The sequence below is a fragment of the Micromonospora psammae genome, from assembly GCF_036902725.1.
In the GTDB taxonomy this organism is placed as follows: domain Bacteria; phylum Actinomycetota; class Actinomycetes; order Mycobacteriales; family Micromonosporaceae; genus Micromonospora.
Window position 1 is genome coordinate 114,578 of sequence record NZ_JBAKHM010000009.1, and the last position, 56,130, is coordinate 170,707.

Consider the following 56,130-nt stretch of genomic DNA (forward strand, 5'->3'; position numbering starts at 1 on the left):
GTGAGCCGGGTCTGCGAGCCCCGCAGTCGCGAACGGAGGAGGCTCGGTGAGCGCGAGGAGTGAGCCGGGTCTGCGAGCCCCGCAGTCGCGAACGGAGGAGGCTCGGTGAGCGCGACAACGACCGTTCCCGCCGGGCCGCGGGCCCTGCCGCCCCTGGGCCGCACCCGCAAGTTGAAGCTGCCCCGGCAGGCCGAGCGGAGGCTGGCCAACGGGCTCACCGTGATCGCGGTACGCCGCCCGGCCGTGCCCCTGGTCGAGCTGCGGCTCTGGATGCCCTTCGGCCGTACCCAGCTGGCCCGCGGCGCGATGCTCGCGCAGACCGTGCTCTCCGGCACGGAGACGATGACGGCCGTGCAGATCGCCGCCGAGCTGCAGAAGGTCGGCGGCGGGCTGTCCGCCGGCGTCGACCCGGACCGGCTGATGCTCTCCGGTGCCGGGCTGGTCACCGGCCTCGACCGGATGCTGGAGATCCTGGCCGAGGTGCTGACCGGCGCCACGTACCCGAACAAGGACGTCGCCACCGAGCGGGACCGGCTGGTCGACCGGATCCAGGTGGCGCAGAGCCAGCCCGCCCACCTGGCCCGGACCGCCCTGCTCAAGCGGATCTACGGCCGGCACCCGTACGCGGAGCAGACCCCCGATCCCGACCAGGTCCGCGCGGTCCGCCCGCCCGCGCTGCGCAAGCTGCACGCCGACCGGGTGCACCCGGCCGAGGCGGTGCTGGTGCTGGTCGGCGACGTGCAGCCGGACCGCGCGCTGGACGCCGCCGAGCAGGCGCTGGCCGGTTGGCGCGGCGACACCCGCGGCGTCGACCTGCCGCCCGCGCCGCCGCTGGAACCGGGCCCGCTGCTGCTGGTCGACCGGCCCGGCTCGGTGCAGTCCTCGCTGCGCATCGCGCTGCCGGCGGTGCCGCGCACCCACCCCGACCATGCCGCGTTGCAGTTGGCCAACCTGGTCTTCGGCGGCTACTTCTCGTCCCGGTGGACGGAGAACATCCGCGAGGACAAGGGCTACACGTACGGCCCGCACTCGCTGGTCGAGCACTCGGTCGCCGGGTCGGTGCTGGTCGCCTCCGCCGAGGTCGCCACCGAGGTCACCGGCCCGGCGCTGCTGGAGACGACCTACGAGCTGGGCCGGCTGGCCTCGCTCCCGCCGAAGCCGGACGAGCTGGAGCAGGCCCGCCAGTACGCCCTCGGCACCCTCCAGCTCGGCATGTCGACCCAGGCCGGCCTCGCCTCCCTGACCAGCGCGTACGCCGGCAACGGGCTGCGCCTGGAGTTCCTCGCCGAGCACGCCGCCCGGTTGGCGAAGGCGACCGTGGACGACGTCGCCGAGGCGGGCGCCCGCTACCTGGCCCCGGCGAAGGCGGTCACCGTGGTGCTGGGTGACGCGGAGCGGATCGAGGGCCCGCTGTCGGCGCTGACCCCGGTCGACCGGGAGCCGGCGTGAGCGGCGAGCCCGCGCCGCCGCTGGCCCGCTCCACGCTCGACCGGGCGGCGCACCGGCGTACCGACCCGGAGTGGCTGGCGCAGGCCTGGCGGCGGGCCCGGGTGCTGGTGCTCGACTCGACCCGGGAGGGGCGGGCGCTGGTGCACACCGACACCAACCCGCCGAGGCTCGTGCTGCACGACCCGGCGGCGCTGACCGTCACCGCGGACGCGGTGCCGCTCTTCCTCGGGGTGGAGCCGGACGACGTGCCGGTCTTCGCCGTCGACGCCCCGCTGCCGGAGCTGCCGGGCACCCGGGCGGTCAACCTGCGCGAGGTGGGCCACCTGCTGGGCGACCGGGACGCGGGCATCTTCACCACCGCGCTGGCGCTGGTCAACTGGCACCTGGGGCACGAGTGGTCGCCGCGGACCGGGCACCGGACCGAGGTCGACGAGGGCGGCTGGTCGCGGGTGGACGCCGAGGGCCGGCGGTCCTGGCCGCGTACCGACCCGGCGATGATCGTGCTGGTGCACGACGGGGTGGACGGGCCGGAGGGCCGCTGCCTGCTCGGCAACAACGCCACCTGGCCCCGCACCCCGGGCGAGCGCCGCTTCTCGTGCCTCGCCGGCTACGTCGAGCCGGGCGAGTCGGCGGAGGCCGCCGTCCTGCGCGAGGTCCGCGAGGAGGTCGGGGTCGCGGTCGAGCGGATCGGGTACGCGGGCAGCCAGTCCTGGCCGTTCCCCGGCTCGCTGATGCTCGGCTTCCTGGCCGAGGCCGATCCGGGGGAGCCGGTGCACGTCGATCCGGCGGAGATCGCGTACGCCCGCTGGTTCACCCGTCGGGAGATCGGCGCGGTGCTGGCCGGCCGGGCGGTGGACGCCGGCGACGGCGCGCGGGTGATCCTGCCGCCGCCCTCCTCGATCGCGCTCTTTCTGATCCACCGCTGGCTCGACGGCCACTGCTGAACCGGCCGGACGCGGTCCCGGCCCGGGACCGTCGTTGCCGCGACGATCCCGGGCCGGGAACACGGACCGTCGTGGCGGATGGGGCGAGGAACTCGGCGGGGGAGCCGGTCCGACCACGGCGGACGTCGGTGGGGGTCAGGTGGCGGTGTCGACCCAGCTCTCCTGACGGGTCGGGGTGGGCTCGTCGAGCGGGAGCACCTTGACCCGCTGTCGCCCGGAGCGGACCGCGCCGACGGTGGCGAGCGCCCGGGCCAGCAGCAGCGCCGCCTCCCGGTCCTCGGCGTGCACGGTCTGTCGGCGGGCCTCGGGGGTGGTCGTCTCGTCGCGCAGCCGGCCACCGCCGGCCCAGGCGGCGGCGATGTCGGTGTCGGCGGCGGTGCGGATGTCGGTACGAACGATCAGGAAACGCATGGCTGTCTCCGGATGGGCCGCGACGGACGAGTACGCAGTGGAACTTCCACGTCACTGATTCGTCATGTTACGCCCGCCGGGGGTCTCAGCAAGTGAAACGCGGCCATCTGTCCGGTGCCCGACCGATCGGCCGATGCCTGCTCAGCACGGTCGGTGGTCGCGGACGACGAGGGGCCGCCGGCGTCGTGCCGACGGCCCCGTACGGTCAGCGGATCAGTTCAGGTCGAACTGTCCGTTCCTCGCCCCGGTGATGAACCCGAGCCAGCCGGCCCGGTTGAACAGCAGCACCGGACCGCTCGGGTCCTTGCTGTCCCGCAGCGCGACCGCGGCCGGGCCGGTGCCCAGGGGGGCCACCTCGACGCAGTTGGAGGTCTGGCTGCGGGTGCTCTTACGCCAGGGGGCGTCGGCGAGCTGCCGGGTGAGCACGGTGTTGTTGCGGATCTCGTTCATGGTTCTGCTCCTGCTCCTGGGGTTCGTTGGGGACGAGTGACCCGTGCCCGGCCCCGGCGGAGTTCAGGTGTGCATCACCGTTCCGTCAGGCGCCCGGAGTACCGGCTGCGCTGGACCGGCGCCGCTGCCGACCCCTGCGCCGCCGTGGACGAGGCCGCCGTCTCGGTCAGCCGTCCCGTCGCTTCGAAGAGCCAGGAGAGGGTGTCCGATGCGGAGAGCGCCGCCGAGCATAGCCACTCGAATGCCACTTTATAGCGATTCAGGGTGTTTGCCTCGGTTGACATGGCGTCGATGAAGCCACCTTCGATGGCCAGCGTCTCCGGGTCCTGCGGGTCGGCGAAGCGGTAGAGCGAGAACGCCGTCGGCGGCAGGTAGAAGTCGCCGATCCGGGCGTCGCGCAGCAGCAGGCGCAGCGTCACGTTGGGAAGCATGGCCAGCTCACAGAGCTGGACCAGTTGCTCGCGCAGCACCTCCGGCGGACCGGCCCGCCGGCCGAGCGCCGCCTCCTCCAGCACCGCGGTGTAGCGGGGCCCGTCGGCGCGGTCCAGCAGCGACTGCCGGGCCAGCCGCGCGCGTACCTCGGTCTCCGGGTCCTCGCCGGTGTCCGGCTCGCCGGCCTCGGTCGCCGCCCGGTTCGCCGAGACGATCCGCAGCCGCGCGTACCCGGGGGTCTGGAGCAGGCCCGGCACCAGCACCGGGTTGTACTCGCGGATCTCCGCGCAGCCCGCCTCCAGCTCCGCCCAGCCCAGCTGCTGCTGCGTCATCACCGGGTACGACTTGAGCCAGCCCCGCATGTCGCCGGCCTCGAGGGTGATGCCGAGCAGGTCCTCGCTCAGCTCCGGCTCGGCGCCGTAGAGCGCCAGCAGGAGGCGGACGTCGTCCGGGTCGGGGCGGCTGCGGCCGTTCTCCAGGCGGGACAGCTTGGAGGCCGAGGCCCAGCCGATCCGCTCGATCACCTGGTCGCCGGTGAGCCCCGCCGCCTCGCGCAGGCGGCGCAGTTCGGTGCCGAGCCTGCGACGACGCAGGATCGGGCTCGGTACGGCAGGAGGCACGGGTGTCCTCATTTCCGTCGACCGCCGCGGACGCGACGGTAACTGTATGAAATTCGCCCCCCACGGTCAGTATGGACGGCGCGACCGGCGTCGGAGGTTCCGGCGAGGGCGTGTCTGAAGACAAAAAGAGGACTGTGGAAAGTGTCAGCGGTCCGGACGACGATGTCCGGGTCGGCCGCACCTCCCCCAGACGCGCCCGGGAACCGGGCGCCACCCCCGCGGAGGGAACCCCCCATGCGCACCGTCCTGCGCCGCCCCGACTTCCGACTCCTCTTCGGCGCGCTGCTGGCCAGCATGGCCGCCGAGTCGGTCCTGCTGCTCGCCCTCGCCATCTGGGTCAAGGACCTGACCGGCTCCGACGGGCTGGCCGGCGCCACCATCTTCGCGATCATCGCGCCGATGACCCTGGCGCCGCTGGTCGGCTGGGTGGTCGACCGTTACCGCCGCCGGCCGTTCTTCGTCGCCGCCAACCTGGGCACCGCCATGCTGCTCACCCCGCTCTTCGCGGTCCGCGACCGGGGCGACGTGTGGATCATCTACGTGGTGGCGGCCCTCTACGGCCTGTCGTACCTGACGCTCAGCGCCACCCTCAGCGGCCTGATCCGCCAGCTGGTGCCGAGCGAGCTGCTCGCCGACGCCAACGGCGCGTTGCAGACCGTACGGCAGGGGTTGCGGCTGGGCGGGCCGCTCGCCGGGGCGGCCCTCTACGCGGCGGTCGGCGGCTGGCTGCTGGCGGCGCTGGCGATGACCGGGTTCGTCACCGCCGCCGTCGTGGTCGGGACGATGCGGGTGGCCGAGGCGACGCCACCGCCGGCCACCCTGCGCTGGCCCGCCGAGCTCGGCGCCGGCCTGCGCCACCTGGCCGCCGAGCCGGCGCTGCGCCGGGCGCTGCTCGGCTACGGGCTGGGTTCGCTGGTGATGGGCTTCAGCGAATCGCTGATCTTCGCCTACGTCGACCAGGGGCTGGGCCGCGACGCCGCGTTCGTCGGGGTGCTGGTCGCCGTCCAGGGCGTCGGCGGGCTGGTCGGCGGGCTGCTCTCACCCGCCGTGGTGCGCCGTACCGGTGAGCTGGGGGCGCTCGCCGCCGGGGTGACCTTCTTCGGGCCGGCGGCGCTCGCGCTGGCCTGGCCGGACCTGCGGCTCGGGGTGCTGGCGCTGCTGCTGGCCGGCGTCTCGCTCCCACTGACCCTGGTCGGGTTGACCACGCTGATCCAGCGGCGGACCCCGGCGGGGCTGCTCGGCCGGGTCACCGCGGCGTCGGAGGCGATGGTCAGCGCCCCGCAGGCGGCCTCCATCGGAGCCGGCGCGCTGCTGGTCAACGTGCTGGACTACCGGCTGCTCTTCGTGGTCGTCGGCGTGGTCACCACCGCCGCCGGGGCCTGGCTCTGGCACGGCCGCCGGCTCTCCCCGCCGCCCGTGCTGCCGCCCACCGCCCCGCCGCCGCTCGTCCCGGCGCCCCGCCGCCCGACGGAGCGCCTCACCCCCGGCCCCACCCGGTGACCCGCCAGACGGAAGAAGTGGCCGCCCCGGTGCGGGACGGCCACTTCTTCGACCCGGTACGGCGGGTCAGCCGGCGATCTCGGCCAGGTGCTGCTTGACCTGGGTGATGGAGGGGTTGGTCAGGGCGCTGCCGTCGGCGAAGCGGAGTGTCGGGACGGTCTGGTTGCCGCCGTTGACGCTCATCACGAAATCGGCGGCCTGCGGGTCCCGCTCGATGTCGACCACCTCGTAGCCGATGCCCTCGCGGTCCAGCTGCGACTTGAGCCGGTGGCAGTAGCCGCACCACGACGTGGAATACATCGTCAACATGGTCAGGTCCTCCAAGGTTCGCTGCGCCCGCCTCCGTTCAGGTCAGGCTAACCGCTGCAACATCACCGGGAGCTGAGATGATTCCTCGCTGTGGTGGTTCACTCAGCGGCCGAGCTCGTGCTCGCCGGGCTGGATCCGGAGCAGCGGTCGGCGGTGACCGCCCCGGCCGGCCCGGTCTGCATCCTCGCCGGCGCCGGCACCGGCAAGACCCGCGCGGTGACCTCCCGGATCGCCCACCGCGCGCTGTCCGGGGAGATCTCCCCCCGGCACGTGCTGGCGGTCACCTTCACCGCCCGGGCCGCCGCCGAGATGAGGGCCCGACTCACCGCGCTCGGGGTGGCCGGCGTGCAGGCCCGGACCTTCCACGCCGCCGCGCTGCGGCAGGTGCGCTACTTCGCGCCCCGGCTGCTGGCCGGCCGGGCCATGCCGGAGCTGCTGGACAGCAAGGTCCGGGTGGTCACCCTCGCCGCCGCCAAGGTGGGCCTGCGGACCGACCGGGCCGCCGCGCGGGACCTCGCCGGTGAGATCGAGTGGGCCAAGTCGTCGCTGGTCGAGCCGGGGGAGTACGTGGTCGCCGCGGCCAAGGCGCTGCGCGAGACGCCGCACGAGCCGGCGAAGGTGGCCGAGGTCTTCACCGCGTACGAGCGGCTCAAGCGCGCCAACGGGGTGATCGACTTCGAGGACATGCTGCGCGCCGCGGTCTGGGGCATCGAGGAGCATCGGGACGTCGCCGAGCAGGTCCGCGGCCAGTACCGGCACTTCGTCGTCGACGAGTACCAGGACGTCAACCCGTTGCAGCAGCGGCTGCTGGAGGCGTGGCTCGGCGGCCGGGACGACCTGACCGTGGTCGGTGACGCGAGCCAGACCATCTACTCGTTCACCGGGGCGACGTCGTCGTACCTGGTCGACTTCCCCCGCCGGTACCGGCACGCGACAGTGGTCCGGCTGGTCCGCGACTACCGCTCCACCCCGCAGGTGGTCGGCCTGGCCAACGCGGTGATCGCGCAGGCCCGGGGCGCCGAGGCCCGGCTGCGCCTGGAGCTGCACGGCCAGCGCCCACCGGGCCCCGAACCGGAGCTGCGGATCTTCACCGACGAGCCGGCCGAGGCCGCCGCGGTGGCGGCCCGCTGCCGGACCCTGGTCGACGGGGGCACCCCGGCGAAGCAGATCGCCGTGCTGTTCCGCACCAACGCGCAGTCCGAGGCGTACGAGAAGGCGCTGACCGAGGCCGGCGTGCCGTACGTGGTGCAGGGGGCGGAGCGGTTCTTCGAGCGGGTCGAGGTGCGCCAGGCGATGGTGGCGCTGCGGGCCGCGACCCGCTCGATCCCGGGGGAGACCCCGCTGCCGACCGCCGTGGTCGAGGCGCTCGCCGCGGTCGGCTGGGCCCCCGACGCCGCCCCGGCCGGCGGCGCTGCGCGCGAACGCTGGGAGGCGCTCGCCGCGCTGGTCCAGCTCGCCGAGGAGTACGCGGTCACGCCGGAGGTGGTGCCGATCGGCGAGGCCGCCGCGGTGGAGCGCCCGGTCACCCTGGCCGACTTCAACGAGGAGTTGGCCCGCCGCGCCGCCCAGCAGCACGTGCCCACGGTCGACGGGGTGACCCTGGCGTCGCTGCACTCGGCCAAGGGGCTGGAGTGGGACGCGGTCTTCCTGGTCGGGCTCTCCGAGGGCACCCTGCCCACCACGTACGCCCGGACCCCGGAGCAGGTGGAGGAGGAGCGCCGGCTGCTCTACGTGGGGATCACCCGGGCCCGGGAGTGGCTCTGGCTGTCGTACGCGACGGCCCGCTCGCCGGGCGGTCGGGCCCGGCGGCCGTCGCGGTTCCTGCCCCAGCTGGACCGCTCCGGCGGCGGCGAGCGGGCCGGTGGCGCCGTGCCCAAGCGCGGCGTCGAGCGGCGGCGCACCCAGGTGGTCTCCTGCCGGATCTGCGGCGCGACCCTGCTCGCCGGCCCGGACCGCAAGCTCGGCCGCTGCCCGACCTGTCCCTCCGACATCGACGAGGGCCTGTACGAGCGGCTGCGCGACTGGCGGGCCCGGGTCGCCGGCGCGCAGAAGGTACCGGCCTATGTGGTCTTCACCGACGCCACCCTGACCGCGCTGGCCGAGCGGCGTCCGGGGCGACCCGAGGAGCTCGTGGCGATCGCCGGGATCGGCCCCCGCAAACTCGGCCTGTACGGCGAGGCGGTGCTGGCGCTGGTGGACGGCGCGGCGGTGGACGACATCGCCCCCGAGAAAACTTTCGAAATCTCGTCGTTAAATCGTTTGCCCTCGCCCCCGGGCGAGGAATAGCCTCAGGACACACCTTGGGAGCGGCGCCATTCCGGCTGCTCACAAGGGGAGACCGATGTCGGCACGAGTGAACGTGAGGGAGGTGGCACCCCGTGAAGATCTTCATGTATGAGCGTCCGGCGGCGATGCCAGCTGCCCACGCTCCGCTGTCGGCTGTCCGGGTGGCCCTTGCCGCCACGCGACCGTCGGTTCCGCAGGTGCACCAGGTTCAGGCCGAGCTGAACCTGACCGTCGCGCCGGCCGGAGTCGAGGGGACCAGTGGCTTCGCGGGCATGGGCATCGGTGTCGCCAAGAAGCGCACGGATGTCCGCGGCGTTCCACCTCGAGGGAGACCGGTCTGAGACTCAGACCACCGGCTCACCTCGAGGCCGCGGAACCCGTTCACCGGGATCCGCGGCCTCAGTTTTTTGTCCACGCCGAAGTACGTCGGAATGCGATCCACGAGATCGAAGTGAGAGAGAGGTGACCGGGAGATGAGTCTGGCGTTGGCCCCACTCGACGTGAGTGTCGAGGTGGAGGCGAACCTGCCCTGCCGGAAGTTCGACCCCGACCTGTGGTTCTCCGACTCGCCCGCCGAGCTCGAGCTGGCCAAGTCGCTCTGCGGGGACTGCCCGCTGCGCGTCGAATGCCTCGCCGGCGCGGTGGAGCGGGCCGAGCCCTGGGGCGTCTGGGGCGGCGAGATCTTCGAGCGTGGCGCGGTCGTACCGCGCAAGCGGCCCCGTGGCCGTCCGCGCAAGGAGGACCTCGCCCGCGACGCGGCGCTCCGGGTCGAGGCCGAGGCGCGACTGGTGGCCAGTGGTGTGGCCCCCTCGCGCAACACGGTCCGGCTGGCGGCCTGACAACTACCCGATCCGCACCATCCACGCCCGGTGTCACCACCGGCTACCAGAAAGCCGAAGAAGATGCTGCACCTGCCGAACGGAACCGAGATGCAACTACTCCACGAAGCGTTGTCCCGGGCTCGAATGCGCCAGCCTCAGGCCGGTCGTACCACCACGAGCACTGAGGCAACCCGTTCCGCCCGTACCGTCGCGATGAAGAGCCGGGGCCAGTCGGCCCGCGACCTGGGCGTTCTCTAGTTCCCTACTGATCCGCGGGGGCGGTGACCGGACTCCGGTCACCGCCCCCGCGTCGTACGTGGTGGGGTCAGGCCACCGGCGCGAAGCCGGGCAGCCAGCGCTCCAGGATCCCCCGGTACGGCGCCTTCGCCTCCAACTGGCAGAGCACCCCGATCGAGCCGAGCGTCACCCGGTGGATCATCAGGTACGACGGGGGCAGGTTGAGCTGCCGGCTGAGCTGGTAGGTCGGCGACTTCGGGCTGGCCAGGCGGGCCGCCTCGGACCGCAGCCAGGCCCGGCTGAACCGGAATTCCTCGGCGGCGATCGGTTCCAGCATCGGCCGCAGGAAGTCGAGCACCGCCTGGGCGTCGATCGGCTCGGTGGAGCTGACGAACCCCTCCTCACGCAGGCCGTTCACCACCCTGTCCGCGTCACCGCGCAGCGCCAGCCCGGCGATCCGGCCGATCGGCTCCGGGGTGCCCTCCGGCATCCGGGCCACCGCGCCGAAGTCGATCACGCCAAGTCGGCCGTCCGGCAGCAGCCGGAAGTTGCCGGGGTGCGGGTCGGCGTGCAGCAGGCCGGCCCGGGGCGGCGCCGACAGGTGCAGGGTGGCCATCAACCGGCCCGCGGTGTCGCGCTGCTCCTCGGTGCCCTCGCGGATGATGTCGGCGAGCGGTATGCCCTCGATCCACTCGGTGACCAGCACCCGGGGCGAGCTGGAGAGCACGGCCGGGATGAAGATCTCCGGGTCGTCGGCGTATGCGGCGGCGAAGGCCCGCTGCGACTCGGCCTCCAGCTCGTAGTCCAGCTCCTCGGTGACCCGCTCCCGCAGCTCGACCAGGAGCGGCTTGACGTCGAGACCCGGCTGGATGGCCCGGAACATGCCGCCCAGCCGGGAGAGCTGCTTGAGGTCGGCGATCAGGGCGTCGCCGGCCCCCGGATACTGGATCTTGACGGCCGCGGTCCGCGCCTCGCCGGTCTCCGGATCCCGCCAGACCGCCTTGTGCACCTGCCCGATGCTCGCCGCGGCGGCCGGGGTGTCGTCGAACTCGACGAACCGGTCCCGCCAGTCCGGGCCGAGCTGTTCGGCCAGCACCCGGTGCACGGTCGCCGCGGGCAGTGGAGGCGCCGCCTCCTGCAGCTTGGTCAACGCCTGCCGGTACGGCGCGGCGATCTCGTCCGGCAGCGCCGCCTCGAAGACCGACAGCGCCTGCCCGAACTTCATCGCACCGCCCTTGAGCTGCCCGAGCACGCTGAAGAGCTGCTCGGCGGTGCGCTGTTGTATCTCGGCGGAGATGACGTCGGAGGCGAGCCCGGTGACGCGCTTACCCATGCCGAGGACGGTCCGGCCGGCGAAGCCGAGCGGCAGAGCGGCGAGCTTGGCGGTCCGGGACACGGCCCGGCGCGGGATGTCGGTCACCCGGCCATTGTTACCGACTCCGACCCCTCGCTGCTGCCACCGGAAGGAAGGGGCCCCGGTCGACGCCCGGCGTGGGTGGCACGGGGCGCGGTCGACGGTCGCCCGGCCCGGTCGCTCAGCGGCGCCGGCGGGAGCAGCCGCAGGACGGGTGCGGTGGCCACACCCGGCGCCGGAACCGACCGGCCGCGCCGATCTCCACCGCGCAGCCCACCGTCTCCGGGGTGGTCCCGTCGAGGTGGGCCAGCACCTCGCCGACCGCGTACCCGACCGCGGCGAGCAGGGTGGCCGTGCCGCAGGCCTGCTCGGTCGGCTCCGCCGCCAGTTGGGCGGCGAGCGTGGGCCAGCCCGGGTCCCGGTCGACCCGGTGCAGGTGCAGGCAGTACAGGCAGGGCCCGGCCGGCGGTCGGACCAGCGGCCCGATCACCGGCACCCCCTCCCGCAGGCCGAGCAGCAGGTGCGGCTGGCGACGCTGGGCGTACCCGGCGGCGAGGAGGGCGGCCGGACGATCCGTGCCGAGGTGGACGACCAGCTCGACCCGGGCGCGGGGGAGCGGTCGGGTCTGTGTGCCGGGGGCGGTGCGGCCGATCGCCGCCCGGACGGCGGCGGCGAGCGGACGCCCGACGTCGGCCGCCGCCAGCCCGGTCCCGACCAGGTCACCGGGGCGGACCGGGCCGGCCAGATCGGGCACCACGTGACCCACCCCGGCCTGGGCGAGGGCGACCGCGACCGGGCCGCCGAGCCGCCCGGGGCCGGTGACCACCACCCGGGCGGCGCGGCGCCGCCGCAGCACCTGGGCCGGGGTGCCCGGCAGCGTCGCGGAGGCGAGCGCGAGCGCCCCGGCCTCCGCGGCGAGCCGGGTCCGCGCCGGCCCGGCCAGGTCGCGGGGGAGCAGCGTGTGCGCGGGTACGACCAGCCCGGCGGCGTGGAGCGTGTCGAGCAGTCCGCGTGCGTCGTCCGGCCCGATCTCCGCGCTCACCGCGTCGGCCAGGACGCGACGTTCACTGCGGCTGCCGTCGAGCAGGTCGAGCAGGCGGACGGCGCGTGGGTCGGCCACCTCCAGCAGGACGGCGCGACCCGGGGCCAGGCCGAGTTGCAGGGTGTGCCGGTCCCGCCACAGCCGGCTGAGACCGGGCAGCAGGGTCGGACGGGTCAGCGGGGTGCGGGCGGCGAGGGCATCCGGCGGCGGGCTCATGTTGACGAATCGTGACCGTGTCGGTGCTGTCCGTCGATCGTTGTCCACAGGTGCGCAGGCCCGTATCCAGGGTTGTCCACAGGAATCCGCGCGTTGTCCACAACCGGCGGGTAGGTGTGTCGGGGAGGCGACAGCTCGCCGGGTCCGGGAACGAGCGGGGGGAGGGTGGCCGTCGGCCACCCTCCCCCGCGAACTCGTACCGTCAGACCTTGGCCTTGCCGAGGATGCGGTTCACTGTTGTGCCGCATACCGGACACTTGCCCTTGGCCATGTTCATCCCGGTCTTCGAGACCTCGATGTGCCCCTCGAAGTCCCGCTTCTCCTTGCACTTGACGCAGTAACCGTTGTAGGTCTGGGCCTGGTCGGCCACGGTAGCCTCCTCGTCTCGTCCGCCGGGACGTGTCGGCCCGGCGGGTCTCCCGGCGGCGGACCACCTGGGGCGCCCCGCGCTGGGTCTTTCGTCGCGGCCACCCACGTGACCGCTGGTTGGCGGACCCTACCCAGCTCTGGGTGAATCCATGTCAGCTGTGCATCGACACTGTGAGGAAGTCGACGTCGAGAGTGTGCATGCCGAATTAGGTGGGATAAGTGAGTTTGCCGGGGACACGCCGGTTGAAGAGGCTCGAAGGGCCTCGTTCGGGGGCTGCAGTCACCACTTTCCGCTGATCACCTACCGTGGTGAGGTACGCCGCAGATTTTTTCGGGACTCTCCACGCCCAACCATCACTTTCCGGGCGCGGGTCGACGTGTTGACTCTTGCGGACCCCTGGTCAGTACGCATTAGCTTTCCCTCGTGGCAGGAAACCACGGCTGCGCGGCCCACTGATGGCGGGGGTGCGGAAGCCGGTCGTCGAGGTACGGCGTAGTCAGCGCCGGCGGCGCACGGTGTCCGCCTACCGCGACGGAGAGCGCGTCGTGGTGCTCATCCCCGACCAGTTCTCCCGCGCCGAGGAGAGCGAGTGGGTCGACCGGATGCTGGCCCGGCTCGCCGCCCGGGAAGGCCGGTTGGCGCGCTCCGACACCGAACTGCTAGACCGGGCGCTCCGCCTGATCAACCTCTACCTCTCCGATCACGGCGGCGACGCCCTGCCGGCCAGCGTCCGCTGGGTCACCAACCAGAACGGCCGCTGGGGTTCCTGCACCCCGGCCGACCGCACCATCCGGATCTCCCACCGTCTCCAGGACATGCCCGAGTGGGTGCTCGACTACGTCCTGCTGCACGAGCTGGCACACCTCATCGTGCCCAGCCACAACGCCTGCTTCTGGGCTCTGGTCAACCGGTACGCCAAGACCGAGCGGGCCCGCGGCTACCTGGAGGGGGTGGCCGCCGCCTCCGGCGTCCCCCTGCCTGACTGACCCTTCCGCCCTCCGTCTCGTGCGTCGGGCACGCCGGGCGGGGACGAGATGGTCGCACTAGGGTCGGGACGTGACCCGACGAGTGCTGGTGGCACTGCTCGCCCCGGTGGCCTGGTCGCCGCCGGGCATCGACCTGTCGGCCTGGCGCGCCGCGCTGGCCGAGGACGTGGTGGACCTGCTCGCCACCCTGGCCGAGGTCGAGACCGCGGTGGCCGTGACCGCGGCGGACCGGTCGCTCGCCGAGGCGGTGGTCTGGCCCGGCACCGTGATCCACGAGGTGCCCGAGCCCACCGTCAACGCCGTCCTGGCCACCCTGACCGACCACGACCAGGCGGCCGTGGTCGCCGCCGACGCGCCGGACGTGCCCGGGCTGACCCTGGGCAAGCTGCTCCGGCCGTTGACCAGCCGACCGGTCGCGCTCGCCCCGGTCGAGGGAGGTGGACCCGGACTGCTCGGCGTGGCGTCGCGGCTGCCCGTACCCGGATGGTTGCCGCCACTGGACCTGGACACCGCACTCCCCGCGGACGTCCGCCGGGCGGCGCCGGCCCCGGCCGACGTGGCGGTCACCGCCGGCTGGCGTCGACTACGCGGGCCCGCCGACCTGGCCGCCCTGGATCCCGCCGTGGAGGGGTGGGAAGCCACCCGCGCCCTGCTCTCCGGACGCGCGGCCTGAGCGACTCCGCCTCCCGCCTGGCCCGCCGTCACCCGTGCCCGTCCCCGCGCTGCGCGGGTTCGCGCGGTTGCCGTTCCCGTGCTGTGTTGGTTCGCGTGCTGCGCGGGTTCGCGCGGCTGCCGTTCGCGTGCTGCGCGGGTTCGCGCGGCTGCCGTTTCCGGGCAGCGCCGGTTCGCGCGCTGCGTCTGTGCGGACTGCGCTCGCTTCCGCGCCACGCGGGATCCGGTCGGCTTGCCCTTTAGAGCTGATGACGTAAACGGTTCACCGGCCCGGACCGACCGCTGGGTGAGTCGTTAACGTCATCAGCTCTAAAGGACGGCAGACAACCGGCAACATCACCGCTGGGAAGGCCCTCGGCAGCCGTTGCCATCGCCGGCCGGCACGCAGCGCCGCAGCGCCACTGGTGCGGCCCGCAGACAACGCCGGAGCCCGCAGCGCCGGACGCGGGCCGCAGCCATCGCGGGACGGAGGTCGCGGAGATCGCTGGACGGGGCCCGCAAAGATCGCCGGGCGCGGCTCGCAGCTGCCATCGGCGGGGCTGGTAGCCGTCCGCGTCCGCAGATGCCACCGGCCAGGCCGTGGGTCTCCACGGTCCGGCCGGTGGCGTGCTCGTCAGGACTTGTCGGGGTCGTCCCCGGTGTCGTCCGGTCGCGGCTGCGAGCCGCCCGGGGCCTGCTCCTGCGGGCCGCCCGGCGCGGTGAAGTCGAAGCTGGCCAGCTCGTCGTCGAGGTCGAGCCGGGCGGTGGCGAAGGCCACCGGGTCGGCGAAGTCCTCGTCGGAGGGGAGCAGGTCGGGGTGGCCCCAGACCGCGTCCCGGCCGGTGATGCCCCGGTGCTCGGTCAGCGCCGCCCAGAGCGCCGACGCCTCGCGCAGCCGGCGGGGCCGCAGCTCCAATCCGACCAGGGCGGCGAAGGTCTGCTCGGCCGGGCCGCCGGCGGCCCGGCGCCGGCGGAAGGCCTCGCCGAGGCGGACCACGTTGGGCAGCCGCTCGCCGGCGGCGTTGTCCACCACGTGGCATACCCAGCCCTCGACCAGCGCGAGCGCCGTCTCCAGCCGGGCCAGCGACGCCTTCTGCGCCGGGGTGTCCTCGGGGGTGAAGATGCCCTCCAGGGCGATCGCCTGCATCGACTCGGGATCGGTCGGGTCGACCCGACCCATCGCCTCCTCGATCGCCTCCCGGTTGACCCGGATGCCCGAGGCGTAGTTCTCCACCGCGGTCAGCACGTGCCCGCGCAGCCACGGCACGTGCTCGAAGAGGCGCTGGTGGGCGGCCTCGCGCAGGGCGACGTAGAGGCGTACCTCGTCCTCGGGCAGCTCCAGGCCCTGGCCGTACGTCCGGATGTTGGCCGGGACGAGGGCGGCGGTGCCGGCCGGGCCCAGCGGCAGGCCGATGTCACCGGCGGAGAGGACCTCCGCGGCGAGCTGGCCGAGCGCCTGGCCGAGCTGGCCGCCGAAGAGCGCCCCGCCGAGCGTGGCGACCATCGACTGCATCGGGCCGAGCTGGGCGCGGGCCTCCGGGGGCACCAGGTCGCCCATCGCGCCGACCATCCGGCTGGCCACCGGGTCGCAGAGCTTGCGCCAGACGTCCAGCGTCTTGTAGATCCACTCGTTCCGGTTCCAGGCCACGGAGGTGCGGATCCCGGTCGGCCAGGCCGACATCGGCTCCAGCCAGAGGTCGGCCAGGCGCAGCGCCTCCTCCACCGCGTGCCGCTCGTACGGCGACGGCATCGGATCGCCGGTGGCGGCGAGCTGGCTGGCGGCGACCTGCCGGGCCAGGTCCCAGTTGACCGGCCCGCTGCCCGGCGCGGAGAGCAGGTGCTGCAACTGCGACATGAACTGCTGCATCTGCGCGGGATCGTTGGGGTCTGGTGGTTGCCCACCCGGGAGCGCGAAACCGAACGGAATATCAGGCACGACGTCTACGGTACGCGCGCCGCGCCCCAGGTCGCGGCCGCTGGCGTTGCGCTGAGGGCGAAGTCCGCGTCGGCCCGCCGCTGGCCGCCGTCCGGTCGGTCGGTCGGTACGCTCTGCCGCATGAGACGTCGTGGCGTGACCGTCCTCCTCGGTGCTCTGCTCACCACCCTGTTGAGCATCGGCGTGCTCGGCGCTCCGATCCCGTACGTGGTGCTCGGCCCGGGCCCGACCGTCAACACGCTCGGCACCTCCGACGGTAAGGAGGTCATCCAGGTCACCGGCCGCGCCACGTCGACCTCCGCCGGTCAGCTGCGGATGACCACGGTGGGTGTGCAACCCGAGGTGAAGTTGCGCGGCGCGATCGCGGGCTGGTTCTCCGCCGACGAGGCGGTGGTGCCGCGGGAGCTGGTCTACCCGCCCGGTGAGACCCGGGAGGAGGTGGAGAAGCGCAACGCCGAGGACTTCGAGAACTCGCAGTCCAGCGCCGAGACCGCCGCGCTGGTCGAGCTGGGGTACCCGGTCCAGGTGGTGGCGAAGGAGGTGGCCGCCGACGGCCCGGCCAACGGGGCGCTGAAGGCCGGCGACGTGATCACCGCGGTAGACGGGACCACGGTGACCACCGCCGCGAAGCTGGTCGAGCTGGTCCGGGCCAAGCCGGCCGGCACCGCGCTGAAGATCGGCTACACCCGCGACGGCGTGCCCGGCACGGCCACGGTCACCAGCCGGGAGCAGGACGGCAGGCCGCGCATCGGGCTGGTGCCCGAGCAGCGGCAGCCGCACCCGTTCACCCTGAAGATCGACCTGGGCAACATCGGCGGGCCCAGCGCCGGGCTGATGTTCGCCCTGGGCATCGTCGACAAGCTCGAACCGGCCGACCTGACCGGTGGGAAGATCATCGCCGGCACCGGCACCATCGACGACGAGGGGCGGGTGGGCCCGATCGGCGGCATCGCCCAGAAGCTGGTCGGGGCGAAGGAGGCCGGGGCGAAGTTCTTCCTGGTGCCGGCGGACAACTGCGCGGAGGCGGTCCGCAATCCGCAGCCCGACCTGCCGCTGCTCCGGGTCGGATCGCTGGACGAGGCGCTCACCGCGTTGGAGACGCTGCGGGCCGGGGGCCAGCCCACCCGCTGCTGACCAGGGGCCGCCGCAGGAGGCGCCCGGCGAATCCCCAGGCGATCGTGACGTGACCTTGACCCGACGTGTTCAGCAACACCCCGTACTCTGGGTGCCTGTCCGGAGCCGATCACATCGAGCGTGCGGAGCGAACAGTGGTCATGCGTAGCAGCCCCCTACCCCGGATGAGTCGACGCGGACGCGTCACCATCGGGGTGCTGGTCGGGGTGTTCGTCCTCTTCACCCTGCTGGGCTGGGGTGTCCAGGCCTGGACGGACTGGCTGTGGTTCGACGAGGTCCGTTACACCCAGGTCTTCACCAGCGTGCTGGTCACCCGACTGCTGCTCTTCCTCGCCGTCGGCCTCGGCATGGCCCTGTTCGTCGGCGGCAACCTGTGGCTGGCCTACCGGCTGCGGCCGACGCTGCGGCCGCACTCGCTGGAGCAGGCCACCCTGGAGCGGTACCGGATGCTGCTCAGCCCCCGGGTCGGCACCTGGTTCTCGGTCACGGCGGCGGTGATCGGGCTCTTCGCCGGCCTCTCCGCGCAGACCCGCTGGGACCAGTGGCTGCTCTTCCGCAACGGCGGCGACTTCGGGGTCAAGGACCCGGAGTTCGGCGTCGACATCGGCTTCTACGTCTTCCAGCTGCCCTTCTGGCGGTACCTGCTCGGCGTCGGCTTCACCGCGGTGGTGCTGGGCCTGCTCGGCGCCCTGGCGGTGCACTACATCTTCGGCGGCGTCCGGTTGCAGGGCGTCGGCGACCGGATGACCAACGCCGCGCGGGCCCACCTCAGCACGCTGGTCGCGGTCTTCGTCCTGCTCAAGGCCGTCGCGTACGTGCTGGACCGGCGGGCCATGCTGCTGGAGTACAACGAGGGCGCCAAGCTGTACGGCGCCGGCTACGCCGACGTGAACGCGCTGCTGCCGGCCAAGGAGATCCTGGCCTACATCTCGGTCGTGGTGGCGATCGCGATCATCGTGTTCTCCAACGCGGTGATGCGGAACCTGGTCTGGCCGGGCATCTCGCTGGCCCTGCTCGGTGTCTCCGCGGTGGCGATCGGCGGCATCTACCCCTGGGCGGTGCAGACCTTCGAGGTCAAGCCGAGCGCGCGGGACAAGGAGGCGCCGTACATCTCCCGCAGCATCGAGGCGACCCGCACCGCGTTCGGCCTGACCGGCACGAAGACCACCGGGTACGCGGCGAGCAACCTCACCCCACCGGCGAGCCTGGCCACGGACACCTCGGTGGTGCCCAACGTCCGGCTGCTCGACCCGCAGCTGGTCTCCGAGACGTACACCCAGCTCCAGCAGGTCCGGGGCTTCTACGACTTCGGGCCGAAGCTGGACATCGACCGGTACTCGGTGGCCAACAAGACGTCCGACTACGTGGTCGGCGTCCGCGAGGTCAACTACAACGAGCTGACCGAGCAGCAGAACAACTGGATCAACCGGCACACCGTCTACACCCACGGGTACGGGCTGGTCGCCGCCCCCGCCAACCAGGTCGTCTGCGGCGGTCAGCCGTACTTCGTCTCCGGCTTCCTCGGCGAGAAGGCGCAGGAGGCGTGCTCCTCGCAGGCCGAGCAGATCCCGGCCAGCCAGCCGCGGATCTACTACGGCGAGCGGATGGAGGAGGACGACTACGCGATCGTCGGGCAGCGCGACAAGAGCCGCAACGCCGAGTTCGACCGTCCCTCCCCGACCACCGGCGGCGAGCAGTACTACACCTACACCGGTGAGGGCGGTGTGGAGATCGGCTCGTTCACCCGCCGGCTGCTCTACGCGATCAAGGAGCAGGAGTCGAACTTCCTGCTCTCCGAGGCGGTCAACGAGAACTCCCGGCTGCTGTACGTGCGCAACCCGCGGGACCGGGTGGAGAAGGTCGCGCCGTTCCTCACCCTCGACGGCGACCCGTACCCGGCGGTGGTGGGCGGCCGGATCCAGTGGATCATCGACGCCTACACCACGGCGGCGACCTACCCGTACGCCGAGCGGATCAACCTGCAGACCGAGACCACCGACGAGCTGACCAACCGGGGCACCTTCCAGCTGGCCCGGGAGAACGTCAACTACATGCGCAACTCGGTGAAGGCGACCGTCGACGCGTACGACGGCACGGTCCGGCTCTACGAGTTCGACGAGACCGACGCGGTGCTCAAGGCGTGGAACAAGGCGTTCGGCGGCGACCTGGTGCTGCCGAAGAGCGCCATCCCGGCCGAGCTGACCGAGCACTTCCGCTACCCGGCCGACATGTTCAAGGTGCAGCGCAACCTGCTGACCAAGTTCCACGTCACCAACCCCGGCGACTTCTACTCCGGCCAGGACTTCTGGCAGGTGCCGAACGTGCCGGACGCGCCGGACAGCGGATCCAAGCAGCCGCCGTACTACCTGTTCACCCAGTTCCCGGGGCAGCAGTCGCCGCGCTTCCAGCTCACCTCGGCGGTCACCCCGAACGGGCGGCAGAACCTCGCCGCGCTGATCTCCGGGTCGTACGTCGACGGTCAGCCCCGGTTGGAGGTGCTGGAGCTGCCGGACCAGACCCGGATCTCCGGGCCGGTGCAGGTGCATCAGCAGATGACCAACAACGCCAACATCCGTCAGCAGCTCAACCTGCTCTCCTCCAACCAGGCGCAGGTGCAGTACGGCAACCTGTTGTCGTTGCCGTTCGCCGACGGGATGCTCTACGTGGAGCCGGTCTACGTCAAGAGCAACCAGCAGGACGCGTACCCGCTTCTGCAGAAGGTGCTCCTGTCGTACGGCGACGGTGGCTCCTACGTGGCGCTGGCCGATAACCTGACCGACGGGATCAAGCAGCTCGTCGACCAGGGCAAGCGGGCCGGTGCGCCGGGCACCCCGCCGCCCGGCGGCACCCCACCGGCGCCGCCGCCGCCCGGGAACAACCCGCCGCCGCTCACCGGTGAACTGGCCACCGCCGCGGAGCGGGTGCAGACGGCGATCGCCGAGGTCAAGGCCGCGCAGGCGTCCGGCGACTTCGAGCGGTACGGCCGGGCGCTGAAGGCGCTGGACGAGGCGATGGGCGCGTTCCAGCAGGCGCAGCGGGCCGCCACCCCGGGCGCCCCGGCGCCGAGCGGCAGCGCGTCGGCGTCCCCGGCACCCACGCCGAGCGGCTGAGCGCCGCAGGTTTTCCCGGCGGGGCCCGGGCCCGCGCGACCGACTTCGGTGCGCGGGTCGCGGGCCCTGTCGCTTTTCGGACTAGATGACCGCAACCTGCCGGTGCGCTCCACCGTCTCCTCTTCAGGTGGCTGCGACAGGCAGGGGTGGTGCCGGTATGAGGGACGCGGCGAGTTTCGACGAGTTCTACCGGAGCACGTCGGCGCGGACGCTCCGCTACGGCCACGCGGTGGCGGGTGACCACGGCGAGGCCCAGGACCTCGTGCAGGAGGCGTACGCCCGCGCCTGGCGGCAGTGGGGCCGGCTGGCCGCCCACCCCGCCCCGGAGGCCTGGCTGCGGCTGGTGGTCAGCCGACTGGCGACGGACCGGTTCCGTCGCCTGCGCGGCTGGCGGACGGCGGTCAGCCGCACCGGCCCACCCGAGGACGTACGGCCACCCGGCGAGGACACCGTCCTGCTGGTCGGCGCGCTGCGGCAGCTGTCGGTGAACCAGCGGCAGGCGCTGGCCCTGCACTACCTGTTCGACATGTCGGTGGAGGACATAGCCCGGGAGACCCGGGTGCCCACCGGCACCGTGAAGTCCTGGCTGTCCCGGGGCCGGTCGAGGCTGGCCGAGCTGCTGCCCGGGGTCCACGCCGAGGAGCTGGAGGCCAACGATGTCGCCTGAACTGACCAACTTCTACCGCTCGCTCGCCGACGACACGGACGGACGCGGCCTGGCCGCGCCGGAGCTGGTACGCCGGCGGGCCGACCGTCGGGCGTGGACCCGCGCCGCGACGGGTGCGCTGGCCGTGGCGGTCCTGGCCGCCGGAACCGCCGTCGGCGCCCAGCTCGTCCTCGCCGCCGACCGGCGTACCCCGGTGGGCCCCTCGGGAGACACCTCGCCCGCGCCGTCGGTGTCGCCCGCGCCGTCGTCGTCATCCCCGGTCCCGAGGCCGTCCCCGTCGACGCCCCCCGCGCCGCCCAGCTCCCCGTCGCGGGCGGTGACCTCCGCCCCGCAGTCGGGGGGCGCCCCGCCGACCGCGCGGACCCCGACCTCCGTCCCCGACCGGGCGTTCTTCGTCCTGGCCGCGGCGAACGACACCGGCATGACGCCGGCGTTCCTCGCCGGACCGGTGCTGCCGGAGCTCTGCGACGCCGACCCCGGCGCGTCCGGGATCGTCCAGCGGCGGGCCCGCACGCTGGCGTTCAAACTGGCCGACACCCCGCCGGGGTACGTCCCGGACGGCTCCTACCGGCACAGCGTCACCATCTACCGGGCCGGCCGGGCCGGCGACGCCCTGGCCGAGCTGCGGCGGGCGGTGCGCGACTGCCCGACCCAGCCGGCGTCCGGCGGCGGGGAGGGGCTGACGTCGACCCAGCGGCTGCTGCCGGACGCCGGCTACGGCGACGAGTCGGTGCTGTTCGAGCTGCGTCGTCCCGCCGCGGACCACGAGGGCGCCCCGGCGGTCGAGGAGGTGGTCCGGCTGGTCCGCGCGGTGCGGGTCGGGGACGTGGTGACGGTGCTCTGGGAGCAGGGCTGGGAGGGGACGTCCAGCCCGCGGTCCCAGGTCGACGCGGACAGCCGACGTGCGGTGGCGGCCGTCCGGGACTGGTGGAAGTGAGGAACCCGGGCCCGTTTTGCGGGCCCGGGGGTCCGTACGCTACGGTTGTCCCAGCGACGCGGGGTGGAGCAGCTCGGTAGCTCGCTGGGCTCATAACCCAGAGGTCGCAGGTTCAAATCCTGTCCCCGCTACCACGACGGCACGGCCCCGAGGATCTCATCCTCGGGGCCGTTTCCGTTTGCCAGCTTTCGGGGCGTCCCGGCCGTCGATCGGCGGCAACGGGCGGGCGGTGGGCTCCCCGACGTCGTTCGCAACGCCCCTGAGCTGCCCGAACGTCGGATCGGGGTACCCGCCTGAGCTCGGTGACGGTGGTGCGCTAAGCTTATGAAGCCGACGCGGGGTGGAGCAGCTCGGTAGCTCGCTGGGCTCATAACCCAGAGGTCGCAGGTTCAAATCCTGTCCCCGCTACTGCTTCACGAGAGGCCCCGGAGTTCATCTCCGGGGCCTCTCGCCGTTTCCGGGCACCGCCGGTCAGGAAAATCAGACCTTTGGGGCGGTCCGACGTGCCAGGGTTGCCCGCCTCGGTCAGGATGAGGGCATGTCTTCTTGGAGCAAGTGGTCGGGCCGCCTGGGCGCGGTCCTGGGTGCGGTCGTGTTGTCGGTCTTCGTGCCGGTGGCGGCGTGGGCCTCCACGGGTCCGGGTGAGCTGGTGGTGGAGGCGGCGCGCCGCCGCGGGCGCGGCGGCGGTGGTCTCCTCGGCCTGCTCTGCTGCCTGGTGGTGGTGGTGGCGATCGTCCTGCTGGTGCTCCGGCTGTTGCGCAACCGCCGCAACCGTCCGCCGCGCTGAGCCGACGCCGTGCCGTCCGTCCCCGGGACGGACGGCACGGCGCTCAGTTGGCCAGCACCGCCTGGGCCCGCGCCATGAACTTCGAGGTGGCGGCCCGGGCGCCGGACTTGCCGGACCGGATGCTCCGCGCCGCCTCGGCCAGCAGGGTGCGCACCTGGTCGTGCCCCTTCGGCGGCGGCGGCGGCGCCGTGCCGACCTGATCGTTGAGCAGCTGGGCGAGAGTGGCGACCCGCTTCTGGATCGGATCGTCGAGCGCCTCGACGACGGCCCGCCGCACGGGGAGCGACGGTGGCAGCCCACGTTCGGTGCCGAGGGTCTGTCCCGCCTCCACCGTGAGGGTGAGGAAGCTGATCACGTCGGCCACCACGTCCGCATGCCGGGTGCCCCGGAAGCCCGCCCAGTACATCGAGGCCCGGTCCCACTGCGCGGCCGGCGGGCCGGGAAAACCGGCCAGGGCCAGCTCGTCGCGGCTGTTGCGCTGTAGCTCCGGGAGCTGGTGCGACCAGGCGAACGAGGCGGCGGTGTGGCCGGTCACCACGAGCTGGCGGGCCGGGTCGCCGCGGTCCGCCCGGTCGACCAGGGCCGCTGCGGGGGTGGCCCGGTCGGCGCGGGCGCGCTGCCAGAGCTCGAACCAGTCGAGCAGGGCGATGGAGCTGAAACCGAGGTTGCGACCCTGGTAGAAGTCACCGCCCTGGGCCCGCAGCCAGAGCCACATGGCCCGGTGGTCCCCGGACGCGTCCATGGTGCCGGCGACCCGGCCGCCGCTGACCCGGGTCACCCGGGCCGCCCACTCGAGGTATTCGGTCCAGGGCGTGCCGGTGGTGGGCGCGGGCAGTTCGAGCCGGTCCAGCAGGTCCTTGTTGTAGACGACGACGGGATGGGTCTGCGCGGCGGGGACGGCCCAGGTGCGGCCGTCCACCCGGCCGTAGTCGGCCAGCCCCGGCGGCAGGCCGCGCAGGTCGAGGCGGCCGTTCGCGGCGTACCCGCTGAGGTCGAGGGTGACGCCGCGCTGCGCGTACTCGGCCAGCATGCTGTCGTCGACCTGGAACAGGTCGGGCACGTTACCGCCGGTGGCCTGGGTGGCCAGCCGGTCGTAGTAGCCGTCGAGCCCCTGCCAGGTGACCCGGAAGGTGACCCGGGGGTTGCGCGCCGAGTAGAGCCGGAGCGCCTTCTCGGTGGCCTCGGCCCGCCGGTTCCCACCCCACCAGAAGACCGAGAGCTCGACCGGCCCGTTCGCCCCCGGCGCGGCGGCTCCGTCGGTGCACCCGGTCAGTCCACCGGCGGCGAGTGCCGGCGCGGCCAGCAGCGCGCCGAGCAGCCGCCGCCGGGCGGGGTCGGCCGCGGACCGGAGCAGCGGTGGGCGGGCAACGGGCACGGGACGCTCCAGGAACGGGACGGGGGACGGCCGGACCATTCACGCAGGCTCCGCGCCCGGGTGTCAACGCCCACCGGCCGGCACCACCGCCGGGGTACGCGCCGGCGGGCGGTGGGACGCTCGGGTGGCCGGCACGGGCGTCTCCGCGCCGCGTGGTGTACTAGGCCGCGTGGAACTTCTGCACTCGGGCAAGGTACGGGACGTCTACGCCGACGGCGATGACCTGATCCTGGTCGCCTCCGACCGCATCTCCATCTACGACGTGGCGCTGCCGACGCCGATCCCGGACAAGGGTCGACTGCTCACCGCCCTGTCGCTGTGGTGGTTCGACCAGCTCGCCGACCTGGTGCCGAACCACGTCGTCTCGGCCACCGACGTGCCGGCCGAGTTCGCCGGGCGGGCCATCCGGTGCCGCCGGCTCGACATGGTGCCGGTCGAGTGCGTCGCCCGGGGCTACCTGACCGGCGGCGGGCTGACGGAGTACCAGCGCACCGGCGCGGTCTCCGGCGTGCCGCTGCCCCGCGGCCTGGTCGAGGCGTCGATCCTGCCCGAGCCGATCTTCACCCCGTCGACCAAGGCGCCGGTGGGGGAGCACGACGAGCCGATCACCTACGCCGAGGTGGTGGACAAGGTCGGCGCGGAGACCGCCGAGCGGCTCCGGCAGATCACCCTCGACGTCTACCGGCGCGGCGCCGAGCTCGCCGCCGACCGGGGCATCCTGGTCGCCGACACCAAGATCGAGCTGGGCTGGGCGCCGGACGGCACGCTGATGCTCGGCGACGAGCTGCTCACCTCCGACTCGTCCCGGTTCTGGCCCGCCGAGTCGTACCAGCCGGGGCGCGCGCAGTTCTCCTACGACAAGCAGTTCGTCCGGGACTGGGCGACGGGCGGCGGCTGGAACAAGCAGGCCCCCGCGCCGGAGGTGCCGGCCGAGGTGGTCGAGGCCACCCGGGCCCGCTACGTCGACGTCTACGAGAAGCTGACCGGCAACCGCTGGGAGTAGGCCCGGGGCCGTCAGTCCACCCAGTCGAGGGTGCGCTGCACGGCCTTGCGCCAGTTGCGCAGCTCCCGCTCCCGGTGCGCGGCATCCATCCGGGACTCCCACTGCGCGTCCGAGCTCCACTGCGCGCGCAGCGTCTCCAGGTCCGGCCAGAAGCCGACCGCCAGGCCGGCCGCGTAGGCCGCGCCGAGGCAGGTGGTCTCGGTGATCCGGGAACGGACCACCGGCACGTCGAGCACGTCGGCGAGGAACTGCATCAGCAGGCCGTTGGCGGTCATCCCGCCGTCCACCCGCAGCCGGCGCAGCGCCACGTCGGAGTCGGCGTTCATCGCGTCGACCACCTCGCGGGTCTGCCAGGCCGACGCCTCCAGCACCGCCCGCGCCAGGTGCCCCTTGGTGATGTAGCCGGTCAGCCCGGCGATGACGCCCCGGGCGTCGCTGCGCCAGTGCGGGGCGAAGAGCCCGGAGAAGGCCGGCACGACATAGCAGCCGCCGTTGTCGTCGACGGTCCCGGCCAGCTCCTCGACCTCCGGTGCGGTGGAGATCAGCCCGAGGTTGTCCCGCAGCCACTGGACCAGCGACCCGGTGACCGCGATCGCCCCCTCCAGCGCGTACGCGGCCGGCTGGCCGTCGATCCGGTAGGCCACGGTGGTGAGCAGGCCGTGCCGGGACGGCACCGGGCTGGCGCCCGTGTTCAGCAGCAGGAAGCTGCCGGTGCCGTAGGTGCACTTCGCCTCGCCCGGCTGGAAGCAGGTCTGCCCGAACAGGGCCGCCTGCTGGTCGCCGAGCGCGCTGGCCACCGGCACCCCGGCGAGCAGCCCGTCGGCGGTGCCGTAGACCTCGGCCGAGGAGCGGATCTCCGGCAGCATGGCGGCCGGCACCCTCATCACGTCCAGCAGCTCCGGGTCCCAGTCCAGGGTCTCCAGGTCCATCAGCATCGTCCGGCTGGCGTTGGTCACGTCGGTGACGTGCCGCCCGGTCAGCTTCCAGATCAGCCAGCTGTCCATCGTGCCGAAGAGCACCTCGCCCCGCTCGGCGCGCTCGCGCAGCCCCTCGACGTGGTCGAGCAGCCAGCGCAGCTTCGGGCCCGCGAAGTAGGTGGCCAGTGGCAGGCCGGTGCGCTTGCGCAGCCGCTCCTCGCCGTACGCCTCGTCGAGTTCGCGCAGCAGTGGCCCGGTGCGGGTGTCCTGCCAGACGATCGCGGGAGCCACCGGGCGGCCGGTGGCCCGGTCCCAGACCACGGTGGTCTCCCGCTGGTTGGTGATGCCGACCGCGGCCAGCCCGTCCGGGCCGGTGCCGGCGGCCTCCAACGCGTCCCGGACCACCCGCTGCACGTTGGTCCAGATCTCGTCCGCGTCGTGCTCCACCCAGCCGGGCTGCGGGAAGATCTGCCGGTGCTCGCGCTGTGCCACGGAGACGATCTCCCCGGCGCGGTCGAAGACGATGCACCGCGAGGAGGTGGTGCCCTGGTCGATGGCGGCGACGTACTCTCCGGTCATGGCGGCACCGTACCCGGCCGGGGCGCGGTCGGAGAACCGGCGCCGGACCGTACGATCTGGACCGTGCGTGACATCGCGGTGTTCAGCGGAACCGCCCATCCGGAGTTGGCCGCCGAGATCTGTGCGCACCTGGACGTGCCGTTGCGCCCGGTGCGGGTGTCCCGGTTCGCCAACGACTGCCTGGAGGTGCAGCTCCAGGCGAACTGCCGGGAGCGGGACGTCTTCCTGATCCAGCCGCTGGTGCCACCGACCCAGGAGAACCTGGTCGAGCTGCTGCTCATGATCGACGCCGCCCGGGGCGCCTCGGCCGCCCGGATCACCGTGGTGCTGCCGCACTACGCGTACGCCCGGTCGGACAAGAAGGACGCGCCGCGGATCTCCATCGGCGGCCGGCTCGTCGCCGACCTGCTCACCTCGGCCGGGGCGCACCGGGTGCTGGCGATGACCCTGCACTCGCCGCAGGTGCACGGCTTCTTCAACGTCCCCGTCGACCACCTGCACGCGCTGCGCGAACTGGCCACCCACTTCCGGGGCCACGACCTGCGTGACACCGTGGTGGTCTCGCCGGATCTCGGCAACGCCAAGGAGGCGGCGGCCTTCGCCCGGATGCTCGGCACCCCGGTGGCGGCCGGGGCGAAGCAGCGGTTCAGCGACGACCGGGTCCAGATCAGCACGGTGATCGGCGACGTCGCCGACCGGGACGTCATCGTGCTCGACGACGAGATCGCCAAGGGCAGCACGGTGATCGAGCTGATCGCCCACCTGCGCGAGCGGAAGGTCCGCTCGATCCGGCTGGCCTGCACGCACGGGCTCTTCTCCAGCGGCGCGCTGGACCGGCTCGGTGCCCAGGACGGGGTGCTGGAGATCGTCTGCACCAACACCGTGCCGATCCCGGCGGAGAAGCGGGTGCCGAAGCTGACGGTGCTCTCGGTGGCGCCCGCGCTGGCCGAGGCGATGCGGCGGATCCACAACGGCGAGTCGGTCAGCGCACTCTTCGGCTGAGAGAGCGTCGGGTAACCGTCCGCACCACGACACCGTCTGAATCGGGGCGCCTCGCCCCGTGCGGAGCCGGCCGGGCCCGGCGGCGGCGGAGCGCGGGTATCAGCCGGCGGTGCGCCCGATCGTCGCGGTCGCCGTGCTGATCCGTACCGTCGTGCCGGCCGCGCCGGTCTCGACCTCCATGGTGTCGCTCAGCTCCCGGGCCAGCCAGAGCCCCCAGCCGCCGGCGGTCTCCGGTGCCGGCCGGCTCCGGTCGTCCAGCCGGCGCGCGCTGATGCCCCGGCCGTGGTCGGCGACCTCGCAGACCACCGCGTCCCCACGTCGCCACAGCCGGAGCCAACCCCGGCCGCCGCCGTGCCGTACCGCGTTGGTGATCAGCTCGTTGACGGCCAGCACGAAGTCGTCGAGCCGCTGGCCGTCCAGGCCCGCCGAGTGCGCGCAGGAGGTGACCGAGTGTCGCAGCCCGGTCACCTGCGCCTGGTCGAAGGCCTCGGCGATGAGGAGGGAAGATCCGATGGGCACAACCGTACGCGGTGTCGGTGATTCTGCGCTCGTCATGGGCCCTGTCCCGGCGCCGGGTCTCGGAGTTTTTCGCGGCATTTCCACCGTACGTCAGGGTTCCCGTGAGCGCGACGGGCGGGCCGGCCGGGCGGTGCCGGCTGTGGCATCGTGACGGCCATGCCGTCGCCGCCGGGAGGGTTCGAGGTGCCGCTCTGGCGGTCCCTCGCCGTCTTCCGGTTCGCCTCCCTCGCGTACGTCTGCCTGCTGATGGTCCGCGACGCCGGCCGGTACGCGCACCCCGTCGCCGCCGGCGGCGTACTCCTGGCGATGCTGGCCTGGTCCGGGATGACGGCGGTCTGGTACGCCCGGCCGGAGAACCGGCGCTGGCCGCTGCTCCTGGCCGACCTCGGCGTGGTGCTCGCGATCCTCGCCGCCACCCCGTGGGTGGTCGGCCGTGCGGCGCTCGCCGCCGGGGTGCCGACCCTCGCCGTGGTCTGGCTGGCCGGACCGGTGCTGGCCTGGGCGGTCTCCGGCGGCCGGCGGCGCGGCGCGGTGGCCGCGCTGCTCCTCGGCGGCGCCGACCTGGCCACCCGGGGCCGGATCGGCCCCTCCTCGCTGACCGGGGTGATCCTGCTGCTGCTGGCCGGGGTGATCGTCGGGCACGTCGCGCGGCTCGCGGTCACGGCGGAGGAGCGGTTGCAGCGGGCGGTGGAGCTGGAGGCGGCGACCCGGGAGCGGGAACGGCTGGCCCGGGGCATCCACGACTCGGTGCTCCAGGTGCTGGCGCTGGTGCAGCGCCGCGGCGCCCACCTCGACGGGGAGGCCGGGGAGCTGGCCCGGCTCGCCGGGGAGCAGGAGGCCGCGCTGCGGGCGCTGATCGCCGGGGTGGAGTCGGCCCCCGCGCCGGATCCGGCCGGCGGCACCCTGGACCTGCGCGCCCTGCTCGGCCGGTACGCCTCGCCAGCCGTCCAGGTCTCCGCCCCGGCCACCCCGGTTCCCCTCCCGGCCGCCGTCGCCCGGGAGTTGGTCGCGGCCACCGCGGCGGCGCTGGACAACGTCGGACGGCACGCGGACGGTCGGGCCTGGGTGCTGGTGGAGGACGAGGGGGAGACGGTGACCGTGTCGGTACGGGACGCCGGTCCGGGGATTCCGGACGGCCGGCTGGCCGAGGCCGCCCGGCAGGGGCGGCTGGGCCTGGCCCAGTCCATCCGGGGTCGGATCACCGACCTCGGCGGCGAGGTGCGGATCGACTCCGCCCCGGGCGCCGGCACCGAGATCGAGATGGTCGTGCCGAGGCGGTCGCGGTGAGCGCGAGTTGTTCAGCGATCAGGGTGATGGTGGTCGACGACCATCCGATGTGGCGGGAGGGGGTGGCCCGGGACCTCACCGAGGCCGGCCACCAGGTCGTCGCGACCAGCGGGGAGGGGCGGCAGGCGGTCCGGGTGGCCGCCGCCGTCCGGCCCGACGTGGTGGTGCTCGACCTCCAGCTCCCCGACATCTCCGGGGTGGCGGTGGTCCAGGGGCTGCGCGCGGTGTTGCCGCAGGTACGGGTGCTGATGCTCTCGGCCAGCGGCGAGCAGCAGGACGTGCTGGACGCGGTGAAGGCCGGCGCCACCGGCTACCTGCTGAAGTCGGCGGCGCCGGCCGAGTTCCTGGACGCGGTCCGGCGCACCGCGGCCGGCGAGCCGGTCTTCACCCCGGGCCTGGCCGGGCTGGTCCTCGGGGAGTACCGCCGGCTCGCCGCCGCGCCGCGGGCCTCGGTCCGGGACGACGCGGCACCCCGGCTCACCGATCGGGAGACCGAGGTGCTGCGGTTGGTGGCCAAGGGGATGTCCTACAAGCAGATCGCCGAGCGGCTCGGGTTGTCCCACCGCACGGTGCAGAACCACGTCCAGAACACCCTGGGCAAGCTCCAGCTGCACAACCGGGTCGAGCTGACCCGCTACGCGATCGAGCGCGGCCTGGACGCCTGACCGGTCAGTGCGCGGCGGGCGGGCGGGTCTCGTGGATGGCGAGCTCCTCGGCGGTCGCGCCGCCGCCGGCCGAGCCCGCGTCGTACGCGACGCTGTCGCTCTCCTGGTCGGTGTGGGCGCCCTCGTCCGGCTCCACCAGCCGGCCGACCTGGTGGTCGGCGACGCTGCCGAGCTGGCCGTGGTCGTAGAGCGAGACCGGGGAGCGCGGGTCCGAGGTGGGGCCGGGGTTCATCACGTCGGCGTCGAGCTGGGCCTGGGCGGCCGCCTCGTCGCTGTCCGCCTCGGCGGCGATGTCCGGGTCGATCGGGCCGGCCAGCGGGTCGTCGGCGGGTCGCTCGTGCTGCTCGCGGCCGAGCTTGTAGTCCAGGGACTCGCCGTCGAGCTGCTCCTCGGCGGTGGTCCCGAACCTGTCCACCGCCACCGGCGTGCGGTCGCCGGGCAGCTGGGCCGGGTCCGGCCCGTCCGCCTCGCGGCCGGTGAGGACGTCGTCGTTGGCGGTCGAGTCGTCGTCGGCGGTGTCGGGCAGGCCCAGCGCCTCCGGGTCGGACACGGGGGTCGGGTACTCGTTGTCGCGCATGGCTGATCTCTACCCACTGTCCCGCCTGGGGTAACCGTCCGGCACCCCGGAGATCGGGCCGAAACGGGAGAAAATGGGGGTGACGGGGAGAAGTCAGCCCCGACGCGGGGCCTCGTCCTCGACGTCCAGCACGCACCAGACCACTTTGCCGTTCGGGACGGCGGTGCTGCCCCAGCGCCGGGTGACTGTGTCGATCAGCAGCAGACCCCGGCCGCCGGTCGAGGTCGGCGGCGCCAGCCCCGGGGACGCCGGCTGTCGGGGAGAGTGGTCGCGGACCGCCACGTGCAGCGAGCTGTCCCGCGGGGCGAGCCGCACGGTCATCGGGGTCAGCGCGTGCGCCACCACGTTGTTGACCATCTCGGTCACCGCGATGCACCCCGGCTCGGTCAGCTCCGGCACGCCCCACCGGGCACAGCCGTCCGCCACCATCGCCCGGGCCCGGCGGGCCGCGTCGACCGCGGGAGGCAGCTCCGCGTCGAGCACGGCGGCCATCGGCCGCCGGGCCAGCGTCGCGAGCGCCTCGTCCATGGTGGCGCAGCTGCCCAGCTCGGCCGCGGCGGCGCCGCCGACCGTCCCGGCCGGGTCGACCACCAGCACGTCGGCGGCGGGCCAGTCGACCACCGCGTGCCGCACGTCGGTCAGCAGCCGGCCGGCCGCGTCGCCGGTGGCGCGCAGCTCGGCGAGGTCGACCACGATCGGGCCGGGACGGTCGCAGAGCCGGGCCAGCAGGGCGTCGCGGACCCGGTCGACGGCCACCGGATCGAGCATTCCGCTCAACCGGACGGTCGCCGACGACTCGTCCGCCTCCACCCGGCAGCGGGTCTCCGCGGGCAGCATCCCGGTGCGGGGCCCACCCGCCGTCCGCTCCACGCCGCTCATCGCCGGTCCGTCCGGGACCGGCGGGTCATCGCGGCCACCGTTCCCACGGCGGTGCCGGCCGCGGCCAGCCCGAACGCCGCGGTCACCCGGACCAGCTGCCGGCGCCGGCCCTGCCAGCCGTCGTCCCGCTGGGCCTCCCCGTCCGCGTGGAAGACGTTCCCGCTGCTCTCCGCCGTGCCGGCCGGACCGAACTGGGTCCGGTGCACGTACCAGCCGAGGACCCGCTCGGCGAGCGCGGGGGCGAGCCGCCACTGCAGGCCGATCAGCCGGGCCGCGCCCCCGGCGTACGCCTCGCGGCGCGGCCGGCGCAGCAGCCGGACGATGGTCTCGGCCACCATCTCGGGCGGGTAGACCGGCGGCGGCGGGACCAGTTCCCGGCCGGTGTGGTTGCCGGCGTGCCGGAAGAACGGGGTGTCGATGGTGGCGGGCAGCACCGTGCAGATCGAGATGTTGCCCCGCCCGGTCACCCGCAGCTCCTGCCGGACCGTGTCGGCCAGCCCGCGGATGCCGTGCTTGGTGGCGTTGTACGCCGACTGGTAGGGCATCGCCACCTCGGCGAGCACGGAGGCGTTGTTGACCACCACCCCGCCCCCGGACGCGCCCAGCCAGGGCAGCGCGGCCCGGGTGCCGTGGGCGGTGCCGAGCAGGTTCACCTCGACCACCCGGCGGAACTCGGCCGTCGGGATCTCGTCGAAGAGGCCCACGGCGCTCACCGCGGCGTTGTTGACCCAGCCGTCGATCCGGCCGAACTCGGCCACCGCGCGGGCGGCCAGCTCCTCCACGGCGACCGGGTCCGTGACGTCGGTGGGTACGACCAGGGCCCGCCCGCCCAGCTCCCGGCACCGTCGGGCGACCTCGTCGAGGGCGGTCTCGGTGCGGGCGGCGAGGACCACGTCGGCGCCCCGGCGGGCGAGCGCGTACGCCGTGGCGGTGCCGATTCCGCTGGAGGCGCCGGTGATCACCACTGTGGCATCGGCGAGGCTACGGGTCAGTGGCATCCTTCGCCCGTACCCCGCAGCCCGGGGGCTCATGCCGCCCGGGGGTCACGGATCGGGCGCAACCGCCCCGGGCTGTGCTCCGGGCGCTTCCCGGAGGCGGGGCGCCCCGCTCGCCGACACCTGTGCCGAACGCTCCCGATCTGCCAGGTTTCGGCTCCCCGGGGCCGGGTTAATGGGACGCTCTGACGGAGGACCATCCCTTGCAAGTCTGCAGTTCGCATGGAGGTGCACCATGCGTGTCGGCCTCGTGTTCGCGCACGCCGGCCCGTCCAGGGACGCGGAGGGGCCGGTCGTCGGCACCCGCGACCACATCGCCCGGGTCGCCGCCGAACTCGCCGGCCGGGGCCATGACGTCCGGGTCTACGAGCGCCGCGACGATGCGACCCTGCCGCAGGTCGTCGAGGTCCAGGGGTACCGGATCGAGCGGGTGCCGGTCGGGCCCGACCGGCCCACCGCCACCGCGGAGCTGGTCCCGTACGTGTCGGAGTTCGGCCGCTGGCTCGCCGACCGCTGGGCGGGGGAGTGGACCCCGGAGGTGGTGCACGGGCACTACTGGATCGGCGGCCTGGCCGCCGCGCACGCGGTACGCGAGACGGACATCCCGGTCGTGCAGACCTTCCACTCGCTCGGCGTGGAGCAGCTGCGCCACCTGGGCCGGGAGTACGGCGGCCCGGGGGAGCGGATCCCGTTGGAGCGGGCGCTGACCCGGGCGGTGGACATCGCGGTGGCCCAGTGCAACGACGAGGTGGACGAGCTGACCCGGATGGGCCTGCAACGCACCTCGGTGGCGATGGTCCCCGCGGGCGTGGACATCGAGCAGTTCCACCCCGACGGCGAGGCGGCCCCCCGTGACCAGCGGGCCCGCATCCTCTCCGTCGGTGGCCTCTCCGCCGGGCACGGCCAGGAGGACCTGATCCGGGCGTTGCGGCTGGTGGGTGACGCGGAGCTGGTCATCGCCGGCGGTCCGCCGGCCGAGCAGCTCGCCAACCACGCGGAGGCGCGACGGCTGCGCGAGCTGGCCGAGCGGACCGGGGTGGCCGAACAGGTGAAGCTGGTCGGCGCGGTCCCGCACGACCAGATGGCCACCTGGTACCGCTCGGCCGACGTGGTCGCCTGCACCCCGCGCTACTCGTCCGCCGGCCGGGTGTCGCTGGAGGCGATGGCCTGCGGCGTCCCCGTCGTCGGCTACGCCATGGGCGGGATCGCCGACGCGGTGGTCGACGAGGTCACCGGCCGGCTGGTGCCGCCCGGGGACGTCCGCACGCTGGGCGTGACGCTGCGCCGGCTGCTCGCCGACAACGCTGGGCGGTTCGCGTACGGGCACGCGGCGGTGGACCGGGTCCGGTGCAGCTACACCTGGGAACGGACGGCCGGGGCGCTGGAGCGGCTCTACGAGCGGGTGGTGGGCCGCCGCAAGCCGGTCGAGGCGGCCTGACCGGACGCCGTACCGGCCCGGGGCGGGGGCTCAGGGCCGGGGCGGCGGCTCAGGGCCGGGGGGCGGCGCCGACCATGGCCCGGCGGCGCTCCCGGTCCCGGGCGGCGTGGTGGTGCTGTGGTTCGGCGTACCGGGTCAGGCCGATCACCGCCGCCAGGGTGACCAGGAAACCGACCGCGGCCAGCCACTCCCGGCCCGGCCAGATCTTGTCGTTGAGCAGCAGCAGACCGATGATCGCGGCGGGTACCGCACCGGCGGCGTCCATCGCGGCGACCGCCGCCGTGGTGGACCCCCGCTGCATGGCCAGCCCGAGCAGCAGCTGCCCGACCAGGGAGTGCGCGATCAGCAGGTAGAGCAGCGGATCCTGGAGGAACGCCTCCGCCGACGAGGCGGAGGCCAGCGGCCGGGCGGCCACCGCGGCGGCGGAGAAGGCCAGGCCGGCCAGGGAGCCCAGCGCCACCGAGCCGGGTGGCCCGTGCAGGCGCACCGCGAAGAAGCCGAGCACCCCGATGCCGCCGAGCGTCACGGCCAGGGCGACCATGCCGGCCGTGCCGAGCGGCTTCGAGGGGGCCGGCTGGGCGGAGAGCACCAGCGCGGTGATCCCGCCGAAGAGGAGCACCAGCAGCGCCACCTCGGCGGCCGGCAGCCGCCACTTCAGCACCGCCACGCCGAGGACCGCGGTGACGCCCAGCCCGGCGGCGACGCTCGCCTGCACCAGGAACAGCGGCAGGTCCCGGCGGGCCAGGAAGGCCAGCACGAAACCGGCCACCTGGCAGAGCAGCCCGATCAGGTAGGTGCGGTGGCTGGCCAGTCGCAGCAGCAGCCCCGGGTCGAAGGTGTGGTGGACGGTCGTCCGGGCGGCGGCGACCGACTGCAGCATGTTGGCGAAGCCGTACGCGACGATCATCGCCGCGAGGAAGCACCAACCAGAGGACACCACCTGGCGAGGATAGAGGGTGTCGTGGGTTCAGCGCTCGGTCGGCCGACCCAGCCGGGTGAGGACGTCGGCGTGCAGGAGGCCGTTGCTGGCGATCGCGCTGGTCTCCGCGGAGGCGTCGTCACCAGGGGCCGGACGGCCGTCCAGAGTGGTCAGAAGGCCGCCGGCCTCGGTGACGACGGGCACCAGCGCGGCGATGTCCCAGAGCGACAACTCCGGCTCCACCATGACGTCCAGTGCCCCCTCGGCGAGCAGCATGTAGCCGTAGAAGTCGCCGTACGCCCGGCTGCGCCAGGTGTCCCGCATCAGTTGCAGCATCGCGTCGAGCCGGCCCGCCTCCTCCCACCCGGTCAACGAGGAGTAGCAGAAGCTGGCGTCGGCGAGATCCCGCACCGCCGACACCCGCAGCGGCGTGCCGGAGGTGGCGTCCGGTCCGGCGTACGCCCCCTCGCCGACGGCGGCCCACCAGCGGCGGCCGAGCGCCGGTGCGGAGACCAGCCCGACCACCGGCCGGTCGTACTCCAGCAGGGCGATCAGGGTCGCCCAGACCGGCACGCCCCGGACGAAGTTCTTGGTGCCGTCGATCGGGTCGACCACCCAGCGCCGGCCGCCCGGACCGGCGGCCGGCTGCTCGCCGTACTCCTCGCCGAGCAGGCCGTCGTCCGGCCGCCGCTCGGCCAGCAGCGCGCGGATCTCCCGCTCGACGGCGGTGTCGGCGTCGGAGACGGGGGTGAGGTCCGGTTTGGCCTCCACCCGCAGGTCGAGGGCGCGGAACCGGGCCGTCGAGATGGCGTCCGCGGCGTCGGCGAGCTGGTGGGCGAGGGCGATGTCGTCGGCGTACCCGGTCATGCCACAGACCGTAGCCGCGCGCGCCGGATCACGATCCGCCGGGCGGGCCGTCGCCGGCCGGCCCGGCGGGTCAGGAGCCGGCGAGCGGATCGCCGGGATTGCGCTGGTCGGCCTCGCCGCGCGAGTCGCCCTCGCCGGACCGGGAGGCCAGCAACCGACGGTACGACGCCAGCCGGCGCTGGTCGGCCTTGCCGGCGGCCACCCAGGCGTCCAGCGCGCACTCCGCCTCGTCGGCCGTGTGCGGGCAGTTCGGCGGGCAGTCCACCGTCCCCTCGACCAGGTCGGGGAAGCCGTGCAGGAGGCTGTCCGCCGAGACGTGCGCCAGCCCGAAGCTGCGCACCCCCGGGGTGTCCACGATCCAGCCAGCGGCGCCCTGGGCGCCGCGCTCCGGGGGCAGCCGCAGCGCCACCGCGCTGGTGGAGGTGTGCCGGCCCCGGCCGATGGCGCTGACCACGCCGACCGCCCGGGCCGCGTCCGGGACCAGGCGGTTGACCAGCGTCGACTTGCCCACCCCGGAGTGCCCGACCATGACCGAGACCCGGCCGGCGAGCAGCGCGCGCAGCGCGGCGAGGTCGGAGTCCGGCCGGACCAGCACGTACGGCAGCTCCAGCTCGGCGTAGTAGCCGAGCACCTGTTCGGGGCCGGCCAGGTCGGCCTTGGTGAGGCAGAGCAGCGGCTCGATGCCGGCGTCGTACGCGGCCACCAGGCAGCGGTCGATGAACCCGGTCCGCGGCGGCGGGTCGGCCAGCGCGCTGACGATCACCAGCTGGTCGGCGTTGGCGACGACCACCCGTTCCAGGCGCCCCTCGGCGGTGGTCTCGTCGTCGTCGGCCGTGCGCCGCAGCACCGAGGTCCGTTCGGCGATCCGGACGATCCGGGCCAGCGCGCCGGCGCTGCCCGAGGTGTCCCCGACCAGGCCGACCCGGTCACCCACCACCACCGACTTGCGGCCCAGCTCCCGGGCCCGCATCGCGGTGATCGTGGCGACATCCCCGGTGTCGGGGAGCACGCAGGTGTAGCGGCCCCGGTCGACGGCGATGACGAACCCGTCGACGGCGTCGGCGTGCCGGGGGCGGGTACGGGTGCGTGGACGCGAGGACTTCCCGGGCCGGACCCGTACGTCGTCCTCGTCGTACTCCCGCCGTCTGGTCGCCAGGACCGCCCCCTTCGCCGTCAGTTCTTGCCGGTCACCATTGCCGACCATAGCGCCGGGAACTCCGGCATGGTCTTGGAGGTGCAGGTCACATCGTCCACCTCGATGCCCGGGACGGCCAGGCCGGCCACCGCGGCGGCGTGCGCCATCCGGTGGTCGGCGTACGTCCGGAAGGTCCCGCCGCGCAGCGGGCGGGGGCGGATCTCCAGCCCGTCGGCGGACTCGGTGAGGTCCGCGCCGAGCGCGGTGAACTCGCGGGCCAGCGCGGCGATCCGGTCGGTCTCGTGCCCCCGGATGTGGGCCACCCCGGTGAACCGGGACGGCGAGTCGGCCAGCATCGCCAGCGCGGTCAGCGCCGGGGTCAGCTCGCTGACGTCGGAGAGGTCGGCCTCCAGTCCGCGTACCGTGCCGGTGCCGCGGACGGTGAGCCCGGCGGTGCCGAGGCTCACCTCGCCGCCCATCCGTTGCAGCAGCGAGCGGAGCTGCTCGACCGGCTGCGCGCTGCTGCGCGGCCAGCCCTGCAACGTCACCTCGCCGCCGGTGACCAGCGCGGCGGCGAAGAAGGGGACCGCGCCGGAGAGGTCCGGTTCGATCTCCCAGCCGCGGCCGCTGAGCGGGCCGGGCTCGACCGACCAGACGTCGGGCGAGCTGTCGTCGACCGCCGCCCCGGCAGCCCGCAGCATCTGCACGGTCATCCGCAGGTGCGGCGCGGAGGGCACCGGCGGGCCCTCGTGCCGGACCACCACGCCCCGGTCGAAGCGGGCCCCGGCGAGCAGCAGGCCGGAGACGAGCTGGCTGGAGGCGGAGGCGTCGATCACCACCTCACCGCCGGTCACCCGGCCGGCGCCGAGCACGGCCAGCGGCAGGCTGCCGGTGGCCGGGGCGTCGATCCGTACGCCGAGCGAGCGCAGCGCGCCGATCAGCGGGCCGAGCGGGCGGACCCGGGCGTGCGGGTCGCCGTCGAAGGTGACCCGCCCCTCGGCCAGGCCGGCGACCGGCGGCACGAAACGCATCACCGTGCCGGCCAGGCCGACGTCGACGTGCGCCGGGCCGGCCAGCCGGTGCGGCCGGACCAGCCAGCGCTCGTCGTCGGCGACCGAGACGTGGGCGCCCATCGCGCGCAGCCCGCCCGCCATCAGTTCGGTGTCCCGGGCGCGCAGCGGCCCGTGCAGCGTGGACGGGCCGCTGGCCAGCGCGCTGAGCACGAGGGCCCGGGCGGTCATCGACTTGGAGCCGGGCAGGCGCAGTGTCGCGCCGACCGGGTCGCTGGCGGTCGGAGCGGTCCACGGCTGCGGCGGCCGGGTCGCGGTCGGATTCCCCACGGTCACATTCTGCCAAGTCCGCGGGCCGACCGGGCCGGCCGTCGGGTCGACTCCCGGTTGGCGGGACAGCCGGACACCCCGCCGGCGGGTTAGCGTGGGCGCCATGTGCGGGAGGTACGCGACGACCCGGAGCGCGGGCGACCTGGGAGCGCTCTTCGAGTCGTACGACGAGACCGACGGCCGGCTCGGTCCCGACCACAACGTCGCGCCGACCGACCCGGTGCCGCTGGTCCGGGTGCTCCCGGAGGGTGGGCGCGCGCTGTCGGTGGGGCGCTGGGGGCTGGTGCCGCACTGGTCCCGCTCGGCCGCCGGCGCGGCCCGCATGATCAACGCCCGGGCCGAGACGGTCGCCACCAGCCGGGCCTACGCCGACCCGTTCGCCCGCCGCCGCTGCCTGGTGCCGGCCGACGGCTGGTACGAGTGGGTGCGGCGCCCGGACGGCGGGAAGCAGCCGTACTACATGACCCCGCGGGACGGCTCGGTGCTGGCCTTCGCCGGCATCTGGTCGCGGTGGGAGTCGCTGCTCACCTTCAGCGTGCTCACCACCGCGGCGGTGGGGGAGTTGGCGGAGGTGCACGACCGGATGCCGCTGCTGCTGCCGCGCGAGCGCTGGGAGCGGTGGCTGCTCGCCCCGGCCGACGACCCGGCGACGCTGCTCGCCCCGCCGCCCGCCGAATGGCTCGGCGGGCTGGAGATCCGGCCGGTCGGCCCGGCGGTCGGCGACGTCCGCAACGACGGTCCGGAGCTGACCGCCCGGGTGCCGTTGCCCGAGGAGCGCGCCGAGGAGGAAATGACGCTCTTCTGAACCTGATTTGCGACATTGTCGCGCACGAATTGCCAGAGTTCCGGGCGAAACGTCGCTCGGACCTTCAGTCATCTTTGTGCGTAGCCCCTTGTCCCCCTCGCCGTCGGTGCGATAGAACACAGCGCTGGCACTGGGAGCGTCTTCGCGCGGTGCGAACGATGCCCGTCGATCTTGCCAGTCCCACGGGGGAGGTGGGTGTGATGACCCGGGCGCGTATGCCCCGTCCGCATGAGGTGGCCGCCGCACGACGAGATCCGCGACTGCTGCGGGCGTTGCGGGAACGTCGACAGGACGAGGCCTGGCGGACCAGAGGAACCTGTCAGAGTGTGGATCCGGAGACGTTCTTTCCGGCGCCCAACGAACCGGCCGACGCGGCCGTCGCGCTCTGCCGCAGCTGCGACGTCCAGGGCTCGTGCCTGGCCTGGGCGCTGGAGGTGGGTGACTGCCACGGCGTCTGGGGTGCCACCACGCCGCGCGAGCGGCGGGCCATGCTGGTCGCCTGGCGCAGCGAGGTGCAGCCGGATCCGGACGCCGCCGACGACGCCGGTCCGCCGGTGCGGGACCGCCTGCTCACCCTGGTGCCGCTGAGCTGACCGCCCGACCGGGTGCCGCCTCGCCGCCCGTCGTCGAGCCGGCCCGTCCGGTCCCGCGGTCCCTCGACTGGGCCGGCCCGTCCGGACCGGTGACGTGGGCCGGCCTGGTCGGCGCCGGCGCCCTGCCGCGCGCCGGCTGCGTCGTCGCACATCCGGCCGGGGCGCACGGGACGCAGAATGGACCCGTGCCGCACCGCGACGAGATCGACACCCCCCGGGGCCCGGCGCGGGTCGACACCGACCTGCCGGCCGGTCCACCGACCGCCCTGCTCGTGCTCGGGCACGGGGCGGGCGGCGACGTCGACGCCCCGGACCTGCTCGCGGTCCGCGACGCCGTGCTCGGCTCGGGGGTGGCGGTGGCCCGGGTGACCCAGCCGTACCGGGTCGCCGGGCGGCGGGCGCCGGCCCCGGCCGGCCACCTCGACGAGGCGTGGACGGCCGTGCTGGCGGTGCTGCGCGCCCGGCACCTGGAGCTGCCGTTGCTGGTCGGCGGCCGGTCCAGCGGTGCCCGGGTGGCCTGCCGGACCGCTGCCGCCGTGGGTGCCGTCGGGGTGGTCGCGTTGGCCTTCCCGCTGCACCCGCCGGGTCGCCCGGAGCGGTCCCGCGCGGAGGAGCTGCGCACCGGGCTGCCGACGCTGGTGGTCAACGGCGACCGGGACCCGTTCGGGGTGCCCGCCGCCGGCAGCGGGGTCCGGGTGGTGGTCCGCCCGGGGGAGCGCCACGACCTGCGCGGGGACCCGGCCGGGACGGCCGACGCGGTGCTCGGCTGGCTGCGCGAGCTGGGCCTGACGTCCCGCTGACCGTCCCCGTGCCGCCGGGTCGCCGCGCCCGTCCCCGTGTCGCCGCGCCCGTCCCCGTGTCGCCGAGCCCGTCCCCGTGCCGTCGTGTCGCCGAGCCCGTCCCCGTGCCGTCGTGTCGCCGCGCCCGTCCGCGCCGTGACGGTCGGTCCCCCGTGCCGCCGTCTCCGCGTCCGTGCCGTCTCCGCGCTCGCGTCGCCGCCTCCGCGCTCGCGTCGGCGTAACCCCTCAAGATCGTGCTCGATCCTGGAAGTAGTGGCCTCGCCGAAGGTCGGACGCCACTACTTCCAGGATCCAGCGTGATCATGCATGCATGCATGACTGGCTGCCGCCGCCGTCCGCTGCCGTCCGCCGCCGCGCGGGTGCGTGCCCGGCCGCACCTCGCGGGGGCCGTTTCCGGCCGCCGGGGCTCCTCGTTGCTCCGGATGGTGCCGGCTGCCCGGTTCGGGCGGTCGGGGCCATCCTCCCAGGCCCTTCCTGGTCCCAGCGTCGGCTTCGCCGGGGCCGGGACCAGGAACGGGGCGGTCGGGTGGAATGTCCCGCCCGTGCGGCGGCGTTGCACCCCCCGGACGACGAATCTGGCGAGGGGGGTGACCGGTGCCGACCGAGACACGGAGCCGGGAGCGGGACGAACGGGGAGCGCGGCAGCTCAGACAGCTGCTGGGCGGACCGGACTGGCCCGTGACGGTGGGCGGTCCGGCTGTGGTGAGCACCAGCACACCCGGCGGAACTGAATCTGCGGGACGATCGGCCCGCGTATCCTCGGCGGGAAAGCATCCGACGCGAGGGGATGTGCGGTTGACCACCGAAAAGACGGACGAGCGCAGGGCCCGCTTCGAGCGGGACGCGATGCCCTTCGTCGATCAGCTCTACGCTGCCGGGCTGCGCATGACGCGCAACCCGGCGGATGCCGAGGACCTGGTCCAGGAGACGTACCTGAAGGCGTACGCCGCCTTCCACCAGTTCGAGCAGGGCACCAACCTGAAGGCCTGGCTCTACCGGATCCTGACCAACACCTACATCAACTCCTACCGCAAGCGGCAGCGCCAGCCGATCCAGGCGCCCACCGACGAGATCACCGACTGGCAGCTCGCCGAGGCCGAGTCGCACACCTCCAGCGGGTTGCGGTCGGCCGAGACCGAGGCGCTGGACCGGCTCCCGGACAGCGACGTCAAGGAGGCCCTCCAGCAGTTGCCGGAGGAGTTCCGCCTGGCGGTGTACCTCACCGATGTCGAGGGCTTCTCCTACAAGGAGGTCGCCGACATCATGGGCACGCCCATCGGGACGGTGATGTCGCGGCTGCACCGCGGCCGACGTAATCTGCGCAAGCTGCTCGAGCGCTACGCGGCGGAGCGTGGTTTCAGCTCCGCCCAGTCCTCGAAGGGCTCGACCGCCGCTGCCGGCCGGGAGGTGTGACGTGAGCTGTGGGAAGCCGCACGAGACGGACTGCCGCGAGATCCTCGCGGAGGTCTACCTCTACCTGGATCTCGAGTGCGCCGAGGAGCGGCGCGGCCTGATCCGTCACCACCTCGACGAGTGCGGGCCCTGCCTGCGCGAGTACGGCATCGAGCAGGAGGTGAAGGCGCTCGTGGCCCGCTGCTGCGGCAACGAGACCGCCCCCGACCAGCTGCGCGAGCGGCTGCGGGTCCGGCTCACCGAGCTGGTGGTCTTCGAGGTCAGCGAGTCGCGCGAACTCGCCGACTGAGCGGCGACGACGAAGCGCTGAGCACAGCCGACGAAACGGTGGGCCGGGTCGACTCGACCCGGGCCACCGGTGTGTCCGGCCCGTGGGCCGGCGCTGCTGGTCACCGCGGCGGGCGGCCGCCGCGCAGGATCAGGAGGTGGGGCGCTTGCCGTGGTTCGCGCCGCTCTTCTTCCGGGCCTTCTTCTTCCGGGCCTTCTTCGCCATGCTGACCTCCTCGTGATGGGTCGGATCCCTGCGCACGACCCTCGGCGCCGGTGCACGCACCGGTCCTCCCGGCGCCAGGGTCCGACCCGCTGATGCTAGTGCCGCCGCCACCCGCCGTGGTCGGCCGGGGCGGGCCGGGCCGCGTGGCGTCCACTGTCGCCGACGTGGCACGCGGCCGCTCCCCGCCCACCGGGTGCCGCCGCATGATTGGATACGTCGGCAGACAATCGCGAGAGGGAGGGCCGGAACATGGCCGAGGAGATCCGCGCCGAGATGGTGGCCAACGTCTGGAAGGTCGTCGCGTCGGCCGGGGACACCGTGTCCGAGGGGGACACCCTGGTGATCCTCGAGTCGATGAAGATGGAGATCCCGGTCGTGGCCGAGTCCGACGGTGTCGTCACGCAGCTCGCGGTCAACGAGGGCGACGTCGTGCAGGACGGTGACCTGATCGCGGTGATCGGTTGATCGGCCCGCTGGTCCGTCCGGCGACCCCGGCGGACTTCGCCGCGGTCGCCCGGCTGACGGTCGCCGCGTACGAGGCGGACGGGCAGCTCAAGGGCGAGAACGGGTACGCCGACGTGCTCGCCGACGTGGCCGTTCGGGCCGAGCACGGCGAGGTGCTGGTGGCCGCCGACGAGGTGACCGGTGAGGTGCTCGGGTCGGTGACCTTCGTGCTGCCCGGCACCCGCTACGCCGAGCTCGCCGGCCCCGGCGAGGCCGAGTTCCGGATGCTGGCCGTCGACCCGGCCGCCCAGGGTCGCGGCGCCGGGGCGGCCCTGGCCCGGGCCTGCGTCGAGCGGGCCGCCGCGCGCGGCTGCTCGGCGGTGGTGATCTGCGTACGCAGCGGCTTCGCCGGCGCGGCGCACCGACTCTACGAACGGCTCGGTTTCGTCCGCGCCCCCGAGAAGGACTTCTCGCCCCTGCCCGGGGTGGACCTGCTGGGTCTGCGCCTGGCGCTGACCGCCCGGCCCTGACCGGTCAGTCCTGACCGGCGCGGGGAGTCTGCCCGCCGATCCCGGTGAGCAGTTCGTCGGCGACGTCGAGGGCGATCTTCTTGCGCTCGGCGTCGGTGATGTGCGGCGTGCGTACGGCGAACCAGCTGCTGTGCACGGCGAAGAGCGACAGCGCGGCCCGGAGCTGGGCGGCCGGGGAGTCGTCGCCCTGGCAGAGCTCGTCGGCCAGGCGCAGCATCCGTTCGCGCATCTGCTGCCCGGCGGGAAGGCTCTTCAGCACCGTCTGGTTCTGCTCGAAGAACCGCATCACCGAGGGCTGCTCACTGGCGAACATCGCGTCGGCGTACCGGCCGATCAGGGCCTGCCGGGTGGCCCGGCCGGCCGGTTGCGACCGCGACCACTCGATCAGCTCGTCCATCCGGCGCAGCCGGTCCTCGACGAAGCTGTTGACGATCTCGTCCTTGCTCTTGAAGTGGTAGTAGAGCGCGGCCTTGGTCACGTTCAACCGCTCGGCGATCTCCCGCAGCGAGGTCTTCTCGTACCCCTGCTCGGTGAAGAGTTCCAGCGCGACGGCCTGAATGCGTTGCCGCGTGCCGCCTGTGCTCTCCCTCACCCGCACCACCCAACTCGCTTGACGGTCTCTCGTCCACCAACTTACCGTGCGGCTAGTAAGCTAACTGGCCGGGCGGCAAGTAAGTGCGTCACTTCTCGGGGGGGAGCCTACCCATGAGTCAGGAAAGCCAGACGGCGGCGAGACCCAATGTCCGGGTCGTGCTGTTCGGCCTGATGATCGCGATGATGCTCGCGATGCTCGACAACATGATCGTCAGCACCGCGCTGCCGCGGATCGTCGGCGAGTTCGGCGGCGTGGACCACTTCACCTGGGTGGTCACCGCGTACGTGCTGGGCACCACGGTCTCCACCCCGATCTGGGGCAAGCTGGGCGACCTCTACGGCCGCAAGGCGGTCTTCCTGACCTCGGTGGTCGTCTTCCTGATCGGCTCGGCGCTCTGCGGCATGGCCGGCTCGGACATGCTCGGCGGCCCCGACAACGGCATGATCGAGCTGATCGCCTTCCGCGCCGTGCAGGGCCTCGGCGCCGGCGGCCTGATGGTCGGCGTGATGGCGATCATCGGTGACCTGGTGCCGCCCCGCGAGCGGGGCCGCTACCAGGGCATGATCGCCGGCATCATGGCCATCGCCATGGTGGCCGGGCCGCTGGTCGGCGGCTTCATCACCGACCACCTCTCGTGGCGCTGGGCGTTCTACGTCAACCTGCCGCTCGGCGGCGTCGCCCTGGTCCTGCTGATCGCCACCATGCACCTGCCCAAGTACCGGACCGAGCACCGGATCGACTGGCTGGGCGCGGCGCTGCTCTCCGTCGGCATCACCGCGATCGTGCTGGTCACCACGTGGGGTGGCAACGAGTACGACTGGGCCTCGCCGCAGATCCTCGGCCTCTCGGCGCTGGCTCTGCTCGCCCTGGTCGTCTTCGGCTTCGTCGAGCGGCGGGCCGCCGAGCCGATCCTGCCCCTCGGGCTCTTCGCCAACCGCAACTTCGCCCTGATCTCCGTGATCGGCTTCCTGCTCGGCTTCGCCATGTTCGGCGCGATGAACTTCCTGCCGCTCTACCAGCAGACCGTGCAGGGCGCCTCGGCCACCAACAGCGGCCTGCTCCTGCTCCCGCTGATGTTCGGCATGCTGGTGGTCTCGCTGGTGGTGGGCCGGGCGATCACGAAGACCGGCCGGTACCGGCTGTTCCCGATCGTCGGCGGGGTGGTGATGGCCGCCGGCCTGGCCCTGCTGACCCGGCTGGACGTCGACACCAGCAAGCTCGAGTCCTCGCTCTACATGATCGTGCTCGGGGTCGGCATGGGCTTCCTCATGCAGACCACGATGCTGATCGCGCAGAACAGCGTCGAGCAGAAGGACCTCGGCGCGGCCAGCGGCGCGGCCACCTTCTTCCGCTCCATCGGCGGCTCGTTCGGCATCTCGCTCTTCGGCGCGATCTTCGCCAACCGGCTCGCCGACTCCGCCGCCGGCAGCGCGTTCAGCGGCGGGGTCGGCGAGGGAGGCGGGATGGACCTGGAGCAGCTCAAGGGGTTGCCGGCGCAGCTGCGCGAGTCGGTCCTGGGCGGCCTCTCCGACGCCATCTCGCACGTCTTCTTCTGGGCGGTGCTCTTCACCGTCGCCGTGCCCGTGCTCGCCTGGTTCGTCAAGGAGGTGCCGCTGCGCTCGGCCAACGACGCCCCGCCCGCGGACGCCACCGGCGAGGAGCAGGCCGAGGTCGCTCTCGGCCGGGCCCCGGTGGCCTGACTCCCGCCGGTCCGTCGCGGCCGCGTCGTCCCCTGCCCGGGTACGCCGCGGCCGCGCCGCGTTGCCGGCCCGGGTACACCACCGGCCGCGCCGCCGCCCGGCCCGGTAGGTCCCGGCCGAGCCGCGTCTCCGGCCGATGATCGACACTGTTTGCGGCGTGTCGGGGTGTCCAGCGCCGTAGACCCCCCGACACGCCGCAAACGGTGTGATCTTGGGCCTCCCCGCGCCGTCGACACCGCGGCCTGCCGCGAACCACGTCGACCTGGGGAGTCCTGCGGCGGTGCCGGGGGTGGAGGTCGGGCGGAATCAGGGGCGGCGGAACGGGGCGGTCAGGCGGCGCCAGAGGCGGGTCAGAATGCCCCGCCGGTGCGGGCCGACGGCGCCATCGCCGATCAGCCGGTGGGCGAGGGCGGTGGTGGTCGGGTCCAGGGCCGGCGTGGCGAGCGCCAGGTGCGCCAGGGAGACGGCGATCGGCACCGGTCGCACCCGGGCCACGGTCGCCACGTCACCGAGCCGCTCGGCCACCACGCGGGCCACGTCGGGGCGTACCTCGGGGTGGACCCAGGCGGCCGTGACCAGGGCGAAGAGGGCGGCTTCGGTGATCCAGTCCTCCACGCCCCAGACCAGCTCCACCAGCACCCGGCGCCGGGTCGAGTCCGGCCACGGCTCGTCGGTGCGGTGGTGCAGCAGCCCCAGGCAGGCCCAGACCTGCACGCAGCGCACCCAGAGCGAGGGGTCCTGCCCGGCCAGCACCCGGCCGAGCGCGGTGGCCGGCGCCTCGGGCGGGTGCACCAGCAGGCCCAGCAGGTCGGTCAGCTCCAGGGTGGCCAGCCCCACCGCCGCGTCGTACGCGGCCGGCGGGTGCGGCCAGGCCGGGTGGGCGAGCTGGCTGACCCGGTCCGCCGCCGCGGTGGACGGGACCGGCAGGGTGGGCGCGGCGACCGTGCCGTCGTACCGCCACAGCGGGCAGGCGTCGGCCCGGCGCGGCTCCCGCGGGTCCGGGTCGGCGACCCCGGTGACCTCGACCGCGAGGCCGGGCACCGCCGCCGTGACCGTCCGCATCGCGCTCGGCGGTTCCAGCGCCGCCAGGCGTACGGCCCCGCCCGGCGGGCCGTCGGCGGCGAGGGCCCGGCGCAGCGCGTCGACCATCGCGCCGGCCGCCGGCGTCACCTGGCCGAGCCAGGGCCGGGCGCGGCAGCACTCGGCGAGGTCGCCGTGCTCGTGGGTGTCGTCGGGGTTGTCGCGGACGAAGTCGGCCAGGGCGATCAGGTGGGCCACGTCGCCGTCGCGCAGGAAGCGCAGCCGGTGGGCGGTGTGCACCGCGCAGTCGAAGCCGGGGTCCCGGGCCAGCGCCCGGTCGATCCACCCGATGGCCTGGTCGAGGCGGCCGGTGTCGGCCAGGGTGCCGGCGATGTCCGCGTAGACCGCCAGGTCGTCGGGATCGTGCCCGACGGCCCGTTCCAGCGCCGCCAGGGCGTCGCGGGTCCGGCCGGCGCTGCGGTACGCGTACCCGAGCCACACCTCGCCGAGTTTGGACGGCTGCGCGCGTACCCCCCGGCTGGCCCAGGTGACGGCGAGGGTGACCTCGCCGATCCGCCGGGCCAACGCGGACGCCGCGCCCAGCAGCAGGGCTTGGTCGGGATGCGCGTCGACCGCGTGCCGGGCGAGCGTCAGGTACGGCCGCAGCGGCGCCCGGGTGGCCCGGGGCGCCGGGTCCGGCACCGCCGCGCAGATCTGCATCAGGATCCGGGCGGCGCGGTCCGGGTCGAGCCGTTCGACCAGCTCGGGCGCGGTCACCCAGGGCACGCCGGCCCAGTCCACACCCGGCGCGTGGCCGGTGGCGGCGACCAGCAGGTCGAGCCCCTCGGCCGGGCGTCCGGCGGCGGCGAGCAGATGGGCGCGGGCCACCACGGCGCCGACGAAGGCGTGGTGGCCCAGCGGGAAGAGGTCGAGGTCGCCGCCGGAGGCGGCGGCGATCCGGGCGAGGATCTCGTGCACCTCGGGCAGGGTCGGCGCCTGGACCAGGGCGGCGGTCAGGTGGTCGGCCGCGCCCCGCAGGTCGCCCTCGTCCAACGCGAGCCGGGCGAGGGCGAGTTCCTCCGCCGTGGACAGCGCGGGTTCGTCACGTCCCTCCGTCACGTCGGCCTCTCGCTCTCGGGTGGGTTGCCGGGGGGCAAGCCTAGGGGATGTCGCGTCGATCTGGTGATCCACTGCTCGTTGTTGTTCGGAAGATTGCTCTCATCTGATCATGCGTGCAAGACTGAGCATGAAACGCGCGGCTAACGCGCAGGGAGGAGCTTTCCGTGACGCGTCCAGGGGCCGGCATGGCCGCCGACATCGAGGAGCAGCCGGCCGGATACGCCCGGTTGCTCTCCGCCGAGCAGGCCGACGCGATCGCCCGGGTGGCGGCGGTCATCGCCCGGCGGCGCCCACGACACGTCGTGTTCACCGCCCGGGGCACCTCCGACCACGCCGCCCTCTACGGCGCGTACCTCACCGAGATCCGTCTCGGCCTGCCCGCCGGGCTCGCCTCGCCGAGCGCGGTCACCATCTACGGGGCCCGGCCCGACCTCTCCGAGGCGCTGGTGATCGGGGTCAGCCAGAGCGGCGGCTCACCCGACCTGACCGAGGTGCTGCGCGCGGCCCGCGCCTCCGGCGCGCTCACCCTGGCGGTGACCAACAACCCCGACTCGGCGCTCGCCGACGCGGCCGAGCTGAGCGTCGACATCGCCGCCGGCCACGAGCGGGCGGTCGCCGCCACCAAGACGTACACCGCCGAGCTGCTCGCCCTGCTGATGCTGGTGGAGGGGGTCCGGGCCGGCGACGGGGCGCTGCCGGCGCAGGAGCGGGCGGCGCTGGACGCCCTGCCCGCGCTGGCCGAGCAGACCCTGGCCGACGACACTCCCGCCCAGCTCGCCCCGCGCTACCGGTTCGCCGGCCAGCTCGTCGCCACCGGCCGGGGGTACGCCTACCCGACCGCCCGGGAGGCGGCGCTGAAGCTGATGGAGACCTCGTACCTGCCGGCGCTCGCCTTCTCCGGCGCCGACCTGCTGCACGGACCCCTCGCGATGACCGACCCCGACGTGCCGGTGCTGGCCGTGGTCGGTTCCGGCCCCGGCGGCCGATCCATGGGAGAGGTGCTGCCCCGGCTCGGTGAGCGCCGGGCTGACGTGGTGGTGGTCGGCTCCGCCGAGGTGGAGGGCGCGACCCGGATCGCCGTCCCCGAGGTCGACGAGCGGTACGCCCCGCTGCTGGACATCCTGCCGCTGCAGCGCCTCGCGCTGGCGCTGGCGCTGGCCCGCGGCGAGGACCCCGATGCGCCGCGCGGGCTGAAGAAGGTCACCGCGACGATGTGAGCCCGGCGTGGCAGGCTGAACGGCGTGTCCACGCTGCGCGACCTTGCCGAGGAGCACACCCAGCTCCGTCCGGGCGACATCGACCACCTGCACCGGATCGCCGGGGACTGGCAGCTGCTGTCGGACCTCTCCTTCGCCGACCTGCTGCTCTGGGTGCCGGTGGACGGCGACGGGACGTTCCTCTGCGTGGCCCAGGTCCGCCCGACCACCGCGCCCACCGCGTACCTGGACGACCAGGTGGGCCGAATCGTCGGCGGGCCGGAGGTGGCGCACCTGGAGGTCGCCCACCGGCAGGGCCGGATCTGGCGGGAGGGCGACCCGGTCTGGTACGGCGACGTGCCGGCCCGGCACGAGGCGATCCCGGTCCGGCTGCGCTCCGCCGACGGTGAGACCGACGAGGTCGTCGCCGTGGTGGGCCGGGACACCAACCTCTCCACCGCCCGTACGCCCAGCCAGCTGGAGCTGAACTACCTCACCACCGCCGACGACCTCGCCCAGATGATCGCGGACGGCACCTTCCCGCCGCCCCGGCATCCGGGGGAGACCACCTCCGCGCCCCGGGTCGGCGACGGCCTCGTCCGGCTGGACGCCAACGGCAAGGTCACCTACGCCAGCCCCAACGCGCAGTCGGCGTACCGGCGGCTGGGCTACGCCTCCCACCTGGTCGGGGAGGACCTGGCCAAGCTGCACCGCCGGCTCGCCGGCGACCCGCTGGAGGGCACCGACGCCGCCAACGGCATCCTCGCCGCGCTGCGCGGCGAGGCGCCGCCCCGGCGGGAGATCGACGCCCGGGGCGCGACGATGCTGACCCGGGCGCTGCCGTTGATGCCCGCCGGCGTGCCGATCGGCGCCCTGGTCCTGGTCCGCGACATCACCGAGGTACGCCGCCGCGACCGCGCCCTGATCACCAAGGACGCCACCATCCGGGAGATCCACCACCGGGTGAAGAACAACCTCCAGACCGTCGCGGCGCTGCTGCGCCTCCAGGCCCGCCGGGTGTCCATGCCGGAGGCCCGGGTCGCCCTGGAGGAGTCGGTGCGCCGGGTCGCCTCGATCGCCCTGGTCCACGAGACGCTCTCCATGTCCAGCGACGAGGCGGTCGAGTTCGACGGCATCGTCGACCGGGTGGCCAGCGCGGCGACCGAGGTCGCGGCGACCGAGGTGTCGGTCGGCATGCGGCGCCGGGGCAGCTTCGGGGTGCTGCCGGCCGAGATCGCCACCTCGCTGGTGATGGTCCTCAACGAACTGCTGCTCAACGCCGTCGAGCACGGCTTCCCGCCGGTGGGCGAGGACGGCGCCGGCCCCGGCGCGGACGGGGCGGCCGAGGTGGTCGTCTCGGCGCACCGGTTCCGCAAGCAGTTGCACGTCTCGGTGACCGACAACGGACGGGGCCTGCCCGCCGAGTTCGACGCCGAGCGCGGCGGCCGGTTGGGCCTGCAGATCGTCCGGGCGCTCGTCACGGGGGAGCTGCGCGGCACCATCGAGCTGCGGGACGGGGCCACCGGCGGCACCGAGGCGGTGCTGGTCGTGCCACTGGCGAAGGCCTGATCCGGTACTTCGCCCGTCCGCTCTCCGGTCCGATCAGTACTGGCCGTTCAGCTCATTGTGACGAGACCGGCCGGCTGTTCGATGCCCGATGTGGCTTTTGCTGCTTTTCGACGGATTGACACCATGAAAGCGGCTGAATAGTTTTCTGCATCAACCCCAAGCAGACACGGTCGGATCACCGTGCCCGGCTCCCTGGACGCGGTTGGCGACGACTCGCCCGCTCTGCCGGGACGAGCCTGCTGCTTGGCGAGCGGGGGGAGACGGGGCGATGACCTCACCACCGATGGTCGAGCCGGCGACCGTGCCGGAGCCGACCGCGGAGTTCCGGGTACCGAGTCAGCTGTCGAAGTGGACGCCGCGGCGGGCCGGTGCGACGCCGTCGACCCGCCCCGCGTACGCCCCGGTGCCGCTGCCGCCGACCGACGAGGAACTGGTCTCCTACCGCCGACGGCGGATGGCGGCGCTGATGGTGCCGTCCCTGGTCAGCTTCGGCTGCCTGATCACCAGCCAGCTGCTCTTCGTCCGGCTGACCCCGTGGCTGTGGCTGCTCGCCCCGCTGCTCTTCTTCACCGTCGTCTACTACGTCATCTCGCTCTGCGTGAACCTCTTCACGCCCGGCTTCGACATGGAGCGCCACCAGGAGCTGGTACGCAACTGGCGGCCGGCGCGCTACCCGACCGTGGACGTCTTCCTGCCGGTCTGCGGCGAGCCGCCGCACGTGCTGCGCAACACCTGGGAGCACGTACGGGCGATGGGCCGGCACTACCGCGGCGAAGTCACCGTCTACGTGCTCGACGACTCGCCCAACGAGGCGATGGAGCGGATGGCGCTCGCCTTCGGCTTCGTCTACCAGCGCCGACCCAACCGGGGCTGGTTCAAGAAGGCCGGCAACATGCGGTACGCCTTCGAGCGCACCATGAGCGACTTCATCCTGGTCCTCGACGCCGACTTCGTCCCGCGCAAGGACATGCTCGACCAGATGCTGCCCTGGTTCGACGCCGAGCCGAAGGCCGGCATCGTGCAGTCGCCGCAGTACTTCCGGGTCCACATGGGGCAGACCTGGGTCGAGCGGGGCGCCGGCGCGGTGCAGGAGCTGTTCTACCGGTCGGTGCAGGTCTCCCGGCAGGCGCACGACTCGGCGATCTGCGTCGGCAGCTGCGCGATCTACCGACGGGACGCGCTCTTCTCGATCGGTGGGTCCACCCTGATCGAGCACTCCGAGGACGTGCACACCGGCTTCGACCTGCGGATGCAGGGCTGGAACCTGCGCTACATCCCGGTCGTGCTGGCCGCCGGCCTCTGCCCGGCCGACGTCGACTCGTTCTTCACCCAGCAGTACCGCTGGTGCGCCGGCTCGATGAGCCTGCTCGGCTCGAAGAAGTTCTGGTCGACCAAGCTGCGTTGGCGGGCCCGGCTGAGCTACATCTCCGGCTTCTGCTACTACCTGCACACCGGGTTGTTCACCTTCGTCGCGCCGATCATCCCGGTGCTGATGCTGACCGCGTTCGCGGACCAGATCGCGCTGGCGAACTACCTGCTCATCGTGCCCAGCGTCATCTACAACATGATCATCTTCCCGTTCTGGCACAAGAACCGCTACGGGCTGGAGAGCTGGACGGTCAAGATGATCTACGGCTGGGCGCACGCCTACGCCATCATCGACATCATCCGCGGCCGGCGGATGGGCTGGCAGCCCACCGGCGGCACCGCGAAGAAGAGCAAGACCAAGCGGCTCTGGACCGGAATGCGGTACTGGACCGCCGGCAGCGGCGTGGTCTGGGCCGGGATCGCCGCCTGGCGGATGGTGACCGACCCGGAACCGCTGATCTTCCTGCCCGCTTTCCTCAGCGCGGTCTTCTATCTCGTGATCGTTGCCCAGGCGCTCCTGGTGGACCCGGTCAAGGACGTCGAGGTGGTCAAGTGAAGACCCGTCATCTGATTGTCGCGGCGATGCTGATCTCGCTCGCGGCTGTCGAGTACGCCGTGGTGACCAGCCTCGACGTCACCCGGGTGCTGGCCGGCACCGCAGCCCCCGACCGGCGCGCGCAGGGATCCGGAAAGGTCGACAAGGGGCCAGAGGTGCTGCCCGCGTACGACCCGAAGCACCTGATCAAGCCGGCCGACGGCAAGTATCTGGGAGTCGCCATCAACGGCGCTCCGCCGAAGATGGAGCTGATCGAGGGCTTCGCCGAGAAGACCGGCAAGAAGCCCAACGTGATCACCATCTATCTGAGCTTCGACGACGGCTTCGCCGCGAACGAGGTACGGCAGGTCTACTCGTACGGAGCGCTGCCGGCGGTGCGCTGGGAACCATTCAACGCCAAGCTGTCGGACATCGCCGCGGGTAAGCACGACGAGTACATCAAGAAGTTCGCCGCTGGCGTACGAAAGGTAAATCTGCCGGTCGCGCTCACCTTCGCCCACGAGATGAACGGCGGCTGGTACCCGTGGGGCATGGGCAAGAAGGGCAACAAGGCAGCCGACTTCGTCGCCGCCTGGAAGCACATCCACCAGCTCTTCGCCGCAGCCGACGCCACGAACGTCATCTGGACCTGGACGCCCAACGTCATCAACCCGGTGCCGAGCGTCAAGCTCAAGCCGCTCTATCCGGGCGATGAGTACGTCGACTGGATCGGTATCGACGGCTACTACACCCACAAGGGCAAGAACACCTTCACCGAGCTGTTCGGCCCGACCATGCGTCAGGTCCGCACGTTCACCAGGAATCCCTTCATGATCATGGAGACGGCGGGTGAGCCGGGCAGCTCCCGGCCGGGCTGGATCGCGGATCTCTTCGCCGGGGCGGCGAAGGATCCCCGGGTGATCGGATTCGTCTGGTTCAACAACAACGGTTCGGCCCAGTGGAACATCGACCGCGACGCCGCGGCGATCAGGGAGTTCCGCAGACGGGCGAAGAACACCACCTACGGCTTCCAGGTGAAGTGAGCGGACAATGCCGAATCAGCTTCTCCTCGCCGGTCCGCAGGCGTCCGACGCTCTCGCCGCCGACACCCGCCCTGCGGTCCAGATAGGCCCGGCCCGTCACTCCGCCTGGCTGGCACTGTTGCCGGCCCTCGCCGCCCTCGCGGTCGGTCTCCGTGGTCTGGCCGACCGGCAGATGTGGAACAACGAGTACGCCACCTGGCACGCGGCCGTGCTGGGCACGGCGGACCTGCGCCACCTGCTCTCCAACACGGACCTGGTGCACGTCACGTACCTGATGATCGTCCGGGGCTGGATCCAGGTCGCCGGCGACGGCCCGCTGGCCCTGCGGCTGCCCTCGCTGGTGGCCATGGTCGTTGCCGCAGCCGCCACGACGCTGATCGGCCGTCGGCTGGTCGGCACCGGTCCCGGGGTGGTGGCCGGCCTGCTTTTCGTGCTCATCCCGGCGGTCACCCGGTACGCCCAGGAAGCCCGGTCGTACGCGCTGGTGACGATGGGTGTCACCGTCTCGACCCTGCTCCTGCTGCGCGCGCTGGAGAAGCCGGCGCGGGCGCGTTGGGTGCTCTACGCGGTCGCTGTGGCGGCCATGGGATGGCTGCACTTCGTGTCCCTCCTGGTCCTCGCCGCCCACCTGCTGATCGTGCTGCGTGGCACCACCGGCGGCGACGACAAACGCCGCTACCAGTGGTGGGGGTACGTTGGCGGTGCCGGACTGGCCATCGTTCCGTTGCTGACAGTCGCCTCCGGCCAGTCCGCCTCGATCTCGTGGATCAAGGCGGACGGCGCAGCAGTTCTCCGCTTTCCGGGGGACCTCTTTCTCTCCGTGCCGGGGATGGCGGCGATCGTCGTTCTGGCCATCGGGGGCGCCGTGGTTGCCTGGCGCACCGGTAACCTGATGCTGCCCGCCCTGCTCACCTGGGCGCTGCTGCCGCCCGTCTTCGCGTACGCGACCTTTACGGTCCTGCACCTGTTCCTGCCCCGCTACGTGCTGTTCACCCTGCCCGCCTGGGCGATCCTCGCCGCCCTGGGCACCTGCTCCGTCGCGCGGCTCCTGCCGCGCTCCACGGCCGCCTGGTCCTGGTTGATCCCTGCCGTGCTCGTGGTCCCTGCCTTCGCCTTCTTGGTGGAGCCGGACCAGAGGGTGGTTCGGGCCAGCCCGGTGGCCGGCCAGCCGGACTACCGGGGCGCCATCGACGCCATGCGGGAGAACATGAAGCCCGGCGACGGGCTCGCCTACAACGACGTCTTCGGCAAGCTCTCCGACCTCGGCCGCGAGGCGGTCGACTACGAGATGCGCGACGACACTCGGCCCCGGGACGTCTTCCTCGCCCGGACGTCCGTCGAGCGGGGGTCGTACTCCGCGTCGGAGTGCGAGGACAAGGATGCCGCCGCCTGCCTGCGCGACACCGAGCGGATTTGGCTGATCTGCACCAACTACTCCCCGGACCCGCTGGAGGGGTTGCCGCCGCAGCGGGCTGCGCTGCTGCGGACGTTCAAGGTGGTCGAGGAGAAGAAGTTCGAGCGGGTCCGACTCGTCCTGCTCAGCCGGGCCGGCTGAGCAGCGCGACGGTCACCCCGGCGCGGGGGCGGACCTGCTCGACGGTGAAGCCGGCGCGCAGCGCGTCCCCCTTCGCGCCGGGCACCGCGGCCAGCGGGTCGTCCCGACGTCCGGCGACCACCAGCCAGACCCGCCCGGCGCCGGCCAGGCACTCGGCGGGTCGGGCACACTCGGTGGCCCACAGGTCGGCCCGCTGTCGCTGCTCGCGTACCACCAGCACGTCCCGGGGCCGCCGTGCGCCCAGGTGGTACGCCACCCCGAGGTCGAGGAAGAGCCAGCCGTCGCGGGGGGAGTAGACGACGACGTCGCCGGGGCGTTGCCCGGCCGCGATGACCGCCGCCGCGCCCCGGTAGTCCACGGTGGCGCTGCGCGGCCAGCCGTGGCTGCGCCGCAGCGCCTGCTGGTCCGGCAGGCTCAGCCCCCCGGCCAGCACCACCACGGCCAGCGCCGCCGGCGCCGGCACCGCGGCCAGCGCCGCGCCCGCGAGCAGGCAGCCGAAGGGCACGGTGAAGAGCAGGTAGCGCGGAACCCAGAGGGGTACGGCCAGCGCGGCGACGTAGACCAGCAGCACGGGCAGCAGCACGCAGACGCCCGGCACCAGGGCGCGCCGGCCCGCCCGGCCCGCGCCCAGCGCGGCGAGGCCGACCAGCAGCCCGCCCAGCACGCCACTCTGCGCCACCGCGCCGGGCAGCGCCGCCAGGTCCGGCAGCCGGGCCGGTTCCACCCAGTCGAGCTGGTTGGAACGCTGGCTCCGGGCGGTGAGCAGCAGCGGCGCCAGCACCGCGGCGGCGGGCAGCAGGGCCAGCGGCCAGCGCAGCAGCCGCCGGTCCCGGGCGGGCGCCCGGCTCGAGTGGTCGCCCGCGCCGAGGCCGGCCGCCGTGGGGCCGCGCCACCATGCCACCAGGACCACCACCGCGTGCGCGCCGAGCAGGGTGAGGGCGAGCAGGTGGGCCAGGCCGAGCCCGGCGACGGCGGCGGCGTACCCGGCCCAGCGCGTCCAGCCCGGCCGGTCCAGCGCCGCGACGAGCAGCAGGGTGGTCAGCACCGCGAACAGGGTCGTGAGCGCGTACGGGCGGGCCTCCTGGGCGTAGCGCGAGGTGCCGGGGAGGACCGTGAAGGCCAGGCCGGCGAGCAGCCCGGCGCGCGCCCCGAGCAGCCGCCGGCCGAGTACGGCGGTCAGCCCGGCCGCCCCGGCCATCGCCAGCG

General features: G+C 73.5%; 52 protein-coding genes, 2 tRNA genes and 1 pseudogene (1 of these 55 running past the window's edge). 33 read left to right on the forward strand and 22 right to left on the reverse strand.

Going from position 1 to position 56,130, the window contains the following annotated elements; all coding sequences use genetic code 11:
* The first annotated feature begins 105 nt into the window (after positions 1-105).
* Both V6U79_RS13805 and nudC read left to right on the forward strand, forming a co-directional pair.
* Positions 106-1,449, forward strand: a complete 1,344-nt coding sequence (locus V6U79_RS13805) for a M16 family metallopeptidase (RefSeq protein WP_334524507.1) — start codon at positions 106-108, stop codon at positions 1,447-1,449.
* A complete protein-coding gene (gene nudC / locus V6U79_RS13810) occupies positions 1,446-2,393 on the forward strand; it encodes an NAD(+) diphosphatase (RefSeq protein ID WP_334524505.1) in 948 nt (315 codons plus the stop codon). The genes V6U79_RS13805 and nudC overlap by 4 nt, the downstream gene beginning before the upstream one ends.
* 135 nt (positions 2,394-2,528) lie before the next feature.
* Here nudC and V6U79_RS13815 read toward each other — a convergent pair whose 3' ends face one another.
* The 3 genes from V6U79_RS13815 to V6U79_RS13825 all read right to left on the reverse strand — a co-directional run bounded on the left by V6U79_RS13815 (position 2,529) and on the right by V6U79_RS13825 (position 4,306).
* The gene (locus tag V6U79_RS13815) at positions 2,529-2,804 is read right to left on the reverse strand and encodes a hypothetical protein (protein ID WP_334524503.1); all 276 of its coding nucleotides are present in this window, start codon (positions 2,802-2,804) and stop codon (positions 2,529-2,531) included.
* A 213-nt stretch (positions 2,805-3,017) separates the two neighbouring features.
* On the reverse strand, positions 3,018-3,254 hold the full coding sequence (locus tag V6U79_RS13820; protein WP_334524501.1) for a DUF397 domain-containing protein: 237 nt from the start codon (positions 3,252-3,254) through the stop codon (positions 3,018-3,020).
* A gap of 74 nt (positions 3,255-3,328) precedes the next feature.
* Positions 3,329-4,306 (reverse strand): helix-turn-helix domain-containing protein, encoded by a 978-nt coding sequence (locus V6U79_RS13825; protein WP_334524499.1) that lies wholly within the window; start codon positions 4,304-4,306, stop codon positions 3,329-3,331.
* Between the two features lie 234 nt (positions 4,307-4,540).
* Here V6U79_RS13825 and V6U79_RS13830 point away from each other — a divergent pair, with 234 nt between their 5' ends.
* Entirely contained in the window at positions 4,541-5,806 is a 1,266-nt protein-coding gene (locus V6U79_RS13830; protein WP_334524497.1) for an MFS transporter, read from the forward strand.
* A gap of 66 nt (positions 5,807-5,872) precedes the next feature.
* On the opposite strand, the gene V6U79_RS13835 is transcribed toward V6U79_RS13830, so the two are convergent.
* Positions 5,873-6,115, reverse strand: coding sequence for a mycoredoxin (locus V6U79_RS13835; protein ID WP_334524494.1), 243 nt, complete (start codon positions 6,113-6,115; stop codon positions 5,873-5,875).
* 90 nt (positions 6,116-6,205) lie between these two features.
* Here V6U79_RS13835 and V6U79_RS13840 point away from each other — a divergent pair, with 90 nt between their 5' ends.
* From V6U79_RS13840 to V6U79_RS13850, 3 genes are all read left to right on the forward strand, one after another.
* Entirely contained in the window at positions 6,206-8,401 is a 2,196-nt protein-coding gene (locus tag V6U79_RS13840) for an ATP-dependent DNA helicase UvrD2 (protein WP_334524492.1), read from the forward strand.
* A 92-nt stretch (positions 8,402-8,493) separates the two neighbouring features.
* Positions 8,494-8,742: a hypothetical protein gene (locus V6U79_RS13845; RefSeq protein ID WP_334524490.1), complete on the forward strand. Its 249-nt coding sequence runs from the start codon at positions 8,494-8,496 to the stop codon at positions 8,740-8,742.
* Positions 8,743-8,874: 132 nt separating this feature from the next.
* Complete coding sequence (locus V6U79_RS13850; RefSeq protein WP_334524488.1) at positions 8,875-9,240, forward strand: WhiB family transcriptional regulator; 366 nt, start codon at positions 8,875-8,877, stop codon at positions 9,238-9,240.
* A gap of 307 nt (positions 9,241-9,547) precedes the next feature.
* On the opposite strand, the gene V6U79_RS13855 is transcribed toward V6U79_RS13850, so the two are convergent.
* From V6U79_RS13855 to V6U79_RS13865, 3 genes are all read right to left on the reverse strand, one after another.
* A complete protein-coding gene (locus tag V6U79_RS13855; protein WP_334524485.1) occupies positions 9,548-10,879 on the reverse strand; it encodes an ABC1 kinase family protein in 1,332 nt (443 codons plus the stop codon).
* Positions 10,880-10,994: 115 nt separating this feature from the next.
* Entirely contained in the window at positions 10,995-12,071 is a 1,077-nt protein-coding gene (locus V6U79_RS13860) for a hypothetical protein (protein ID WP_334614874.1), read from the reverse strand.
* A 202-nt stretch (positions 12,072-12,273) separates the two neighbouring features.
* Positions 12,274-12,441, reverse strand: a complete 168-nt coding sequence (locus V6U79_RS13865; protein ID WP_007072829.1) for a DUF5679 domain-containing protein — start codon at positions 12,439-12,441, stop codon at positions 12,274-12,276.
* A gap of 455 nt (positions 12,442-12,896) precedes the next feature.
* Between V6U79_RS13865 and V6U79_RS13870 the strand changes: the two genes are divergently transcribed.
* Positions 12,897-13,427, forward strand: coding sequence for a M48 metallopeptidase family protein (locus V6U79_RS13870; RefSeq protein ID WP_334614875.1), 531 nt, complete (start codon positions 12,897-12,899; stop codon positions 13,425-13,427).
* 70 nt (positions 13,428-13,497) lie between these two features.
* Positions 13,498-14,100 (forward strand): hypothetical protein, encoded by a 603-nt coding sequence (locus V6U79_RS13875; RefSeq protein WP_334524473.1) that lies wholly within the window; start codon positions 13,498-13,500, stop codon positions 14,098-14,100.
* Positions 14,101-14,712: 612 nt separating this feature from the next.
* Here V6U79_RS13875 and V6U79_RS13880 read toward each other — a convergent pair.
* Positions 14,713-15,945 carry a zinc-dependent metalloprotease gene (locus V6U79_RS13880; protein WP_442933772.1) on the reverse strand — a complete coding sequence of 411 codons (1,233 nt, stop codon included), beginning with the start codon at positions 15,943-15,945 and terminating at the stop codon, positions 14,713-14,715.
* Positions 15,946-16,134: 189 nt separating this feature from the next.
* Here V6U79_RS13880 and V6U79_RS13885 point away from each other — a divergent pair, with 189 nt between their 5' ends.
* The 7 genes from V6U79_RS13885 (at position 16,135) to V6U79_RS13915 (ending at position 22,649) form a co-directional block, all read left to right on the forward strand.
* Complete coding sequence (locus V6U79_RS13885; protein ID WP_334524466.1) at positions 16,135-17,148, forward strand: YlbL family protein; 1,014 nt, start codon at positions 16,135-16,137, stop codon at positions 17,146-17,148.
* A 140-nt stretch (positions 17,149-17,288) separates the two neighbouring features.
* A complete protein-coding gene (locus V6U79_RS13890; protein ID WP_334524464.1) occupies positions 17,289-20,258 on the forward strand; it encodes a UPF0182 family membrane protein in 2,970 nt (989 codons plus the stop codon).
* 157 nt (positions 20,259-20,415) lie between these two features.
* The gene (locus V6U79_RS13895; RefSeq protein WP_334524462.1) at positions 20,416-20,925 is read left to right on the forward strand and encodes a SigE family RNA polymerase sigma factor; all 510 of its coding nucleotides are present in this window, start codon (positions 20,416-20,418) and stop codon (positions 20,923-20,925) included.
* Positions 20,915-21,862 carry a hypothetical protein gene (locus V6U79_RS13900; protein ID WP_334524460.1) on the forward strand — a complete coding sequence of 316 codons (948 nt, stop codon included), beginning with the start codon at positions 20,915-20,917 and terminating at the stop codon, positions 21,860-21,862. Before V6U79_RS13895 ends, V6U79_RS13900 begins: the two co-directional genes overlap by 11 nt.
* A 57-nt stretch (positions 21,863-21,919) precedes the next feature.
* Positions 21,920-21,996 (forward strand) — tRNA-Met (locus tag V6U79_RS13905).
* A 200-nt stretch (positions 21,997-22,196) separates the two neighbouring features.
* Positions 22,197-22,270 (forward strand) — tRNA-Met (locus tag V6U79_RS13910).
* Positions 22,271-22,400: 130 nt separating this feature from the next.
* Entirely contained in the window at positions 22,401-22,649 is a 249-nt protein-coding gene (locus V6U79_RS13915) for a hypothetical protein (RefSeq protein ID WP_334524458.1), read from the forward strand.
* Positions 22,650-22,692: 43 nt separating this feature from the next.
* On the opposite strand, the gene V6U79_RS13920 is transcribed toward V6U79_RS13915, so the two are convergent.
* The gene (locus tag V6U79_RS13920; protein ID WP_334614876.1) at positions 22,693-24,024 is read right to left on the reverse strand and encodes an ABC transporter substrate-binding protein; all 1,332 of its coding nucleotides are present in this window, start codon (positions 24,022-24,024) and stop codon (positions 22,693-22,695) included.
* Between the two features lie 169 nt (positions 24,025-24,193).
* On the opposite strand from V6U79_RS13920, the gene V6U79_RS13925 reads away from it, so the two are divergent.
* Positions 24,194-25,027, forward strand: coding sequence for a phosphoribosylaminoimidazolesuccinocarboxamide synthase (locus V6U79_RS13925; protein ID WP_334614877.1), 834 nt, complete (start codon positions 24,194-24,196; stop codon positions 25,025-25,027).
* Positions 25,028-25,038: 11 nt separating this feature from the next.
* Here V6U79_RS13925 and glpK read toward each other — a convergent pair whose 3' ends face one another.
* The gene (gene glpK, locus V6U79_RS13930; protein WP_334524447.1) at positions 25,039-26,523 is read right to left on the reverse strand and encodes a glycerol kinase GlpK; all 1,485 of its coding nucleotides are present in this window, start codon (positions 26,521-26,523) and stop codon (positions 25,039-25,041) included.
* Between the two features lie 63 nt (positions 26,524-26,586).
* Here glpK and V6U79_RS13935 point away from each other — a divergent pair, with 63 nt between their 5' ends.
* Positions 26,587-27,525, forward strand: a complete 939-nt coding sequence (locus V6U79_RS13935; protein WP_334524444.1) for a ribose-phosphate diphosphokinase — start codon at positions 26,587-26,589, stop codon at positions 27,523-27,525.
* 99 nt (positions 27,526-27,624) lie between these two features.
* Here the strand turns inward: V6U79_RS13935 and V6U79_RS13940 are convergent, their stop codons facing one another.
* Positions 27,625-28,080: an ATP-binding protein gene (locus tag V6U79_RS13940; protein WP_334524442.1), complete on the reverse strand. Its 456-nt coding sequence runs from the start codon at positions 28,078-28,080 to the stop codon at positions 27,625-27,627.
* Positions 28,081-28,200: 120 nt separating this feature from the next.
* On the opposite strand from V6U79_RS13940, the gene macS reads away from it, so the two are divergent.
* Complete coding sequence (gene macS / locus V6U79_RS13945; RefSeq protein ID WP_334524440.1) at positions 28,201-29,331, forward strand: MacS family sensor histidine kinase; 1,131 nt, start codon at positions 28,201-28,203, stop codon at positions 29,329-29,331.
* A gap of 26 nt (positions 29,332-29,357) precedes the next feature.
* The gene (locus V6U79_RS13950; RefSeq protein WP_334524437.1) at positions 29,358-29,996 is read left to right on the forward strand and encodes a response regulator; all 639 of its coding nucleotides are present in this window, start codon (positions 29,358-29,360) and stop codon (positions 29,994-29,996) included.
* Between the two features lie 4 nt (positions 29,997-30,000).
* Here V6U79_RS13950 and V6U79_RS13955 read toward each other — a convergent pair whose 3' ends face one another.
* The 3 genes from V6U79_RS13955 to V6U79_RS13965 form a co-directional block, all read right to left on the reverse strand.
* Complete coding sequence (locus tag V6U79_RS13955) at positions 30,001-30,573, reverse strand: DUF5709 domain-containing protein (protein WP_334524434.1); 573 nt, start codon at positions 30,571-30,573, stop codon at positions 30,001-30,003.
* Between the two features lie 93 nt (positions 30,574-30,666).
* The gene (locus V6U79_RS13960; protein WP_334524431.1) at positions 30,667-31,452 is read right to left on the reverse strand and encodes an ATP-binding protein; all 786 of its coding nucleotides are present in this window, start codon (positions 31,450-31,452) and stop codon (positions 30,667-30,669) included.
* A complete protein-coding gene (locus V6U79_RS13965) occupies positions 31,449-32,450 on the reverse strand; it encodes an SDR family oxidoreductase (protein WP_334524429.1) in 1,002 nt (333 codons plus the stop codon). The genes V6U79_RS13960 and V6U79_RS13965 overlap by 4 nt, the downstream gene beginning before the upstream one ends.
* Before the next feature lie 232 nt (positions 32,451-32,682).
* Between V6U79_RS13965 and V6U79_RS13970 the strand changes: the two genes are divergently transcribed.
* On the forward strand, positions 32,683-33,885 hold the full coding sequence (locus V6U79_RS13970; protein ID WP_334524427.1) for a glycosyltransferase: 1,203 nt from the start codon (positions 32,683-32,685) through the stop codon (positions 33,883-33,885).
* Here the strand turns inward: V6U79_RS13970 and V6U79_RS13975 are convergent.
* From V6U79_RS13975 to aroA, 4 genes and pseudogenes are all read right to left on the reverse strand, one after another.
* A pseudogene (locus V6U79_RS13975) lies at positions 33,840-34,792 on the reverse strand (DMT family transporter). The gene V6U79_RS13970 and the pseudogene V6U79_RS13975 sit on opposite strands and share 46 nt — an antisense overlap.
* A 60-nt stretch (positions 34,793-34,852) precedes the next feature.
* Positions 34,853-35,671 (reverse strand): histidinol-phosphatase, encoded by an 819-nt coding sequence (hisN, locus tag V6U79_RS13980; protein ID WP_334524425.1) that lies wholly within the window; start codon positions 35,669-35,671, stop codon positions 34,853-34,855.
* Between the two features lie 70 nt (positions 35,672-35,741).
* A complete protein-coding gene (rsgA, locus tag V6U79_RS13985; RefSeq protein WP_334524423.1) occupies positions 35,742-36,875 on the reverse strand; it encodes a ribosome small subunit-dependent GTPase A in 1,134 nt (377 codons plus the stop codon).
* Positions 36,845-38,146 (reverse strand): 3-phosphoshikimate 1-carboxyvinyltransferase, encoded by a 1,302-nt coding sequence (aroA, locus tag V6U79_RS13990; RefSeq protein ID WP_334524421.1) that lies wholly within the window; start codon positions 38,144-38,146, stop codon positions 36,845-36,847. The genes rsgA and aroA overlap by 31 nt, the downstream gene beginning before the upstream one ends.
* 103 nt (positions 38,147-38,249) lie before the next feature.
* Between aroA and V6U79_RS13995 the strand changes: the two genes are divergently transcribed.
* The 5 genes from V6U79_RS13995 to rsrA all read left to right on the forward strand — a co-directional run bounded on the left by V6U79_RS13995 (position 38,250) and on the right by rsrA (position 42,046).
* The gene (locus V6U79_RS13995; RefSeq protein WP_334614878.1) at positions 38,250-38,951 is read left to right on the forward strand and encodes an SOS response-associated peptidase; all 702 of its coding nucleotides are present in this window, start codon (positions 38,250-38,252) and stop codon (positions 38,949-38,951) included.
* A gap of 200 nt (positions 38,952-39,151) precedes the next feature.
* Entirely contained in the window at positions 39,152-39,544 is a 393-nt protein-coding gene (locus V6U79_RS14000; RefSeq protein WP_334524416.1) for a WhiB family transcriptional regulator, read from the forward strand.
* Positions 39,545-39,729: 185 nt separating this feature from the next.
* Positions 39,730-40,344 (forward strand): alpha/beta hydrolase family protein, encoded by a 615-nt coding sequence (locus V6U79_RS14005; protein WP_334524413.1) that lies wholly within the window; start codon positions 39,730-39,732, stop codon positions 40,342-40,344.
* 594 nt (positions 40,345-40,938) lie between these two features.
* On the forward strand, positions 40,939-41,757 hold the full coding sequence (locus V6U79_RS14010; RefSeq protein ID WP_334524410.1) for a sigma-70 family RNA polymerase sigma factor: 819 nt from the start codon (positions 40,939-40,941) through the stop codon (positions 41,755-41,757).
* Between the two features lies 1 nt (position 41,758).
* The gene (rsrA, locus tag V6U79_RS14015; RefSeq protein WP_334524408.1) at positions 41,759-42,046 is read left to right on the forward strand and encodes a mycothiol system anti-sigma-R factor; all 288 of its coding nucleotides are present in this window, start codon (positions 41,759-41,761) and stop codon (positions 42,044-42,046) included.
* A 129-nt stretch (positions 42,047-42,175) separates the two neighbouring features.
* On the opposite strand, the gene V6U79_RS29795 is transcribed toward rsrA, so the two are convergent.
* Positions 42,176-42,250: a 50S ribosomal protein bL37 gene (locus tag V6U79_RS29795; RefSeq protein ID WP_442933774.1), complete on the reverse strand. Its 75-nt coding sequence runs from the start codon at positions 42,248-42,250 to the stop codon at positions 42,176-42,178.
* 249 nt (positions 42,251-42,499) lie between these two features.
* Between V6U79_RS29795 and V6U79_RS14020 the strand changes: the two genes are divergently transcribed.
* Entirely contained in the window at positions 42,500-42,715 is a 216-nt protein-coding gene (locus tag V6U79_RS14020) for a biotin/lipoyl-binding carrier protein (protein WP_334524406.1), read from the forward strand.
* On the forward strand, positions 42,715-43,224 hold the full coding sequence (locus V6U79_RS14025; protein WP_334524545.1) for a GNAT family N-acetyltransferase: 510 nt from the start codon (positions 42,715-42,717) through the stop codon (positions 43,222-43,224). Before V6U79_RS14020 ends, V6U79_RS14025 begins: the two co-directional genes overlap by 1 nt.
* A gap of 4 nt (positions 43,225-43,228) precedes the next feature.
* Here V6U79_RS14025 and V6U79_RS14030 read toward each other — a convergent pair whose 3' ends face one another.
* Entirely contained in the window at positions 43,229-43,822 is a 594-nt protein-coding gene (locus tag V6U79_RS14030) for a TetR/AcrR family transcriptional regulator (protein ID WP_334524403.1), read from the reverse strand.
* A 107-nt stretch (positions 43,823-43,929) separates the two neighbouring features.
* Here V6U79_RS14030 and V6U79_RS14035 point away from each other — a divergent pair, with 107 nt between their 5' ends.
* Positions 43,930-45,519, forward strand: coding sequence for an MDR family MFS transporter (locus tag V6U79_RS14035; RefSeq protein ID WP_334524400.1), 1,590 nt, complete (start codon positions 43,930-43,932; stop codon positions 45,517-45,519).
* Positions 45,520-45,825: 306 nt separating this feature from the next.
* On the opposite strand, the gene V6U79_RS14040 is transcribed toward V6U79_RS14035, so the two are convergent.
* On the reverse strand, positions 45,826-47,658 hold the full coding sequence (locus V6U79_RS14040; protein ID WP_334614879.1) for a tetratricopeptide repeat protein: 1,833 nt from the start codon (positions 47,656-47,658) through the stop codon (positions 45,826-45,828).
* Between the two features lie 185 nt (positions 47,659-47,843).
* Here V6U79_RS14040 and V6U79_RS14045 point away from each other — a divergent pair, with 185 nt between their 5' ends.
* From V6U79_RS14045 to V6U79_RS14065, 5 genes are all read left to right on the forward strand, one after another.
* Positions 47,844-48,875 carry an SIS domain-containing protein gene (locus tag V6U79_RS14045; protein ID WP_334614904.1) on the forward strand — a complete coding sequence of 344 codons (1,032 nt, stop codon included), beginning with the start codon at positions 47,844-47,846 and terminating at the stop codon, positions 48,873-48,875.
* A 24-nt stretch (positions 48,876-48,899) separates the two neighbouring features.
* The gene (locus tag V6U79_RS14050) at positions 48,900-50,423 is read left to right on the forward strand and encodes a histidine kinase N-terminal domain-containing protein (protein ID WP_334614880.1); all 1,524 of its coding nucleotides are present in this window, start codon (positions 48,900-48,902) and stop codon (positions 50,421-50,423) included.
* Between the two features lie 268 nt (positions 50,424-50,691).
* Positions 50,692-52,347 (forward strand): glycosyltransferase family 2 protein, encoded by a 1,656-nt coding sequence (locus V6U79_RS14055; protein WP_334614881.1) that lies wholly within the window; start codon positions 50,692-50,694, stop codon positions 52,345-52,347.
* On the forward strand, positions 52,344-53,369 hold the full coding sequence (locus V6U79_RS14060; protein WP_334614882.1) for a glycoside hydrolase family 26 protein: 1,026 nt from the start codon (positions 52,344-52,346) through the stop codon (positions 53,367-53,369). Before V6U79_RS14055 ends, V6U79_RS14060 begins: the two co-directional genes overlap by 4 nt.
* Before the next feature lie 7 nt (positions 53,370-53,376).
* Positions 53,377-54,924 carry a glycosyltransferase family 39 protein gene (locus tag V6U79_RS14065; protein WP_334614883.1) on the forward strand — a complete coding sequence of 516 codons (1,548 nt, stop codon included), beginning with the start codon at positions 53,377-53,379 and terminating at the stop codon, positions 54,922-54,924.
* On the opposite strand, the gene V6U79_RS14070 is transcribed toward V6U79_RS14065, so the two are convergent.
* Positions 54,908-56,130: the 3' portion of a glycosyltransferase family 39 protein gene (locus tag V6U79_RS14070; RefSeq protein ID WP_334614884.1), read on the reverse strand. 271 nt of this gene lie beyond the right edge of the window; 1,223 of the gene's 1,494 nt are visible here — the last part of the coding sequence; the start codon falls outside the window, past its right edge; the stop codon is at positions 54,908-54,910. The two genes, V6U79_RS14065 and V6U79_RS14070, sit on opposite strands and share 17 nt — an antisense overlap.

What these genes read in the sequence shown, in the direction of transcription:
- glpK (WP_334524447.1), bottom strand. Translation starts at nt 26,523, where the DNA reads ATGACCGGAGAGTACGTCGCCGCCATCGACCAGGGCACCACCTCCTCG.
- V6U79_RS13820 (WP_334524501.1), bottom strand. Translation starts at nt 3,254, where the DNA reads ATGAACGAGATCCGCAACAACACCGTGCTCACCCGGCAGCTCGCCGAC.
- V6U79_RS13965 (WP_334524429.1), bottom strand. Translation starts at nt 32,450, where the DNA reads ATGCCACTGACCCGTAGCCTCGCCGATGCCACAGTGGTGATCACCGGC.
- V6U79_RS14020 (WP_334524406.1), top strand. Translation starts at nt 42,500, where the DNA reads ATGGCCGAGGAGATCCGCGCCGAGATGGTGGCCAACGTCTGGAAGGTC.
- V6U79_RS13815 (WP_334524503.1), bottom strand. Translation starts at nt 2,804, where the DNA reads ATGCGTTTCCTGATCGTTCGTACCGACATCCGCACCGCCGCCGACACC.
- V6U79_RS13950 (WP_334524437.1), top strand. Translation starts at nt 29,358, where the DNA reads ATGGTGGTCGACGACCATCCGATGTGGCGGGAGGGGGTGGCCCGGGAC.
- V6U79_RS13880 (WP_442933772.1), bottom strand. Translation starts at nt 15,945, where the DNA reads ATGCAGCAGTTCATGTCGCAGTTGCAGCACCTGCTCTCCGCGCCGGGC.
- rsgA (WP_334524423.1), bottom strand. Translation starts at nt 36,875, where the DNA reads ATGGTCGGCAATGGTGACCGGCAAGAACTGACGGCGAAGGGGGCGGTC.
- V6U79_RS14055 (WP_334614881.1), top strand. Translation starts at nt 50,692, where the DNA reads ATGACCTCACCACCGATGGTCGAGCCGGCGACCGTGCCGGAGCCGACC.
- V6U79_RS14000 (WP_334524416.1), top strand. Translation starts at nt 39,152, where the DNA reads ATGACCCGGGCGCGTATGCCCCGTCCGCATGAGGTGGCCGCCGCACGA.
- V6U79_RS14035 (WP_334524400.1), top strand. Translation starts at nt 43,930, where the DNA reads ATGAGTCAGGAAAGCCAGACGGCGGCGAGACCCAATGTCCGGGTCGTG.
- V6U79_RS13890 (WP_334524464.1), top strand. Translation starts at nt 17,289, where the DNA reads ATGCGTAGCAGCCCCCTACCCCGGATGAGTCGACGCGGACGCGTCACC.
- macS (WP_334524440.1), top strand. Translation starts at nt 28,201, where the DNA reads ATGCCGTCGCCGCCGGGAGGGTTCGAGGTGCCGCTCTGGCGGTCCCTC.
- V6U79_RS14045 (WP_334614904.1), top strand. Translation starts at nt 47,844, where the DNA reads ATGGCCGCCGACATCGAGGAGCAGCCGGCCGGATACGCCCGGTTGCTC.
- V6U79_RS13940 (WP_334524442.1), bottom strand. Translation starts at nt 28,080, where the DNA reads ATGACGAGCGCAGAATCACCGACACCGCGTACGGTTGTGCCCATCGGA.
- V6U79_RS13860 (WP_334614874.1), bottom strand. Translation starts at nt 12,071, where the DNA reads ATGAGCCCGCCGCCGGATGCCCTCGCCGCCCGCACCCCGCTGACCCGT.
- V6U79_RS13895 (WP_334524462.1), top strand. Translation starts at nt 20,416, where the DNA reads ATGAGGGACGCGGCGAGTTTCGACGAGTTCTACCGGAGCACGTCGGCG.
- V6U79_RS13900 (WP_334524460.1), top strand. Translation starts at nt 20,915, where the DNA reads ATGTCGCCTGAACTGACCAACTTCTACCGCTCGCTCGCCGACGACACG.
- V6U79_RS13955 (WP_334524434.1), bottom strand. Translation starts at nt 30,573, where the DNA reads ATGCGCGACAACGAGTACCCGACCCCCGTGTCCGACCCGGAGGCGCTG.
- V6U79_RS13960 (WP_334524431.1), bottom strand. Translation starts at nt 31,452, where the DNA reads ATGAGCGGCGTGGAGCGGACGGCGGGTGGGCCCCGCACCGGGATGCTG.
- V6U79_RS13870 (WP_334614875.1), top strand. Translation starts at nt 12,897, where the DNA reads ATGGCGGGGGTGCGGAAGCCGGTCGTCGAGGTACGGCGTAGTCAGCGC.
- V6U79_RS14065 (WP_334614883.1), top strand. Translation starts at nt 53,377, where the DNA reads ATGCCGAATCAGCTTCTCCTCGCCGGTCCGCAGGCGTCCGACGCTCTC.
- V6U79_RS13830 (WP_334524497.1), top strand. Translation starts at nt 4,541, where the DNA reads ATGCGCACCGTCCTGCGCCGCCCCGACTTCCGACTCCTCTTCGGCGCG.
- V6U79_RS13885 (WP_334524466.1), top strand. Translation starts at nt 16,135, where the DNA reads ATGAGACGTCGTGGCGTGACCGTCCTCCTCGGTGCTCTGCTCACCACC.
- V6U79_RS13915 (WP_334524458.1), top strand. Translation starts at nt 22,401, where the DNA reads ATGTCTTCTTGGAGCAAGTGGTCGGGCCGCCTGGGCGCGGTCCTGGGT.
- V6U79_RS13835 (WP_334524494.1), bottom strand. Translation starts at nt 6,115, where the DNA reads ATGTTGACGATGTATTCCACGTCGTGGTGCGGCTACTGCCACCGGCTC.
- V6U79_RS13970 (WP_334524427.1), top strand. Translation starts at nt 32,683, where the DNA reads ATGCGTGTCGGCCTCGTGTTCGCGCACGCCGGCCCGTCCAGGGACGCG.
- hisN (WP_334524425.1), bottom strand. Translation starts at nt 35,671, where the DNA reads ATGACCGGGTACGCCGACGACATCGCCCTCGCCCACCAGCTCGCCGAC.
- V6U79_RS13850 (WP_334524488.1), top strand. Translation starts at nt 8,875, where the DNA reads ATGAGTCTGGCGTTGGCCCCACTCGACGTGAGTGTCGAGGTGGAGGCG.
- V6U79_RS13995 (WP_334614878.1), top strand. Translation starts at nt 38,250, where the DNA reads ATGTGCGGGAGGTACGCGACGACCCGGAGCGCGGGCGACCTGGGAGCG.